Source organism: Rhizobium sp. AC44/96, from assembly GCF_001692185.1.
Taxonomy (GTDB): domain Bacteria; phylum Pseudomonadota; class Alphaproteobacteria; order Rhizobiales; family Rhizobiaceae; genus Rhizobium.
Genome location: NZ_LXKO01000014.1, coordinates 1 through 54,964 on the forward strand (window position 1 = coordinate 1; position 54,964 = coordinate 54,964).

Sequence of the window (54,964 nt, forward strand, 5' to 3'; positions counted from 1 at the left end):
TGAGGTTCAGGTTGGTGGCAAGCAGGTCAAGAAAGGAGAGCAGGTCAACGTCCGTCGATAGCAATGCGTCGTAGTCGGCCGCCTTCAGTGATACCGTGGTTCCAAGCAGGCTACCCAGGAGGGCATTGAGGACGCCGCCGTTGATGCTCGCCAGACGTGAGCCAACGGAAAACGCGGCAATCTTGGCAGCCGATGCGGTGCCGACCGCGCTCAAAGTCGGAGGCGTCGCAAAAGTTGCGGCAAAGGTCAGCTCGGCCTTCTGCTGCACTGCAACTTTCACGGCATCATAGGGTTGACTTCCGGCGATGAACCTTTGACCGGACGGAATGGATGGATCGGCGGCATAAACGCCCGGCGTGTACTGAACCACAGCATCGAACTGGCTGAGCTGCTGGTTGCTCAGGAGCTGGCTACCGCTTGGCGTCGTGTAACCGGCGCCGGTCTTCACGGCAACATTCAGGCCGTTCTTCTGGAAGTTCGCAACAAGGTTGGCTGCGGCGTTGTTGATATCGGACGCAGCGACGATCGCGCCGATGTCACTCAGTTGTTGTAGCCGACGCTGCTGCAGCGTCATCATGCCGTAGTCCACCCCAAGCGCCAGACAATAGAGGATCAGCGGTGCGCAAACTGCGGCGGCGACGGCGATATTGCCATCCTTTGAACTTGCAAGGCGCGACAGGGTCATGCTCATTTTTCGGCTCATATGCCACCCATACGGATAGTCGCGAAACGACGGATCTTGGTATCTGGGAGTGGAAAACTATAGAGATTCCAGATGGGTAATGCGCTGGCATCATATTCCGTGGTGACCGTGAACTGATTGCTGTTTTGCGCGTCCGTCGCGACCGACACATGCAGCTTTGCTCGATCGATCAGCGGGTCGTTCAGTGTGGAAATAGTGATGTAGTTGTTGACCAGCTGGGTCCGTTCCTGTTCGGAGAGGCCCGCGACAGCAGTGCGTGCCGCGTCGGCCGTCAACTGCTGCAAGGCATGCGCCGCGCTCAGATAGATCCCGTAGGCGATCAGCGTCAGGACAACGAGGAGAAAGAGTGGTGCGACAATTGCAAACTCGATTGCGGCCGCGCCACGGGTGTTGAAAAGAAGATGCCTCATGCGCTTCATCTGCACTACCCCTTGAGCTAGCTTGAGCTGGGTGAGAACAACCAAAGCGTACATGCGAACATATTAAGTTTGCATTACATAATAAACGGGATACGTGCATCACAATAAGTCATTGCGATCTAATCTGCCGACGTGGGCCGCCTTGCCGCTCAACCGCGCCGATTGTTGTCGCGTAGCTTGGCAGCACTTACGCGTTCGCCACTGTCCAAGAGGACAAGAAAACTTGTTGGCTCGGATCTCTGCTTTCACAGGGCATTTTCCAAAAAAATGGGACCCTAACTCACGACCGCAGGCATCGAATGAAATCGGTCGGGCCCGCTCCAGCATCGAGACCAATGTCTTCCTGAACACTGGACCGCTAACGCCACCGGGGGTCGTCTGGGCTTCGTCAAACGTTCTGTTTGGATTCAGCTGCACGTGGCCTTGCCATCGCTGGGTGTGGGCGTTCAGCACGGTCTCTTTCATTTACAATGCCATCAACCTCGGCGCATGGCATTCTACAGAGCCTCTTGATTTGAGTTCTGGCCGAAGGTCGTTATCGGCTTTTCCTGATGCCTCGGCGGCTTGTCCCATTTGAACGGATGGTCAAACATGACGCGGTCGGTATCTGGAAATACAAAGCCGCCCGAAACTCGGGGTGGTCATCGTCGCAAGGGTGGTCGGCGCCCGCTTCGCAGGGGTTCAACCGGCTCAGTATCGTCAGGAATTGGAGCGAAAAGCTCCGAAATGTCACAGGATAACGCCGCTGAAATCTTTTGGAGTGTCAAAACGGTGGGGTTCTTCCCGCCACGCTCAAGATGACCAGCATACGATCGCTCGATCTCGGCGGCCAGCGCGAGATCGTCTTGCGAGATGCCCTTGGCAACCCGCAAGCGTCTGAGGTTCAAAGAAACTCTTTGCCGTGCATCCATAGGGGACGAACACAACATTTGACATTCTATGAAACCACGTAATATAAAACTATGAAAGCAATCTTGCCGTGAATCGCAGACTGTAGTCCGGTCATTTTCAGGTGGAGGGTACGTGGAACTTCGCCAGCTATCACTATTCAAAGCCGTTGCCGAGGAACTGCACTTCGGTCGTGCGGCGGCGAAGATGTGCATTGCCCAGCCGGCTTTGAGCAATCATGTCATGGCGCTGGAAAAGGAACTGGGCTGCCCGCTGTTCATCCGCTCGACCCGCCGGGTCGAGCTGACGAGGGCAGGGGCCACCTTCTATGATCGGGCGGTCCGGATTTTGAGCGAGATAGACCTGACCGCAGAACTGACACGGGCCGCAGGCGGCAGTCGGATTCGCCAGATCAAGATCGGAACGGTCTATCCCGCCACCATGGGCATGCTGCCGGTGTTCCTGGGCAAGATCGCCCACAAGTTTCCAGATGTCCGCATCCATATCGCCTCGGGCAATACCAGCGACATCATCCGTGGTCTGGAGACAGGGCAGATCAATCTTGGCTTCATCCGCCCCGTCGAAAACATCGGCTCGCTGCGCTTTTTCTCGGTTGCCCATGAGAAGTACCTACTGGCCGTGGCAGAGAGCAGTCCACTGGCTCTTCGCGACGAGATCTCGATCGAGGATCTGCGCGACCAGAAGATCATTGCCTTCAATCGTCAGAACCTTTCCTTCACGGAGCGCTATTTCAATGAGAAGTTTGAGGAATACGATCTGACGAAAAACATCGCCTATAGCTGCGATGACACCTATTCGCTCGTGTCACTCGTCTCCGCCGGTCTCGGTATCGGCTTTGCGCCGGAATGGACGAAGGACATTCCCAACCGCATCTTCGTGTTGAAGAAGGTGAGGGGGATCGAATTCAGGATCGGGCTTGGCATTGCCTGGAACAGGGAAGATCCGACCGCATCACGCGACGACATCGTCGAGATTGCAAAGTCCATGGTACGCGCGGCGCGCTGACTGGCGTCGCAATCGCAGTTATGAGACGAGGACTCGTGACCGGATCGGAGAGCGGCCGGCTGATTTCAGCAGGGGTCGGGGCTGGCATCTTCGCGCATCCCAGGACTGGCCGGTGGCGCCACTTCGGCAAGGGCCCTTCTGGCGAGCTCAACCATGGTTTCCTGGTCGCGAACGCCTTGCTTCCAGAGCGACATCAGCAAGGTCGCCACCTGCAAGACCTCGCGCCGATCCCGTTCGATGCCAGCTTCGCGGCAGAGGATCTTGAGAGCCGAGTTGATCAGGCCGAGATCGGCGATGGGTTCAATAGGGGCTGGCATATCTCAAGCTCGCATGGCACGTTAAATAAGTGAGGCAATATCTGATTTTTTGATCTTTTGCCTGGTACCACGTCCACCGTCGATGGCCTCTCGCGGTAAATTCTATCGGATTGCTGTGACCGGCAGGCTCTGACTCCTTCCGATTGTGTTCCGGTCGCGTGGCGGTCGTTGTGCGACGAACGGTCGACCGAGCATCAATGATATCTTTGCGACGCTTCCTAGGAGCGCTTCGAGCATGCTAAGAAATATGGATGAGACTGCTCGTGGTGGAGGACAACAAGGATCTCGCGGCATGGCTTGGAAGAGCCCTGCGGCAAGCGCAATATGTGGTCGATATCGCCCATGACGGCGAGGACGCCGATCACCTGCTCAAGGTAGCCGAATATGCTGCCGTGGTTCTCGACCTCTCCCTCCCAAAGCTCGATGGCCTGACCCTGCTGAAGCGTCTGCGGCAGTCAGGCAACAAGGTTCCGGTGATCATCCTGACAGCAAACGCGAGCCTTGACGGCAGGGTGACCGGCCTGGACAGCGGCGCCGACGATTACCTTGCCAAGCCCTTCGAAATCACCGAACTCGAAGCCAGGTTGCGAGCGGTAGTGCGGCGTGGACAGGACAGGGCATCGTCCGAGATCGTCGTTGGTGATCTGCGTTTTTCCGGGGGTACGAAACAGTTCTTCGTTGCCGGCAACGCCCTGCAATTGACGCCAAGGGAATATGCGGTCCTGCAGCATCTCGTCATGAAGGCAGGGACAACAGTCTCGAAGGCTGCGCTCTCCGACAGTGTCTTCGGGTTTGACGACGATGCCGATCCGAGTTCCATCGAGATCTATGTCCATCGTCTTCGCAAGAAACTGGAGGGCAGTACTGCGCAAATCGCAACCTTGCGCGGGCTCGGCTATCTGCTTCGACATGCCCAATAGTCTGTTGGAAAAAGTACGAACTGGCGCCGTTCGTCTCAGCCAGAGCCTGAGGGTGCAGCTGCTCGGCTGGGTCGTGCTGACACTGGTTGGAGCAATCTGCTTCAATCTCTACGACAGCTTCAAGACCGCGGATGCGACCTCGAAGCTCGTCACCGACAGGACGCTCCTGTCCTCGGCCCGCGTTATCGCAGAAGCCGTTAGTGTTGACGACGGCGGCAACGCCCAGGTTGATGTTCCCCCGGCTGCGCTGGAAATGTTCGACACCGGCTTTGGTGACAGGGTTTTCTACCAGGTGAGAACCGCATGGGGCACTCTCATCAGCGGATTTCCTGATCTACCCTTGCCGGCAAGGCAGCGGACCGGAGAAGACCTGATTTTCCGTGCCGACGGCGTGCGAGCCATCACGCTCGATCATCCCGTCGTCGGCCTGCCAGATGACGGTGCGATTTCCGTAACCGTTGCCGTAACCCACGGGAGCCAGCACGCGTTACGGCGTCAGCTCTGGCTCTCCGATTTTTCCAAGCAGTTCATACTGGTTTTTTTCGCAGGTCTCGTCACCATTATCGGTCTGCAGCGCGGTCTTGCGCCAGCGCTTCGGTTGCGTGACGCGGTACGGGAGCGCGGACGCGATCGCCTGGATCCCTTGCCGCCACAGATGGTCCAGACGGAGTTGCGGCCGCTCGTTCATGCGCTCAACGATCATATGGAACGCGTACAGAACCAGATGGCCGCGCAACGGCGCTTCGTCTCCAACGCCGCCCATCAGTTGCGAACCCCCCTGGCCCTGATCCAGATGCAGGCGAGTTTTGCTGCGCGTGAACCCGACACCGCACGACGTGACGAGGCGCTGCAAGCCCTTCGTTCGAGCACGCGCCAGACGTCACGCCTGGCCAGCCAGCTTCTGACCCTGTCGCGCGCCGAGCCCGGGAGCCGCAGGCCGCGTCACGACCTGATCGATCTTGCCACTGCCGCCAGCGACATTCTGGCTGCCCAGGCAGAGGAAGCGCTGCGGCGTCATATCGATGTTGGACTGGAAACGGATGGGCCTGTCCTGGTCGCGGGCGACGGAACGATGTTGCGGGAGATGCTGGTCAATCTCGTCGACAACGCGATTCGCTATTGCCTGGCCAACGGGCAGGTGACGGTTGCCGTTCACAAGAACGAGGGCATGGCTGTTCTCACGGTCGAAGATAATGGGCCGGGCATTCCGCTGGCCGAGCGGCAGCACGTATTCGAACGGTTCTATCGGGTTATCGGAACGGAGAGCGAGGGAAGTGGTCTGGGACTGTCGATCGTTCGCGAAGTTGTCGACGGCTCCGGCGGCTCGGTCTCTCTTTCTGACGCTCCGGGAGGGGGCCTGCTTGTTACCGTGCGTCTGCCGCTGGCTGGAGCTGGCGGCTGACACTCCGGTCAAAATGATAAAAGGCCGGGCAGTAAGCCCAGCCTTTTATCATTGGTCAGTCTTGGGAGGACGTGGACCGAGTTACTGGCTGTCCATGTGCTGCTGGGGACGCCATTTGGCCAGGCGGTTCTCAATGAGGGTCATGATAAATTCTGCGACCAGGGTCACGACCATGACGAGAAGAATGGCCGCAAACATGCCAGCGGCATCGAACGTGCCCTTGGCGATGGATATCAACTGGCCGATCCCAAAGCGGGCGCCGACGAATTCACCGACAATCGCGCCGATAATGGCAAAGCCGAACGAAACGTGCAGGCTGGCGAAAATCCAGCTCATGGCCGAAGGGATCACAACCGTTCGCGTGACCTGCCAGTCGGAAGCACCGAGGATGCGGGCGTTGGCGATCAGATTGCGGTCAGCCTCGCGTACCCCCTGAAAGGCATTCGCGAAGACGACGAAAAATACCATGATGAACGCGAGCGCCACCTTGGATGGCAGCCCAAGCCCCATGATCATGATGAAGATCGGCGCGAGCACAACGCGCGGAATGGAGTTGATCGCCTTGATGTAGACCGAGAAGATGTCGGAGAGGAAGCGGTTGCGGCCGAGGCCGATCCCAACGAAGACACCCGCGATGGAGCCGGCGAAAAAGCCGATGAGCGCTTCTTCCATCGTCACCCAAAGATTGTACCAGAGGGAGCCTTCCGTGGTTCCTTCTGTCGCCCACTCATAAAGACGCAGGACGACCCCGCTCGGGCTTGAATAAAAGAACGGATCGATCCAGTTCATGTTGGAGGCGAGCTCCCACGTGCCGATACCGACGACCAGGATCGCAATCTGCCAGAAGCGCACCATCAGGCTGCGCCGGCGGATCGCCCTCATTGCGGATGTCTCGATCTCCGCATCCGAAGTACCCGGACGGAACATGGTGGCCGAACCGGCCGAAAGGGTTGTGTTCGCCATGATGTCTCCTCCTCAGGCTGCTTCGCTCGCGCGGCGGTAGCTTGTCTCCACCTCCTCGCGAAGATCTTCCCAGATCGTCTTGCAGTAATCGATGAAATGCTGCTCGTAGCGGATTTCGGACACGACGCGAGGACGGGGCAGATCGATCGTATAGACCGACTTGACCGTCGCCGGCCCCGCCGTGAGCACATAGACCTTGTCGGCAAGTGCGACTGCCTCTTCGAGATCATGCGTGACAAAGACCACGGAGGCCTTTCGTTCGGCCCACAACTTCAGAAGTTCCTCATGCATGACGGTACGGGTCTGGACGTCGAGCGCCGAAAAGGGCTCGTCCATGAGGAGGATTTCCGGCTCGTTGATGAACGTCTGAGCCAGTGAAACTCGCTTTCGCATTCCGCCCGAAAGCTGGTGTGGGTAGTGATGCTGAAACTTCGACAGGCCTACACGTGCGAGCCAGTCTCGCGCGCTTCTCTCTGCCTCGGCCCTGCTCTTGCCGCGAAAAAGCGGACCTGCCATGACGTTGTCGATCACGCTCTTCCAGGGGAAGAGAGCGTCGGTCTGGAACGCGAAACCGACGCGTGGGTCGATCCCGGTGATCGGTCCTCCCATCAGTCGGACTTCCCCGGCGCTCGGCCGTGCCAGACCCGTCACCAGATTAAGCGTCGTCGACTTGCCACATCCCGTCGGTCCGACGACGGCCACGAATTCGCCGCGCCCAACCGTCATGTTGAAATCACGTAACGCAGTCAGCGACTTGCCTGTCGGCGAGACAAAGCGGCGGCTGACGTTGATCAGTTCGATCGCCGGGATTGCGTTGTTATCCTGTACCATTTGAATACCTGAAGGCGTGCTTTTCGGGCGCGTGCACGCAGTGCCCATGGATCGATCCGTGCCGCCTCCACGTCCAATCGGAAGCGGCACGATGGCCTTACTTGGCGTTCTTGACGAACTCCGTCGTATAGGTTTTCGTAAGGTCGATCTGCTTGCCCTTGACGTTCTTGGAGAACTCGGACAGCACGGCGAGAACCGTCTTCGGGCCATCTTCCGGCATCACGCCACCAGGCGTAAACATGCCCTTGCCCTCATCGAGCGCCTTGATGTAGCCGTCCTTGTCGCCAACGTAGAAGTCCTTCGGCATCTTGTCGGCGATTTCGGCCGCCGAATGCGTGTTGATGAACTTGAGCGTCTTCACGAAGGCGTTGGCAAGTTTCTGGGCTTCGTCCTTGTGGGCGTCTACCCAGGAGGTTTCCATGTAGAGGGAAGCGGCAGGATAGGTGCCGCCAAGCGCCTTGCGGGTCGCATCGACGGTACGCATGTCGACGAGAACGCTCGCTTCTCCTGTTTTGATCAGCCGCGAGATCGTCGGCTCGGTCGTCATGCCCGCCTGGATCTGATCCTGCTGCATGGCGGCGATGAAGGTGCCGCCGGCACCAACCGGGACGGTCACGACGTCGCCAGGCTGCAACCCGGCCTTGGATGCCATGAAGAGCGTGAGAAAGTTGGTCGACGAGCCAAGGCCGGTGACGCCGAGGGTCTTGCCCTTGAAATCGGCAGGCGATTTGATCTCCGGGTGCTTGGACGAGACCATTTCCACTTCGCCCGGAGCTTGGCTGAACTGAACGATGGATTCGACAAACTTGCCCTTGGCCTGCAGGTCGACGCAGTGATCGTAAAAGCCGACGACCCCTTGTACGGCTCCGGCGAGAAGCTGGTTTTCGGCATCAACCCCTGCGGCCTCGTTCAACAACTCGACGTCGAGGCCTTCATCCTTGAAGTAGCCAAGCGATTCAGCGAGCTTTGCCGGGAGATAGATCTGCTTCTCGTATCCACCGACCATGATGGTGATCTTGTCGGCGGCTTGCGCTGCATGCGAGGCAAGCGACGCCGCGGCAACAAATGTGGAAAAAGCGACGGTGTAAAATAGGCTGCGCGAAGAACGCATCAGGTTTCCTCCAAATTGAATATCCGCATCGTTTCCGATTTACGGTGATCGCGTCTCCTCCACGATGCCGCCTCCTTCTTATGCCGGCCAAGCTTTCAGTTCGCTTTCAGAGATCGAGCGCCCGGTTGGAGGCGTTTGTGGGACCGTAGGACACGATTGTTGATATCGGGCGTTTCTTGAGGATCTGGTGATCCGACAAGATTAACAGGGATGTTCCGGGGGCTAACGCGCGGCATGCATGAAGTGTCATTCGGCCCGTCAGCAGGTCCCAATTGCAAGCGACCGAAGGTGAGTGCTCAATCGTGGTAGAGCTTGCCACGCTTTCATCACGGACCGCTCGGACCTGAACGACGTTGGACTGGGCGATTGAGAGGTGGCGATGAACGAGATCGCTGATGTTTGATGTAGCTCAATGTTCTCGAGGACAATTGGAAGGAACCTGTGCGTGTTGCTCGGCAATCATGCCGCTCTCGCAATGGAGAAAACGTCGCGAAACACGTATTCTATATAGCCATCTCGACAGCTCTTCCGCTCAGCGCGCCTGCAGCGTTCGCCGCCTACTCGGTAGGCGCGATTCGATCGATACACACCTCGATCCTGTGCATGCCTACCTCTTCGCGACATCCAATTATCTTCACAAGATGAAGATTGGCGAAAAGATAAAAATTCATTGCCAGAAGAAGGGCCATAACTTGGCAACCGAAATCAGCCAGGCTTCTTGATGCCCTCGCACCGGTTCGCCTTGGCTTGTCGAGTCGCCTCGGCGACGTGTCGAGGCGACGCGTCTACGAATTGTGCCAATGTCCACACGGGCACCGATTTGGCCAAACGGCTGGATCAGATATCGAAAGCGGAATTGGCCGGTAACCGCTTTTCCAGCCGCGCCGAACTCGGATTTTCGTAAAATGCTTCTATCTGGTCTGACCGGCTGGCTCAGCAGGGATCAAAGCTTGGCTGCGCCTGGATCAACTGGCAGGCGTCAAGCCAAGGGCAATCTGCCCAGGGAGGACTGCTGCCGAAAGCAGCTGCAACCGCTGTGCAGGGCTTCGTCTCGATCACAACGATAGCGTGAAAAAATCCAATTTAAACAATCGCTTAGTAACATCTGCCTTAATGGCCTGATAACAAGAAATTGTTACTCTGCTCACTGGAGGGCGATGGAGCCCGTCACCCAGGCATGAAGCCCGTCCTGTCCTGTGGAGACGCACTTCCTTTGATCAAGCATAACCGTGCCCAATTTGAACTCCTCCTCTGGTCTGGGCTTTTCGTTCTTCTCTTTGGACTGGCCCTGTATTTCAACAGCCATGAAGCGCTCGATCGCTTCTTCATATCTTATGAGGAATATAACCTGGACGAGGTCTTCACGGCGTTCAGCATTGCTGGCGTGCTTGGTCTTATCTACTCCTTGATCAGGATTAAGGACATGGCGACGGAGATCGAGCGGCGAATTGCGGCGGAGAAGAACGTCGACTGGATTGCCTGCCACGACCCCCTGACCGAACTTCCAAATCGGCGATTGCTTGACGCAATTTCGGCACGTCCGACGTCTGGTGGTGTGAATACGCGGCATACGGTGTTCAGCATCGACCTTGATGGCTTCAAGAAGATCAATGATCTTTTTGGACACGGCTACGGCGATCAGGCATTGCGAACGGTTGCCGACAGGTTGTCGAACATCTTCCCAGGAGGTGAGGTCTATCGCCTGGGAGGGGACGAGTTTGCCGTTGTAACCACGAGGCACGGAGCTCAGGATCTGGTTGCTGTGGGGCAGCACATCATCGAAAGTATCAGCAAACCCATCGCTACCAACGGGGCGACACTTGATATGGGCGCTAGCGTTGGCATCGCGCGTTACCCCGAAGACAGTGACGATTTGAACGCCGTTCTCCAATATGCGGATTGCGCAATGTACGCGGCCAAGAAAGCGGGCCGGAACAACGCAAGGATCTTTGCTTCGTCAATGCAGCAGGATTTGGTGGCGCGCGTCAAAATGGAATCCGCCTTGAAGAATGCGCTCAATGATGGATTGATCCGTCCTCACTACCAGCCGCTCGTGGACTTGAACACAAGGGAAATCGTCGGTTTCGAGGCACTCGCCAGATGGGAAACGGAAGCCGGGACGTATGTTCCTCCCAGCAAATTCATACCCGTTGCCGAAGACGCGGGCCTCATCGTCGCAATCACCGATCACCTGTTCCGGACGGCATGTCACGACGCCTTGTCGTGGCCGTCGAACATCGCACTTTCTTTCAACATTTCGCCTGTGCAACTCAGTGACCGGCTGCTCGGCCTCCGTCTTTTGAACATCATGGGGGAGGTCGGCCTTCCCACCCATCGCGTCGAGCTGGAAGTGACGGAAAGCGCGTTGATACAGGATACGGAAACGGCGCGAGAGGTGCTCGACGGTCTGACAGAGGCGGGGATAAGGATCGCCTTGGACGACTTCGGCACGGGATTTTCCAGTCTTTCGCAGTTGTCCAACTATCAGTTCGACAAGATCAAGATCGACAAAAGCTTCGTGGCAACGTTCGAGAGCAGTGAAAAGCAGGAGAAGCTCGTCAGGGCGATCATCTCGCTGGGAACGGGCTTAAGTGTGAAGATCACGGCCGAAGGGATCGAAAAGCAGACCCAGCTTCAACGTCTCCAGGAACTCGGCTGCGATATTGGTCAGGGATATCTACTTGGGAGGCCAGTGCCCATCGATCAAGTCCAGGCGGTTATTCAGCAGTCTCGCGTTCAAAGGTCGGTACTGCAATCGTCTGACTAGACGGTCGGATTGCTGCGAGATGCGGCGTTTCCACGGCGTACCGTCGTCCGCGTCATCGCGTTTCGGCTTGTTGGATATCCCTGAGCGCTTGAACGGCCAATCAGGAAACTTTGGCTTCAACTACGTGGTACCTGCGTTTGTCGCAGCTAGGGCGCCGCAATCTCGCCGAACAAGCCGCTTGTTCCGAGAGCACCGGCGATGCGCTTGTGTTCGCGCGAGGGGCGGTGCCCTGTCCGGAGAACGGCAGTTCAAACGAGCGCCGAGCGAACTCTGACGCGGGCAAGACCGTTATTGCAGGTGTATCAGGTCGGCAAGCGGGGCGAATTTTGATCCGAACCCCGTCGACCCACGTATAGGCATTCGACCGAACTCGTAACGAAGTGACCAAGATGTTTGCTGGAGCGGTAAAGGCGCGTCTGCCTCGCATAAGCGTGAGGAAGCGAACTAAATCGATGGAATTCAGTGATCCGACGGAGAGACAGCTTGAACTGAAGGCGTTGATGTCAGCTGTGGCGACAGCGAGAGACGTGGTCGCGTTCGAGGCCCTGTATATGCACTTCTTGCCGCGACTTAGATCGCACATGCGCAAATTGACGAAGAACGTCGTGGCCGCCGACGAGCTCTCGCAGGAAGTGATGTTGTCGGTCTGGCGCAAGGCGGATCAATTCGACCCACAGAAGGGACAGGTTTCTACCTGGATCTTCACGATCGCCCGCAACTTGTACATCGATTCCCTGCGGCGCCGGGCCCCTCAGTTCGATGAAAACGATCCCGCGTTCGTTCCTGACGCTGAGCGACCCGCCGACGAACTGATGATCGCCGCCGAGAACACTGCTGCACTGACGGAGGCACTCGGCAAACTGAAGGAAGAGTATCTGGCTGTGCTACGGATGTCGTATTTTGAGGAGATGCCGCATGCGGCAATCTCCTCGGCATTGGGGATACCCTTGGGCACTGTGAAGTCGAGGATACGATTGGCATGCGAGAAGCTAAGATGGGCGCTGCAGGAAACAAGCAAATGATCCGTCATCACATCGAAGACGAGATGCTGATGCGCTACGCTGCGGGACAGCTGGGTGAAGGATGGAGCATAGGCGTCGCTACCCATCTGGCCTTGTGTCCGTCATGCCGGGAACGTCTTGGTGTTTTCGAGGCGCTAGGCGGCCATTTTCTCGAGGAAGAGGCTGTTGACGTCGAAGACCTCGACGAGAGCTGGCAACAGCTCAAGCGCCGCATAGATGCCGGCGAGATTGATAACATCGTGCCGCTCCGGCCCAAACCTGCCGACGATCTCTTGCCTGAACCTCTTCGATCCTATGTTGATCGAGCCGGTGGGTTGAACTGGCGTCGCCTCGGAAGTGGCGGTGCCGCGCAGATGATCGTGCGAACGGACGACATGACCACCACGGTGCGATTGCTTAAGATCCCCGCCGGACAGCCCGTTCCAGAGCACACTCACGCCGGCAATGAGCTGACGCTCGTATTGTCCGGAAGCTTTTCGGACGAGATCTCCACTTTCGGGCGCGGTGATGTGGAGATGGCAGACGCTGACGTGCTGCACACGCCGCGTGCAGGAAAAGATCAGGATTGCATCTGCCTGGCTGTGACGGACGCTCCATTGCGGTTCAGCAGCCGTCTTCTGCGGCTCATTCAGCCCCTTCTTGGCATATGATCAACGCCATTGATCTGTATCCACGAATGATAGTCGAAGTTAAATATCATCGGTAAGGCACTGATAATAAAATCGATCTGTTTTCACCGCCGGGCGCCGGATTATCCGGTCGGGCCTTTCGGGTATGAATGCGCGAGGCTCCTTGGTGGAAGCCTCAGGGGTTGAGGCCGGCACAGCGTGCCGTATTCAGAACGTGAGTTTCCATTTCCTTGCGGGCGCGCTCTGGATCGTTGTCGCGAAGGGCTGAGATGATCCGCCGATGCTCCGCGATCGAAGCTTGCATGCGCGCTGGCTCGGTGATTGGGATGGGCTGGCGCTGCGTCTCGGTCAATTGCGCGCGGATTACGTCGTATAGCGCCCGCATCATCGCATTGCTGCATGCCGACGCGATGATCGCGTGAAACTCGAGGTCCGCTTCGACATTTGCAAGCAGATCCTGTTTTGCCCAGCACTCTTCCATCTGTTTCGTAGCCGCCTCCATCGCCTGCAGCTGATTGCCGGTCAGGCGGCCGGCTGCCAGGGACGCGATGCTGCCCTCAAGCATGATGCGTGTCTGGAAGACATCAAACACCGAGTAGCTGCTGGAGTAGCGCCAGGGCGCCATATCGTTCCTGGAAGTCCTGGCCCGGTCGGCAACGAATGTCCCGCGTCCGGCTTCCGTTTTTATCAAACCCAGCGTCTCCAGCGTCAGCAATGCTTCGCGCAGCGAGGCACGACTGATGCCGAGCCTTGTCGAGAATTCGCGCTGCGACGGGATCTTCTGGCCGGCGGCGAGTTCACCGCTCTGGATCATGTCCTGTATCAGCCGCGCCGCAGATTGCGGCACCAGTGTCCTGTTCAGCATGCTGTCGTCTTTCAGCGGAATGAGGCCCGCGTTGGCTCGTATCGCATTTTAATCATCAGTCGCTTGCATATTTCAATAGACCGTGCTTGATTTGGCCTGACTGGTCAGACCGGTTAGACCAATAGCAAAAATGCGCGCGACAAAACAAGGGGAACCTACAATGCGTCGTTTTTCGATTTTGAAGACTGTCATACTCTCGGGCGTTATGGCGCTGGTGGGAGTGGCCTCCCACGCGGCCGATCTCACCGTTGGCGCCAATATCGGCAATGTCCCATGGGAATTTCAGGACGAAACCGGCAAGACCGTCGGATTCGAAGTCGACCTCGTCACCGAGATCGCAAAGCGCCTCAATAAGTCAGTGGAGTTTGTGAACATCCCGTTCAACGGGCTCTTTTCGGCCGTGCAGTCCGGCCGCATCAACATGGCGGTCTCGTCGATCACCATAACGGACAAACGCCTCGAGTCGGTGAGCTTCGCTCAACCCTACTACGACAGCGATCAGTCGCTCACCGTCATGGCGTCAAGTGGCATCAAGGATCTGAAGGGGATGAGCGGCAAGGTCGTGGGCGTCGATACGGGCTCGACCGGCGACATGTGGGCAACCAACAACACTGCCAAATACAGTCTCGGTGAGATTCGGCGCTTCGAGGGCCTTCAGCCGGCCATGCTCGATCTCGCTGCAGGTCGTGTCGATGGTTACATCAGCGACATCCCGGCGCTCCAGTACTACGTCAAGGACAAGCCCGACATCAAGGTCGTTGAACGCATCCCCACTGGTGAGAAATATTCGATCATGTTCAACAAGGGTGACCCTCTCGCAAAGGAGGTCAACGACGTGATCACGAAGCTGAAGGGTGAAGGCTTTATCGCCAAACTTCACCAGACGTGGTTCGGTGCGAAAGCCGAAGACACGACCACCACGGTCAAGGTCGCAGATATGCCTACGGCAAAGTAAGTCGGTTGGCCAAGGTTGCGGATGGCAGGCCAGGGCGCCTGCCATCCGTCCCGTAACGCCAGCCTGGTGATTTCATGGACATATTCTCGACTTTCTTCAATGTGGCGGTGCTGGAACGGTCGTTTCCGCTGATGCTTTCCGGACTCTGGGTGACGCTTGAGCTGGGCGTCGTCAGCATCGTTGGCGGCCTTGTCGGTGGCCTGGTCCTTGCTTTGCTTCGGTTGTACGGCCCGCTGTGGGCGCAGACCCTGGCGAAGATCTACATCGACATCTTCAGGTCCATTCCGCTGCTCGTGCTGCTGATCGTCATCTACTACGCACTGCCATTCGTGGGCATCCGGCTTTCGCCGTTCGTCTCGGCGGTGAGCGCCCTCATGATGGTCTCGACGGCCTACACCGCGGAGATATTCCGGGCCGGAATCGAGGCCATTCCTCGTGGACAGTTTGAGGCTTCCGAGGCGCTTGGCCTGTCCTATCGTCACATGATGGTGGAGATCATTCTGCCCCAGGCGATCAAGATCGTAATACCGCCACTCACCAACAACTGCATCAACGTGATGAAGGATACGGCGCTCGCGTCCGTGGTGGCGATGCCCGATCTCCTGAAGCAGGCAACACAAGCGCAGGCGCTGGCGGCCAACCCGTCGCCACTGATCGGCGCTGCGGTCATCTATATCGCGTTCCTGTGGCCGATGGTGACCGTCGTCGCCCATCTCGAAAAACGCTTCAGTGCAGGGAGGCGCAGATGAAGACCATCGTGAACATTCAGAACCTGGACAAGTTCTATGGTGATTTCCAGGTGCTTCACGGCATCGATCTGGCGATTGCCGAAGGTGAGGTGGTCTGTGTAATCGGCCCGTCTGGCTCGGGCAAGTCGACCCTGATCCGTTGTATCAATCACCTCGAAAGCTTCTCGAGCCAAAGCCGGATCGAGGTTGATGGCATCAAGGTCGAGCGGGGTAGGAACCTCGCCCAGGTTCGCGCCGAAGTCGGCATGGTATTCCAGTCCTTCAATCTGTTCCCGCATCTGAGCGTCTTGAAGAACATCATGATCGCACCGATGCGCGTGCGCGGCACGCCGCCCGAGGAAGCGGCCCGAAAGGCGAGGGAACTGCTTGCCCGTGTTGGCATCACCGCGCAGGCCGACAAGTATCCCGAACAACTGTCGGGTGGCCAGCAGCAGCGTGTAGCGATTGCTCGTGCACTCGCCATGGAACCTCGCGTCCTGCTGTTCGACGAGCCGACATCCGCGCTTGATCCCGAAATGGTGGGGGAAGTCCTTGACGTCATGCGCAAGCTTGCCGGCACCGGCGTGACGATGATCGTCGTGACCCATGAAATGGGTTTCGCTCGTCAGGTCGCGGACCGGGTGATTTTCATGGACAGCGGCCGAATTGTCGAAGTCGGCACGCCAACCGAGATTTTCGACAATCCGCGCGAGGAACGCACGAAGAGCTTCCTGCGCGCCGTTCTCAATCATTGACAAGAAAAGACAAAGTTTTTCGGAGGATCCATGGAAACGCAACGCCAACTCGACATCGATTTCGTACGGAGCCAGTTCCCTGGGCTTGAGCACGGCTGGGTGTTTTTCGACAACGCCGGCGGCTCCCAGATTCTCAAGCATGCCGTCGAGCGGATAAACACATTTCTCTACGACAAGAACGTCCAGATCGGGGGAAGTTACGACGTCTCGCAGCAGGCTGCCAGGGCGTTGATGGAAAGCCGGATTGCAGCGTTGCACCTTGTCAACGCCTCCCGGCCGGAGGAGATCGTCTTCGGCAGCTCCACGACGGTGCTGCTTCAAAACCTCGCCCGTTCCATGCGCAGCCAACTCTCAGCAGGGGACGAGATCATCGTGACGATCTCGGACCACGAGTCCAACATTGGGCCCTGGGACGGCCTGCGCGACATGGGCGTGGTCATCAAGTTCTGGCCGCTTGACACCACGACCTACCAGCTCGACCTCGCCGATCTCAAGCCACTTCTGACGGCGAGAACCAAACTTGTCTGCGTGACGCACGTGTCCAATATCCTTGGAGCGATCAACCCGATTGCCGAGATCGCCGCTGTCGCCCACGCTCATGGCGCTCGCATCTGCGTCGACGCCGTGGCCTACGCACCGCACCGCGCGGTCGATGTCCAAGCTATGGGCGTCGACTACTACGTCTTCAGCTTCTACAAGACCTACGGTCCCCACTACGCGATGATGTATGGGAAGTACGATTGCCTTCTGGAGCTCGATCCGCTTTATCATTTCTTCTACGGACGCGATAAGGTGCCCGGCAAGCTTGAGCCGGGCAATCCGAACTACGAATTGGCCTACGCCGTGACGGGGATCGTCGACTACTTGTGCGAGCTAGGCAAGAAATCGGGTGGAACTGGTTCGCAACGCCAGTTGATCCTTGCTGCCTTTGAGGCGATCACCGTGCAGGAGAATGCCCTGACCGATCGCCTGCTTTCCTACCTGCGCAGCCGCAACGACTGCCGGATCATCGGGGAGACGGCGAACAGGGATGGAAGGCGCATACCGACAATCAGCTTTGTTATCGAAGGCCGCAATTCGGAAGATATTTGCAAGGCGATGGACGCCTACAAGATTGCGATCCGGTTCGGTGACTTTCATGCGCGGCGCCTCGGTGATCATGTCGGTCTGCCGCAATATAACGGCGCCGTGCGCGTCTCCATGGTTCACTATAACACCATTGGCGAGGTCGACCGTCTGATCGCCGCGCTTGACGAAATACTCGGCAGCAATGATGCCGACCAGAAACGGGGCGCTGCCTGAATGAATTTCGACACGATCATCAAGAATGGCACCGTCGTTACCGCCAGCGACACCTTCAAGAGCGATGTCGGCATTCGCGACGGGAAGATCACCGCGCTTGCAACGTCTCTTGATGACGCTGACGAAATCATCGACGCTTCCGGTCTTTATGTCATGCCGGGCGGGATCGACAGTCACGTCCATCTCGCCCAGCCGTCTGGCGACGGCATTGTGATGGCCGACGATTTTGCGAGCGGCACGCGCTCGGCAGCTTTCGGAGGCAACACGACTCTACTGACCTTCTGCATGCAGGAGAAGGGGACTACGCTGCGCCAATCTCTCAAGGCCTATCATGCCAAGGCCGAGGGCGAATGCTATATCGATGTTTCGTTTCACCTCGTCGTTACCGACCCGACGCCATACGTGCTGGGCCAGGAATTGCCTGCACTCGTCGAGGATGGATACACGTCGCTGAAGGTCTTCATGACCTATGAAAATCTTCGTCTCAGGGATGACCAGATCCTCGATACGCTGGACAGCGCCAGACAGTCCGGCGCGTTGGTAATGGTTCACTGCGAGAACGAAGACGCGATCCGCTACCTGATCGGCAAGCACGAGCAAAACGGCGATTTCGCACCGAAGTTTCATGCCCTCAGCCGACCGGCGGCGGCTGAACGCGAAGCGACCCACCGTGCGCTTTCGCTTGCCGAGATCGTCGGTACGCCGATTGTAATTGTGCATGTGTCGAACCGGCAGGCGATGGAAGAGATCGAGCGCGCACGCAAGCGGGGCGGCAAGGTCGCGGGCGAGACCTGCCCGCAGTATCTTCTTCTGACCGCCGATGATCTCGATGCCGCGGAACTTGAGGGCGCGAAGTTCGTTTGCTCCCCGCCACCGCGCGACAAGGAAAGTCAGGAGGCCTGTTGGGAAGGGCTGCAGAGCGGTACTTTTGAGCTTTTCTCGTCCGACCATTGCCCTTTCAGATATGAGGACGACTGCGGCAAGTTGAACGAGAAGGGAAAACGGCACTATCGTTGGATTCCAAACGGTATCCCTGGAGTGGAAACTCGGCTCCCCATCCTGTTTTCGGAAGGGGTGAGCAAAGGCCGCATTGATATCAATCGCTTCGTGGCGCTCTCGTCGACAAACCATGCCAAACAGTATGGGCTTTATCCCCAGAAGGGCACTATTGCCATTGGTTCTGACGCTGATATTGCTCTCTGGGACCCGCACAGGAACGTGACGATCACGAACGACATTTTGCACCATGGTGCAGATTACACGCCTTATGAGGGGCTAGAGGTCATTGGGTGGCCGGTCCTTACGATGCTCAGGGGCAGGGCGATCGTCAGCGGCGGCGCTTTGGCGGGCACCCTGGGACAGGGCCAGTATCTGCGCAGGAGTGCCCGGACTTGACCATCAGTTCACGGTTGTTGTGGGTTGAAGGCCGCTCCATGTGCGTCGGCGATGGCTCGCTCGAGCTCATCGATCGTCGTCGTGTTGGCTGTGTTGCTGCCTTCGAGTTCATTCGGCATCTTCCAGCCCGGGATAGTGGTATCTCATAACATTCCTGGCACGAGGATGCTGAGGGCTGCTCCGACAAAGACTGAAACTCGTTTTCCATGGCGTTAGCCTTTTTGACCGAGCAGCTAACGACGAGACGCTGCTATACCAGTACAAAAATCCCGGCTTTGCTGCGACAGTAAATCGCGCGAAACCGGGTGAGGAGAGTTGACTGGCGGCAAAGCGCGGTCATCACGGCTGCTTCCACTGCGGCCGAGAAACCGACATTCTCCGACGTAACGTTTTCCGGTGCGTTGCGCGGCACCTGGTCTATCGAGGTAAGAAAGAGACCCGGCGACGAAAGAAATCAAGGCCCGCGTCGTGGTTAGGACTATGGAGCCGCAGGGTGTGCCATTGCTGTTGACCATGAGCGCGCAGCGGCAATCGCGCGATGAAGTCAACTTGAATGATCGGTTCACGTCTTCGACCTGCACTGGGCCGCTCCTCCCAAGAGCCTTCGAACGCGACAGCAATCTGTTTACGATGTTCTAGTATTTTCTTGAATGTCACGGGGATGAGATACCGGGACGTATAAATTGCGAGGAGCTGCATTCGTGTTGCGTCGCAGCTTCTCGTGTCGGCGGCCAGCGACCACCATCTTTACGAGTCGTTCGAATTTCTCCCTAACCCGAGGCGTGAGCTTGCGATTGGCCTAGGTCGCGACCTTTCAAGCGCGACGGCAGGTTGATACTGCGGCGTCGTGACAACCATTCGAGCGCATCGGCCAGTCTCGCTCCAAGAAATCAAGGGCATGGGAGATCCTGCTGAAGGACTTGTCCAAGCCGGCCTGCAGCGTGATCCCACCGGCCTCGTCCAACAAACACTGGCCGGGTTGAGCCAGATCCCCTGTCAGAAGCGAAGTCCCCCAGACGACTGATACGACGCGCGTACACATCCCGAAATGGCGATCTCAATCGTGACGCCACAACCGATTTCTGCTAGAGAACGCTCAATGGCCAGGTCATACACGTTCATGGCTCGCGAGACGGACCGGTTCGCGATGCGTTGCGAGGTCGAAGGTAGCTGGATGGTGTCGGATGTCTTCACCGGCTGGCCTGCCGAGCATATGGGGCGCCCGCTTCAGGGATTGGATGAGCGGACGGCCACAAACTTGTGTACTGTCGTCAATGCGCTCGACAAGCATCGCCGAAGACTTGAAAGCCAGGAGCGGGAGGACCTCGCCTCCGTCACGGTCGCGGTACAGGATACGCGGGCAAACCCCTTCCGTATTGTCGGAGCCGTCCTGTCATGGCTCATTCGTCTTTGTGTCAATTCATAATGACCGTTCCAAGGGGATGTAGTGATTGCATAGATAGGAGGCCGGCGGGTTAGCAGCCACGCAAAGCGTTGCTGCAAAATGCGTTCGGGAAGAGGCCCCGGATCGCATGCTGTAGAGGATTGCCCCGTGCCGACGGTTATCGGGACTGGACTGTCGTTCGAAAAGGTCGCTGGGATCTTGCTAGCAAACACCTGCGGTACCTTCAACCTGAAGATTCTAGGGTGGCTGCGACATGGGCTCTCGATAAGAACTGGATCGACAAGTGGCACGACTTCTGAAGCGGACACGCGCTCTGAAGGGCTATGATCTTGCTGGCTACGAGGTTGAGTGGCGACCGACAGTGAAATTTCCGCAGCATTGGGACGGCTGGACGATGCGGAAAAGCGGATGATGATCGCGCTTGATGATATTAGTAGGAAGTCAGGGCCAAGACCGTTCGTCTTGGCGCGGGACGCTCTCTGCGTCGAGATCGAAGAATTTCGGTTGGCTACCCAAGTATAGCATTGCTTTGGGCGGTGTCATCAGGTCTCGTCCACTGGACGGCTTGGGTGGCGCCGCAGCCGATCGCCCTCGTTTCCAGTTTCTCAGTGCCAGGCAATTACCAAAGCCAAGGCAATGATCACAAGAATCGCGACTAAAAGCCTGCCAACGAACAGCACCACACCCGCAGCGGTGCTAATGGCCAGATCGTACCTGAACCATCGGACCTGAGCCAGGCCATACCAGATCGTAGCGACTGCAACCACCCCGATCCCCGCCGCCAAACCAGATTGATGAGGAATGAGGATAAGGTCCAAACCGAAGCCCGCGAACAGCACGAAAAGCGATGCAACATAACACTGGCTGTAGAAAGGAGGTCGCAATGTCTCCCTGGTCAATCTGATTTTCTTCCTCTTCACCAGCGTGACGGCCATTACCAAGGGCAAGACGCCGGAAATCACGCCACGTGCAGCAGGAGATTGGCGGTTGATGAAAGGAGCGCGGGAAGGGCTGCGTCCGCATAAATCGAGGGAAGGGCGCTGGAAACCGCATGTGCGATCAGAAGGGTAAGAAGGAGATTCAGGACGATCGGCGAGCTCGTCATCAGCATATTGCATCATCCGGAAGGGGCCGACGCTCGAACGCCACATCGTGATCCGATAAAAGACAAGCCACGACACCATCTCATAGAGAAGCTCCTCGAGCAATTTAAGCAATTTCATGAAGTCCATTACCGTCACCGTCTCTACCCGGCGGCACTTTGCCCCATCGCTCGCTGTTGGCGCTGGCCTCGGCAGCACGGTTGGCTCGGTAGCAGCATCGGACTTGCAGCCATTCCGGGCATGGCGGGATATTTCTCAGGCGTGGTACAGGCGCCAATGACGGCCTTCGTCATCATTCTCGAAATGACCGGCGATCACCATGCGGTGATCCCGATCATGGCGGTGTCTATGATCAGCTATGTGACGTCACAACTTCTCTCCCACGAGCCGCTCTACCACGGTTTGTCACGCGTGTTCATCGCTGCGGCGATCCGCGTGAAGCGGACAGCAGGGTGATACGTGGCTGACGCTGTATGGCGATCTGTCCCGTCGTGCTGGCCTCATAATTGCGAGGCTTAACGCAACCCAGAGACGGCACGGCTCGGTCAAGCAGGAGAAGCCCTTCACCCGGCATGGACTCCAAAAAGCGTGAGAGAAGGAGACCCCACGGTTCGCAGAGCCGTGAGGTCTGCGAACCGCAATTTCCTGAGCTAGCGTTGCAACCCTGCCTTAAACTGCCTGCCCGGCAAGTCGCTCGATTGCATCGCGGCCGACATCAGTTCTTCGTGGGTGCGCAGTCCGCTGTTGAAGAGCCGGGCGACGACGACGGTCAGCTTGCCGACCGAGGCAGGATCACCTGAAAGGTTCAGGTCACTGGCTATATTCCTCACCACACTGGCACATAGCCGCGCCTCGTCCTTTGAGGGAAACGATATCGTACTCATCATTCGTCTTGCTGTGCGGCCCCGCTCTTTAGTCAGGGCGGGGCCGCTCGATTGCCTTAGAAGTCCATGCCGGCGCCGGCGGGGATTGCCGGTGCGGCGTCCTTCCTGGGTTTTTCTGCGATCATGGCTTCGGTCGTCACCAGTAGGCCGGCCACCGACGCTGCATCCTGAAGTGCGGTCCGGACGACCTTGGCGGGATCGATCACGCCCTGGGCGTAGAGATCGCCATATTCCCCGCTTTGCGCGTTCCATCCGTAGGCGAAGTCGGTTTTCTCGCGCAGCTTGCCGACGACAATCGACCCCTCCGCGCCGGCGTTCTCGGCGATCTGGCGCACCGGGGATTCGATAGCGCGCCGCACGATGTCGATGCCGACACGCTGGTCCTGGTTGGCCGTATCAAGATTGTCGAGTGCGGTGACCGCACGCAGCAGCGCAACACCGCCTCCTGGAAGAATGCCCTCCTCGACGGCGGCACGCGTGGCATGCAGAGCGTCGTCGACGCGATCCTTCTTCTCCTTGACCTCGACTTCCGTCGAGCCGCCGACACGGATGACGGCGACACCGCCAGCAAGCTTGGCAAGGCGCTCCTGCAGCTTCTCGCGATCGTAGTCGGAGGTGGTCTCCTCGATCTGGGCTCGGATCTGGGCGACGCGACCGTCGATCTCGGCCTTGGAGCCGACGCCATCGATGATCGTCGTGTTCTCCTTCTCGATCGCTACCTTTCTGGCGCGGCCAAGCATGTTCAGCGTCACGTTCTCGAGCTTGATGCCGAGGTCCTCGGAAATGACCGTGCCGCCCGTCAGGATGGCGATGTCTTCCAGCATGGCCTTGCGGCGATCGCCGAAGCCCGGAGCCTTGACGGCAGCAATCTTCAGGCCGCCACGCAGTTTGTTGACGACGAGCGTTGCAAGAGCTTCGCCTTCGACGTCTTCAGCGATGATGAGGAGCGGCTTGCCCGACTGCACCACGGCTTCGAGAACCGGAAGCATCGACTGGAGGTTGGACAGCTTCTTCTCGTGGATGAGGATATAGGGGTCCTCGAACTCGACGCGCATCTTCTCGGCATTGGTGACGAAGTACGGGCTGAGATAGCCGCGGTCGAACTGCATGCCCTCCACGACTTCGAGTTCGGTTTCAGCGGTCTTGGCCTCCTCGACGGTGATGACGCCCTCGTTGCCGACCTTTTCCATCGCTTTGGCGAGATAGCGGCCGATCTCTTCGTCGCCATTGGCCGAAATGGTGCCGACCTGGGCGATCTCCGAGTTGCTGGTAATCTTGCGTGCGCGGGCCTTGAGTTCGTTGACCACAGCATCGACACCAAGGTCGATGCCACGCTTCAGGTCCATCGGGTTCATCCCCGAGGCCACCGCCTTGGCGCCTTCCTTGACGATTGCCTGGGCAAGCACCGTTGCGGTCGTCGTGCCGTCGCCAGCCAGATCGTTGGTCTTCGATGCCACCTCGCGCAGCATCTGAGCTCCCATGTTCTCGAACTTGTCTTCCAGCTCGATTTCCTTGGCGACCGACACACCGTCCTTGGTGATGCGCGGCGCACCGAAGGACTTGTCGATCACGACATTGCGTCCTTTCGGACCAAGCGTAACCTTCACGGCATTTGCAAGCACATCAACCCCACGCAACATGCGTTCCCGGGCGTCGCTATGAAACTTGACTTCTTTCGCAGCCATTTCCTTAACTCCTCTATAGGCAGCTATTGTTGACTGATCGTTGGTGATCGCGGCCTGTTCAGGCGGCCTTTTTGTGATCGATCCGGGCCTCGATGATGCCCATGACGTCGCTTTCCTTCATGATCAGCAGGTCTTCGCCGTTGATCCTGATCTCGGTCCCGGACCATTTGCCGAAAAGGATGCGATCGCCAGCCTTGACGTCGAGCGCCAGGATCTGGCCGGCATCGTTGCGCGCGCCGGGGCCGACGGCGATGACCTCGCCCTCCTGTGGCTTCTCCTTGGCAGTGTCTGGAATGATGATGCCGCCTTTGGTCTTTTCCTCAGACGCAACGCGGCGGACAAGAATGCGGTCATGAAGCGGTCGGAACGACATGTTTTCCTCCGTTGGACAAAAAAGATGACGTTGATCCCTGACCGGGCCCCACGAGGTCCCGGCGGGTGCGAACCTCGATCGAGCGTTCGCGGCGAAAATTTATTTTTGCGATTTTTCGATTTCAAGAGGCGAGAAGAAAAAAATTATCAGTCCGCTCTCTGCTCCGGTAACCGTTTGAAAAGTAGCAATAAAACAAATTTGACTGTGCTGATGTCCGCTGGCGGCCAAAAGTTTTCGCGTCGCCCTCCAGTCGTCACGAGATGCAGATGAGACATCTCGTCCCATCGGGTCTCACAAACCCGCTCGACGGCTGGGACCTCGTCGCCGAGAAGATCTGCCGGCGAAATTCACCGACACTGAATGGGGTCTGAAACGACATGTGGCAGAACTTTCTCTTCTTCCTCTAGACCGCCACCTCACTCCGGTTCTGGCAAGTCACTTTCTGCGATTAAACGCCCGTCGAGGCTACGCAAAAAATTTTTCTGGGCGGTCTTGAAACCGGGATTTCCAAAACCAAATCGTTTCCCGCCGGCCGCTGTGGACGGGGCTGGCTACGCTGGAAGCGCCAACTTTCGGCGCTCCGTACCCATGTTGCTTCAAGGAGGATATGGCTATGGCAACATCTTATGACTACGCACCGTTGTTCCGCTCGAGTGTTGGTTTCGACAGGGTCTTTGACCTTTTGGAAAACGCCCAGCGGGCTCGCTCGACCAACGATTGGCCACCATATGACATCGTCAAGACCGGTGACGACAACTACCGGATATTGATCGCTGTTGCCGGTTTCACGCGAGATGACATCGACATCACTTTCCAGTCCAATCTCCTGACTGTGGCCGGCAAGAAGCCTGAAGGGCAAGCTGAAGCCTATCTGCATCGCGGTATCGCCTATCGCCCGTTCGAGCACCGCTTCGAGCTGGCCGACCACGTCAGGGTAGATGGTGCTGATCTCAGCAACGGGTTGCTGTCGATCGAGCTCGTTCGAGAAATTCCAGAGGAGATGAAGGCTCGCAAGATTCTGATCAAGAGCGCGACGCTAGTCGAAAAGCCTACATCCCCTGCGCAGATCGAGGCGCACAAGGCAGCATAGCTGCGGTCAAGGGGGCGCCGTGGCCGCGGCGCCCGCCAACAGTCCGGGTTGGAAAGGAGAGTGTCATGAAACCCGATATGTTCAGAAAACCCGTATCGATTCTCGTCGGTCTTGGCTTTCCGGCGGAGATCCGCTCTGTCCTCGACGCATACCGCTATTTGTGCGAGTGGCCTTCTTCGTCGAGAGATACCGCCCATTCGATCGCCCTGAAGGCGTGTTCTGCGGCGCTGCGTGGTGAAATCGAGGCGGAGACCGCAAGGAGTCTCTTCACTGTCTTCGCCGAAAGGCATGATCTGCTCGCGCCTGACACAGGGGTTGTTGCGGCCTCTCGATTGGGACGTGACCGAGATCCTCACGTGCGCTGAGGTGTGGCGATGATGAACGACGTTTTAACGCGGGTCGTCAACGATGTTGCAGCAAAGGGGCCGGCCGTTCTGCTGCCCTCAAACGTCCGGTTCCGGCGGCCACTCGACGTTGTCAACCTGCATTCGCTGTCCGCCCATGACAAACGTGCAATACTGGCGGCTTGGGCGTCGGACCTCTATGCCATCGAATCCAAGCCTGCTCTGCGTCGGATTCCCGGAACGCCGGTACCGGTCACGATCGATGAGGTCCAGGCCGCGCTCGGGGAACTTGACCGCCGATACGGTATCTGAAGTCGAGGCGATGTCTGGCCCGGGGCTCGGTGTGCTGGCCGGCTCGACAGCCAGTCGGGTGAAGACGACAGATGGGCTTGGAGGAATGTTCTCCAAATGCTGACCTTGCGTCGCGCAAAAAGATCCGGTCAGCATTTGGTGCTTTCGTAACAAGCCCGTCACGGTGTCCTTCGCCGCACTGGGATCGTGACATCTGCGCCAGACCGTCAAGGCGACAATACGGTTGCTCCGATCGAACATTCTTGCACGCGCCTCCCTGACCTCTAGTTGGGTCTGTGTCGTGTTTCAGTGTTGATTAAACGTTTCCCCCGCGGGCGTCATTGACGACGGGGGAATGTTCCATACCGACGGAAGCGGCGAGGGTGTCACCAGCTCGATCGAAAGACGCGTCGGGAGCCTGGAGGCGTTTCTCGTCGCGATCCAGGACCTCGCATGGCGGCGTCCGGCAACTCCTCCTCCTCGGGCAATGCGATCGAGAAGGGCTCGAACGCATCATGGCGGATCAGCCGAAATCATCTGCCCGGCGGCGTGAGAGCCTGATGGATACGAACGAACAGGCCATTAACGACCAGGAGAAAGAGCATTGCTCCAATGCCGACTAGACATGCGGCCATGCCCGAACCCCTGCAGCCCCGAACCCCACCTGCGATAACATATCAGCATTGCATAACAAGTCGTATGCGTGTGCCCAAAACAGGATCATAAGGCGCGGAGCTGATGCAATCAGGATCTTTGTTATGGATTGGGTCCCTATAGTCTTCGTTACGTTCAAGGCTCTCGTATTAAGCACGGGCATGTATTTCGCCATCAAGTGGCACTACGATCAACGGGGGAAGGCAAAGACAGGCGCGGTGCTACGCACGGGCGGCAAGATGGCCGCAGCCTTCGCGCTATTGCTTCTCGGCGTCGGGCTCTTGGCATTCGTCCTTAGCAGGATGCTGGGTTTGGACCTGAGCCTCCCCTGAGACATCGTGGATGTTCCGGGCCCGCAGAGACTGGGGAGGGCCGAGGACACTTCGGTTTCATTGGTCGCAAGGGGTGCAGCAAGAGCCACATGAAGCTAACGTCTGCTATGACGCATGTCGCCATCACCATCTCTGTTACGTCGGCTTTCTCCGACGTAACACAACCCATCACGTCAAGATGAGGTTCAAACGGCCTGTGGTAGTGATCCTCCGACACTAGTAACATAGCGTGCGCAGCATCCCTTCAAAATTTGGCTTGCTGCGACATCCTTCTCTTTCAGCCGAGTTTTTATCAGCAGAAGCATTTTGGACTGCAACCGATCGTGCGGTGGATGCGCTCTCGGTGGAGCACCCGGGGCATATGATGAAAACTGCAAGCACAATAGCGATCCTTTGCAAGGGGACCTCCTTGATTTGCCAAACCGCCATTCGGGGCATCCGCAAATTGTTTCCTGTCGATGCGAGTGCTTCATGCACGGGACTGGCTGCGGCTGTGATCTGATAACAGTCTGGCTGATACGGGCGCTGGCGCAAATTGGATGGCCTGCCGTACGATTTATTTAACACAGCGGGCGATCAAAGGGATGGGACCGCGATCAAGCGGTTGCCGCACGAGCGACGGGATGCAGAAGCAGGCATCGATAGCCTCGAAAGTGCGAATCCGGGATTTTGGTAGCACCAGACACTGTTTCGTGTGCGGTTCGCAGTCGCCACACCCCCACTTGCCCCTCCGTCTGCGGGCGCGCGGCTTGTCGTCAGCTCACAATGTCCCTTTCGAGCCCGAACGTCGATTGTCCATCAGCGATGAGAGCGCTCCGACGACTGCGTCTCGGCTGAAGGGTTTGCGAACGATCGGAACGCCTGCCAGTTCTTGCGGAAGGTCCGCCCCTTCTCCGTATCCGGTTGCAAACACAAACGGCGTTCCCCTCTTGCGCAGCTCCTCGGCGACCGCGAAGGAGTTCGTCTGGCCGAGGTTGATGTCGAGGACGGCAAGGTCCGGCGGACTGATTTCGATCTGCGCTATTGCCTGTTTGACGGAACTGGTGGTAGCGACCTTCAAAAGGCCTGCATCGGCAAGCATTCCCTCCAGATCGAGGGCGATGAGGATCTGGTCCTCGACAATGAGTATCGACGGATCAATTGCACCGAGCCTATTCGTCCGCGCGGTATAGTCCGTCATGCCTGCTCTTGCGGCTGGGCTTGAGGCGGCGAGTTTGATATGCGGCGCCGGGATCTTAAAAGTTGCTTCCAGTCCAGCGGGTTCGAAACGTATCGAACTCTCGCCATTCAGATCGTAGGGAACGCTCCGCTCGATCAGGGCACTGCCAAAGCCGTTGCGGGACGGAACATGTACGATGGGGCCGCCGTGCTCGAGCCACCGGATTTCGCAAGCAGTTTCCCCGACCATCGTCCAGGCGATTTCCACCGCGCCCGTGGCCACGGAGAGGGCGCCATATTTGGCGGCATTGGTGGCGAGCTCGTGAACGACCAGCGCCATGACGGAGAAAGCGCGGCTGTCGAGCCAGACCGGCGGCCCGGAAAGGCGGACGGTCGATGCTTTCACCCTATAGGGCTGAAGTTCAGCCTCCAGCAGATCAGCCAAAATGCCGCCGCCATCGCCCCGAACGACCTGATCGTGGGCAACCGAAAGGGCCTCGATACGGCCCTGCAGGGTGGCGACGTAGTCCTCCAGCGTGCTCTTGTGATGCTGCGGGCTTTTCACGAGCGACTTGATGACGGCCAGGATGTTTTTGACGCGATGGCTGAGCTCCTGGTTCAGCATGCGCTGCCGCACCTCGGACTTGTGCCGTTCGCCGGCCATCAGTTCATTTTGGCGCAGCACGATCTCGACGATGGAAACCCGTACTATTTCCGCAATTTCCCGCTCAGCCTCCGTCCAGGCCTGGGACTGACCCTTTACCGTTTCCTTCCAGATCGCGAAGCTCTTGCGTGGGGTAAGCCGATCACCAAGGGGGCCTGTCTCATAAGTCTTGTCGGGATTACCCGCCCAGTCCAGGGTCTGCACGAGTTCTCTCCGGAATACTAGAAGGCAATCCGAGCCCGCTTGCGAGAGCGGAATGGCGAGCAGGCCGGACACACGGTCGCCATAGGCGCCGGCTGCGGGCAACCTCTGGGACAATGCATGGGTTGCCCATATCCGGCCGTCGCTGACGGTGCCGATGAAATCGAGAAGGAGGGGAATTTCGTTGTCCGGCGGGGTAACGCCAAGACCGGTCCACTGTCCGTCGAACATCAGCCCAAGACCGTCATTCGGCAGGAGGCGGGAGAATTCCCGTAGGCTCTGGCGCAACAATTCGCCGACATCATCGTGATGAGACGAAAGGATCAGGAAACGGTCAAGGGCCTCCCGGGTGCCGGCAACCGCGGCAACGCGCCGGCGCTCCTTCAGGGACTTGAGATGCAGCGAGAAGAATTCGCCAAACACCTCCATCGCCACGCGTTGCGCCATGGGCAGGGCACGCGGCGAGTAGTGATGGCAGGCGATCAGCCCCCACAGCTTACCGTCCAGGATGATCGAGATCGACATGGAGGCAGCCACGCCCATATTGCGTAAATACTCGCAGTGGATCGGCGAAACGCTGCGCAAATGCGCGAAGCTCAGATCAAGCGGTTCGCCTGATGCGTCCAGCACGGGATTGACCGGTACGCGCTCGCCGCTGGCATCGGCTATGATGCGTATCGTATTCTTCAGATAGAGCATTCGCGCCTGCTGCGGAATATCGCTCGCCGGAAAATACTGGCCGAGAAAGCTCTCGAGGTCGGCGCGTTTTGTCTCGGAAACGACCTTGCCCGAGCCATCCTGCTCAAAGCGATAGATCATCACGCGGTCGTAGCCGGTTGCGCCGGCAACGATCCGGCACGCTCGCTGCACAAGGCGATCGACGTCGGCGATGTCGCTGATGCGGCCGATCATCTCGCGCGCGATATGCAGCGGCTGGCCTACCGCCGGGGCCGGCTCGAACTCGATGATGACGGTGGACTTGTAATGATGGATGGCGATGTCGAAGGCATGCCCGTTACATGTCATGTCCAGCAGCAGGGCAGGTCGCGACGCGGTCGAAGATGTCATCAAGGCGTTTCGCAGGTCGTGCAACAGTTTATGTCCAACCACGTCCGCGACGCTGCGCCCGACCGGGTTGGCGTCGTGCCCCAGAATCATCGGCGCGTTTTCGGACGCCCTTTCGACCCTTGTCAGGTTGCTGTCGCATGCGATCAGGCATCCATGAGACTGAATGCTGCCTGGGATGTGGATTGGCTCACGGTCGCAAGTATTAAGATCGACATGTTTATTGGACAAAGAGCAGTTCACTTTCAAAGCATTGTATCGCGAGGGCAAAGACGGCATTGGCTGTCGCGGCTGCTCGCTCGACGTCAAAGTCCGCAGTTTCGTCTAAGAGTACGAGAAACGAGTGCCAATGCGCTATATCATTTGACATAGTGGCGAGATGGCGCGCGCCGAAATCCTCGTCAAGGCCGATTTTTGCGGCCCGCTGCCGGAGCAGCCGCGCGCCAAGCGTGGAGCCTTCAAGGACGTAGAGTGCGCCGAGAAGGACGCTACGGTCATTCAGGTCCATATCGCAGCGAATCTGTTGAATGGCAGGTAACCCAAGATCGATGGCATCGCCGGCAAGCGATCGCGCAAGCGCTGTTGGCCGCCACGACCAGCCCGCGGGCCAGGCGACACGCCGCAAGGCTCCATCCATCGCGGCTCGGAACGCGCTCAGTCCGATCAGATAGCGCCGATAGTCGTCAATCGTATCGAATCCCCCGACAACGGCGTCCAAACGCTCGTGTGCCGTCTGCGTACGTTTCCTGAGTGCAAAGCGTCGTTCATTACCGGTCAATCTTTCCTCCAACTTGGCAACGCCATCTTTCCCAACGCATTACCAGCACTCGATGTTCAGATTGGGCGCCCTGTCGGAAAACTGGCGCTGCGGTCAGGCCGCCGAAACCAGCACCGCGAGAACTAGGGCGTAGCGGATTGCGAGGCAAGCCGTCCTTGACAATTGGCGGCGGTCCGGGACGCGAGGGGAGGGTGACTGCGCAACGACCCGCTAATCGTTGGCTCAAAAAGCGCTCGACCGCCCTGGTGCTTCCTCAGACAGTACCCGCGACCCGTCTGAGTGTCCGCCGCACGGGACGTTCGCTGAACGCCGGAGGGGGTTGCCCATGGGGGCCCGTCCGTCGTCGTCTCACCCCAGGTCGAGTTCGATGAGGACGGGCGCGTGATCGCTCGTGCGCGGCCAGCCTCGAGGCTCCCGGCGCACGGTTGCGCTGCGAAGCATCGGCGCGAGGTCGGGCGACAGCAGGAGATGATCAATTCGCAGTCCAGCGTCCCGCTCAAAGGAGTTACGCCAGTATTTCCAGAAGGTGTAGATGCGCTCGCCTGGATGGAGATGGCGAACGGCATCGGTCCATCCCTGCGCGACGAGCTTGGCATAGGCACTGCGGGCCTCGGGTCGGAAGAGTGCGTCATCTCGCCAACGCGCAGGATTATATACGTCGAGCTCGTTCGGCATGACATTGAAATCGCCAGCAAGGAAGGCTGGGACCTCGAGTGCCAGGAGTTCGGCCGCATAGTGATGGAGCCGACGGAACCATCGAAGCTTGTAGTCGAATTTGGGTCCGGGCGCCGGATTGCCATTGGGAAGGTAAATGCACCCGATGAGGATGCCGTTTACCACGGCCTCGATGTAGCGGCTGTGGCTGTCGTCCGGCCCTTCTGGCAGCCCCCGCCTGGTCAAGATCGGTGTAGTCTCGCGCGCCAGGATCGCAACGCCGTTCCAGCTCTTCTGGCCATGCCATATCGCGCCATATCCAGACCTCTCGATTTCCCGGATCGGGAAATTCGCGTCCTCGGTTTTCAGTTCCTGAAGGCACACCACATCGGGGTCGTCCTCTGCCAACCATCGAAGGAGGATTGCCAATCGGCCATTGATGCCGTTGACGTTGTAGGTCGCGATCTTCATGGGCGTCCTGCGACGACGTCGCCAAGTCGACCACGAAGGCGTTGGCATGCTGCATTTGCGGCCCAACTGCTCAAACGCGAAAAGCTGCGACGAGACACGGCAAGCCTATTGGCGTCGAGCTGAACGTCGTGCTTACCGACCGCCGGGAAAGCTCTGCTTCTGTCGCAGATCATCGAGTTCCTGGCTCTGGTCTGTCCTATGTTCGCGCGGATCGTGGCGTTCATCAACAGTCCGCTGGTGACCGGTCGGAAGCACGTCATCCACGATATCATCAGGGAGTTCCTCGCGCAGTTCATATGAACGCACTCCCGAAGAGGTCGGCTCGGTCTTGCGAACGTATCGTCCATCGCCGGTCGCCGTGCCCGTGGCTGCGTCAATATCGAATACATCTTCGCGAGATGCAGCGGCCTGTTGTTCACGCGCACCCCAGCCCTCTGTCCTCCAAAGGTCGGCCCGCTCGTCCAGGTCGATGGCGCCTTCGTCATCGAGAATCTCGTGCGCTGTTTCATAGGTCTTTTCGTCAACGGAGGCAGAAACGAGAAAGCCGCCGCGACGAAGACCCTCGGCATAGAGCGACCGGTCGTCATCTGGGAAAAGCCAGTCTCCGAGCTTCACCCAGAAGCCGGTGCTGTCTGGAGCGACTGGCGTCCCCTCGGCCTCGTAGCCCGGCAACAGTCGTACATCGGCAACACCCGCTTTCTCAAGCCGTTCGATGGCCGCTTCAGCCTCGCTTCGACGATCGAAGAGAGCTGTCAGCGAACTCCTAGCGCTGTTTGCGACTAGGGCACCCGAGCGATTATTGTCGAGGTTGGTCATGGAAGGATACTCCTGCTTGGTATCTCAGGATAAAACGACCTCTCGCACACAAAGTTCCCGGCGCTGCCGAAGCCGTTCAAGTGAGCGGGAGCTTGTCAGCATGGAGAGATCTCCCATCGCAGCCCTTTCGATCTCTCAACGATACGGGACCGGAACTTGTGTCGCTCCATGGGCGGTGCTCTTCGATCGGCCCCATCCGATGCGTTCTTTGAAACTGCCCCAGCGTACCGCTCGTTTTTCCTCGTTCCAGTCGAACAGGCGAGCGAATTTTAAGATCGAAACATCCTGGCCAAAGCAAAGCCAAGTCTGGAGGCGCTGGGAATAGAGCTCGTTGCGGAAGGCCCCGAGCGAAACGCTATTTTGCGTGTTTGCCGACACAGGCAGGCAGGGCGAAGCATCTACCGATCACGCTGCTGTTAAAGCGATAGAAGGATTGGCCATCTGCTGAATGGCGTTTACAATTGCGTGACGAAGAGGCGACAGACCATCTTGATAATGCGCACTGTCTGCTCCACGAACGCATGTTCTCGACCTGAAGGTTGCGCTACCGCTATCGCCGCCCTCACTGCTGGTCCTGAGAGCTTATGTGATCTGATGCTTCCTCGATCGACCTGGCCCTGGCATCCAGAACATCGAAGAGCGTCGAACGCAGGTCAGTCGAGCTTCCGGTTGCTTGCACCTGGTCTATCGCCGCCGCCAGGACACTGTGACCCTCCGAAGTTTCCACGTCTACCTGATGAGCCCGGCACCAAGCTTGCACAGCATCGAGGATAGCGGCCAAGTCGCCTTCCTCCAGCGTCGTCAAATATTGAAACATGACTAGCCCTCCGCTTTTACGGCAGGAGCCCAAATGATCTCTCAAAGCAGTCCTGCAGATGAAATCCGGCCCGATACTAATTGTACACTAACTATTGGGCACCCTGCGATTTGGTCTGCCATCGTACCGATCAATGGCGGTACGCGACGGAGGTGGCCCTTCCACGAAGCCCACTGCGACAGCGTCGTGAACCAGCCACATCTTGCGATGACGTCGGCGAGCGCTCTCGGGGACAGAAGAGGGTGACCAAGACAGGGGTTGCAAACCGGTGCGAAAACTTCGGGATTGCAGCAGTCATCCGGCATGAAGACACCTGTATGAAAAAGGCGCGGTGTCTCACACCCTCAACGGGTCGAATACACCAATAAAATCAAGGCAAGGAGGATGCCACCAGAGACCAGGCGTGGCCCGGCAGACGGTTTTTGCTCGATGGCCCTTCCCATTTCCAGGATATGCGCGATCTCGTCGACTTCAACGCGCAGTCGCGCGAGCTCCTCCTGGGAATAGGAGAGTGCGGACTCCAAGCCAGCCTCTTCAAATCGTGCGCGTGACGGCGGGTTGCGGGTCTGCAAGTCGTCGTCTTCCAAAGACATCCAGCCGTCCCGGTTCTGTGATCCCTGCATCGTGCCACCTTTGCGAAACACCGCTCTTGCGGGAGGCGATTGTCATGAATCCCGGCCCGAAGAAGCATCGCTTGATACATTCGAATCGGACCGACTTATCTAAACTGGCGTGAGGCAATAGTTGTTCCCTGCGCCCTCACGCATCGCTGCGAAGCGTTGTTCCAAATTGCCTGTCTGTGCCCCCAAGTTTCCCTTCGAAAGCTCACGCGTACGAAAACGGTCCGCCACCGTACCCAAGAACACGCACAACAACAGGATGTTATATAGCCGACATTCTTCAGTGGGACGGCAACGACTCGCTTCCTCACGTAAAGCGTACCCTTGAGTTTCGATGGCCCTTCCCGATCAATCGACAATGCAAAATCGGCTTCTGGCCCGCCTGCCTGATCAGGAATTCCGCAGCATCGCATCCATGCTTGAACCGATCGACCTCAGACAGGGATTTGTCGTCGTAGAGGCCAACAAGCCGATAGACCATGTCTATTTTCTCTGTTCGGGAATTGGCTCGGTGATTACGGTGTCGTCGGGTCGGCACCAGCCCGAGGCCGGCATGTTTGGCCGCGAAGGATTTTCGCCGACGTCTGCGGGTGTGGGCGGCACGATCAGTGTTCATGAAGTTCTCATGCAGGTCGCGGGGTGGGGTTACCGGATGAGCCTGGACGCTAATTTGACCGCGCTGTCGCGGAACCCCACATTTGCCAACCTGTTAGCACGGTTCATCCAAACGTTCGCTTCGCAGATCTCCTATACGGCGCTGTCCAATGTCAACTGTCAGATCGATACGAGGCTGGCGCGCTGGCTGCTCATGTCGCATGATCGTGTCGATGGCGACGAGATCGCGCTGACACATGATTTTATCTCGCTGATGCTCGGGGTCCGGCGGCCAAGCGTGACGACGGCGCTTCACGTTCTGGAAGGCAGGAAATTCATCCTCTCGGAGCGCGGCCGAATTACCATCCGGGACCGACGGGGGATGGAAGAATTTGCCGGCGATGCGTACGGCAAGCCGGAGGAGGAATATCGAAGGCTTATTGGCGACATCTAAGCCGATCCACTCGTATGCAGTCTAGAAAGCATGCCAATGCTCAGAATAGATCCTTCATCAGTCGGCGATACTCCGCTTCCGGCTTGCCGTAAGCGTCATGCGCAAAATCTTCCATCGCCGCTCTATTGCGAACGATTATATTTCCTCGTTCGGACCTGATGAACCCGTTGCCCTCAAGAACATGCAATGACGTCGTCACGCTGGGGCGTCGGACCGCCAGCATCAAGGAGATGAACTCGTGGGTAAGGCCAATCTCGTTGCCTTCCACACGGTCGTGACACATGAGCAACCAACGCGCCAGCCGCTCGGTAACGTCATGTATCGCATTTGAAATCGCCGTGTAGGTCAATTGGACGGAGAAGGCTTCGATCGAGCGGATCATCACCCTGACGAAATTGCGGTTGTCGTCCATCAGGCGCCGAAACTGGGCGTAAGTCATACGATAGGCCTCCGATTTTAGTTGGACGACCACATCATGCGGGCTGTCATCCGCGCGAGCGACCGCGGACGTTGGAACGTAACCGTCATAGCCAAAAATCCCTGCCTCGGCCCGGTTCCCCTCAGGCGTCGTTGCAATGATCGACCCGATACCCGACGTCAGGAAGTAGATATGGTCGATCGGGCGTCCCGCAGTTGCAAGGACCGTACCTCTTGCAAGTTCAATGTATTCAAGGTCGGTTGAGATCCCCGCGTAATCCGCTTCGGGAAGGATCTGCAAAAGTTTGTTGGTCATCTCCGACCTTCGCGGTAAAGCCATTGAAAATTTCCTCTACTCATACGGGTGGCCGGCACCAGGCCTACAGTGAATCTGAGCGAGACCCACATGACATCCGAAGGCCCTGCCGAAGAGGCGGATCAGCCGCACAGGATCCCTTCGGCGTTCCTTCAGCGTGCCTGCCCCGATCGAGGCGGGTTCGAGCTGCCAGCTCCTCCAACGCAAAGATTGCTGGAATTTTTCGGCCAATCGGCCGGAGGTGTGAAAGCGGTCATTTCTTTAGGAAAGGGTCTTGAAGTCCCGCCGAAACGCCGTGTCATCCTATCCCCGCCGGCGATTGGATTGCGCCCGAAGTGGTACATGGCCTGCCGACCACGGCTCCAATTGATTGGAGAAGCCAGCCGGCGGTACTCACAATCCCCGAGTTGCCCTGGAGCAACCTCCAGGGCGTCGCGGTCGCTGCGGTTGCAGCAAGGTTTACCAGGTCTGACGTCCATACCAATCGTCGATGTCTTTTCTGGTTTGATCCTTTTCGTAGCCGTAGCGCTCCTGGATCTTGCCCTCCAACTGATATCTCTTACCGGCGATCACGTCGAGATCATCGTCCGTGAGCTTCCCCCACTGTTCCTTGACCTTCCCTTTAACCTGCTTCCAGTTACCTTCAACTCGATTCCAGTCCATCACTCTTTCTCCTTGCTATCCTCAAAGAGAACGGCAAATTCCGCGAAGTGTTCCACGAAAGTTGGTCTTTTGGGATTGCGGTCTGGCTGAATGCGCGAGGCAGCCAGGTGTTTGCGAAAATCAGCGCCAGGAAGGCGTGCCGCCTGGATTGCGTTCTCGTTGGGTACAGATTGGAGCGCACAGGTCTTTATCATTAGCGGCTCGGATTTCAGTGCGCATGAGCCCGGCCTGGCAAGGCGACGGCGTCCGGGGGTTGATGTCACGAACGAATGATAGACCCACATTCACGAAACTTCGCAGGAAGTCGAAAAGATGCTGACAGACGATGCACCCTCGTGCACGAGGACGCCACATTCCCTTAGCTGCTGCTATCGAGTGAGAAGCGGTTTTCCGACCGCGTGGTCAGAACCAGCACTACAGCCAAAAGTGGAGGCCGTCACACAATGAGGCCCGCTATTCATAAATCGCTTCGGAAGTCATTCAGGGTCCATCGCAGCATCAGCAAACTGGTCAACGCAATGCTAGGACCATCGGGTCACAAATCGCCCCCTTCGCGGAGGACCACACTTCAGACTATTGCAATGTGCGAAAGCAATCCCGCAGGGCTCGTGATGAAGCTGTTCGCGCCCACAAAGTTGCGGAAAAAGCCGCCGCTTGTCGTCGTGCCTCACGGCTGCAATCAGACACCCGAAAGCCTGGACGCTGCCAGCGGGTTCTCTCGCTATGCGACCGAACGGGGCTTCGTTCTCCTGTATCCCCAACAGACAGGCAGCAACAATCCGAACGGCTGCTTCAACTGGTTTCGGCCGAGCGCTGTCGCCCGAGACCGCGGGGAAGTTCTGTCCATCAGGCAGATGATCGAGCAAGCATGTAGCCGCTACGGGGTCGATCGACGACGTGTATTCATTGTTGGGCTTTCCGCTGGGGGCGCCATGACCGCGGCGCTTGTCGCCCACTATCCGGCATTGTTTGCAGGCGCGGCAATTGTGGCGGGCATGCCGTTCGGCTCAGTCCGCGATGCAATGTCCGCCCTCCGGGCAATGAAATCCGGAGCACCAGTCCCTGTGGCCGGCTGGGGAAGCCTTGTAGAAGATCTGTCCGACCAAGGTTCGTCGTGGCCGCCCATGAGCATTTGGCAAGGAACTGGTGACAAGGTTGTCAATCCGCGCAACGCCGAAGCGAACGTCGCCCAATGGCTGGAAGCAGCGGGTATGGATCGAAGCCTTGGGCGGGTTGAAAGGAAGGCCTGGGGTGAACTTCACATCTGGGAGGTTGCAAAGAAGCGGAAGGTCTCCCTTTATTTGATTAGCGGCATGGGCCACGCGCTTCCGATCAAGACGCGCAGCAATGGCGCCTCCCGGCGCTTCCGAGATCCTTTCGTACGGTCAGCCGGCATTTCCGCCCCGGTCGAACTCATGCGGTTGTGGGGCCTGACACGCCTCTAGAGAGCTGGCTTGCAATGCGGAGGGCTCGCTCGCCTGAAATATCCGTCCCCATCGCTTTGGCCATCGCGGTGCCTGAGCGTCTTTCTTGTCAAACCCGAGCCTCGAAATAGATGCCCGCCTCTACCGCGGCCAGAAGAAACGCCGCGCGAGCTTGCGACGACGACACGCCGCCTTCCTCCGTCCCGACACACGCTTCCATTGCCCCGATATAGGCGACCCCGTCAGAAACCGGCCACCTTGAGATAAGCATGTCAAGCGCGTCTCCCACAGAGTTGATCGTGTGCAGTTTACCGTGTCGCTGGAGCGTCACTGTAACCCAGCCATTGCTTTCCATGCCATTCCCCAATTCAACTGACTTCCACCGGAGGAACAGCCTCGGCTCTCAATCGTTCCGGTTTTTTTCGCCCAGTCCGTGCGGTAAGACTTTTTAACCTCAACCACAGGGCGCGCTCCCCGACTGATCACAACGCTGTCGCGATGCGTGTCCTGCGATTCGGGTTTGCTCCCGGCCAAGGCGTGCTTAGCGTCACGACCGCTGCTTCATCACTTGCCGCAGGTTGGCTTGAATGCTGGAGGACCGGGTGACCAGCGCGGGCGCCTGTGCTAGGTCTTCGCAGACTTCGCGACAGGAAAAATTTCCGGCATGCCTCTGCAATTCGATATGTTTTCGGCCGAGCCCGCGTCTGCCGTAATGAAGACAGTCTCCGGACCGCGACCGGGGACGTCGCCCGCGGGAGCGATTGACGAGGCCGAAATGGCTGAACGGCTGACGGCAACGGGACGCTACCGGATATTGAGGAGGCTCGAGGCGCGCGCGATCGCGCAAACAATTCGCAGCGAGTTTCCGCTACGGGGTGTCATAGTCGACACCGAGACCACCGGGCTCAATCATCGGAAAGATGAAATCATCGAGATCGGTGTCATAGCCTTCAGTTTCGATGAAAGGGGTTTCATTGGCGATGTGGTCGGTGTTTACGGTGGACTGCAGCAACCAAGCAGTCCCATTCCCGCCGAAATTACCAGACTGACCGGGATTACGGATGAGATGGTGGCGGGCCAGGTCATCGATACGCGAGCACTTCGTCCACTTATAGAACCGGCGGACCTGGTCATTGCCCACAACGCCGGCTTCGATCGCCCATTCTGCGAGATGTTTTCGCCATTGTTCTCAGGAAAGGCGTGGGCCTGCTCCAACGCGGAGATAGACTGGGCCTCACGCGGATTCGAGGGAACGAAGCTCGGTTATCTGATCGGTCAAGCGGGCTTCTTTCACGAAGGCCATCGCGCCGTCGAGGATTGTTTTGCCTTGCTGGAAATCCTTGACCAAAGCCCTTCTTGCGGGTCTCCAACTCCATTTTCTGAGCTCTATGCGGCCAGCCAGCGCTCAAGGGTTCGCGTCTTCGCAGAGCATAGTCCCTTCGACATGAAGGATCACCTGAAGGCACGCGGATACCGCTGGTCCGACGGCAGTGACGGTCGGCCCAAGTCCTGGTGGATCGAGGTCGAGGAAACCGATCTTGAAGACGAGTTGCACTACCTTCGCGCCGAAATCTACCAGCATCCGGAGGCCGATCCGCCGACGCAGTTTCTAACGGCCTTCGACCGCTACCGTGCATAGTGCCAACGTCATCCCAACCCCGTGTCTCCGGCGCTCAAACCCCGGCACCAGACGTGAAGCGTCGTGTCACGCCTGCCTTAGCGGTGGGACGCTGTTCTAAAGAGGACGAGGCTGCGTCCAGGAAGGACATACGGATCACCCACCGGATCACCTGGGGCTGAATCCGCCGTGGTCAGGACCTCCACCCAGGCCCCCTCTGTCTCCGGTACTCTAAAGGGCACAGGCTCATGATGTGGATTGAACAGGATCAGGATATCGTCCCAGCCTTCCTCGTCGTCGTGATCGCGGGAGACACGAAGGCCGATGGCGTTGCTGCTGGCGTCTGCCCATTGCTCTTCGGTCTGCTCCCCGCCGGACGGATTGTACCACGTAACGACCATTCCATCCCGCCAGCTGTCGCGCCGGAAAATCGAGTGATCACGACGCAGGGCAATCAGGCGCCGCGTGAATTCCCGAAGATCTCCAGCACTGTCCGGCAGGTCGTGCCAGTGCACCCAGCTCAGTTCGCTGTCCTGGCAATAGCCGTTGTTGTTTCCCATCTGGCTGCGACCGAATTCGTCGCCGGCCAACAGCATCGGCACGCCATGAGAAAGGAACAGTGTCGCGAGGAAATTTCGCTTCTGCCGGTCGCGGACGGCGCTTATGTCCGCGTCGTCGGTTGGGCCTTCCACGCCGTAGTTGAAACTGCGGTTGTCGCTGTGGCCGTCCCTGTTGTCTTCCCCGTTCGCCTCATTATGTCTCTCGTTATAGGATACCAGGTCGTTGAGCGTAAAACCGTCATGTGCTGTGAGGAAGTTCACGCTGGCCCATGGCCGACGTCCGCGCAGATCGTAGACGTCACCCGAACCCAGAACGCGAGCGGCGAAATCCCTGGTGGTCCCGTCTTTGCTTCTCCAATAGTCGCGCACCGTATCGCGGTATTTGTCGTTCCACTCCGACCAGCCCGGCGGGAAGCCGCCGACCTGATAGCCGCCTGGGCCGATGTCCCACGGCTCCCCGACAAGCTTCAGGCGCGACAGGACCGGATCCTGCCCGACTGCGTCGAAAAAGCCCCCACGCTGGTCAAATCCCTCCGGCTCGCGGCCAAGAATGGTTCCGAGGTCGAAGCGAAAGCCATCGACATGCATCTCGTCAGCCCAGTAGCGCAGTGAATCCATCACCATCTGCAAAACGCGGGGATGAGACGTGTTCACCGTGTTGCCGGTTCCGGTATCGTTGATGTAGTAGCGGGCCTGGTCAGGCACGGTGCGGTAGTAAGAAAAGTTGTCGATCCCCTTGAAGGAAAGGGTGGGGCCAAGCTCGTTGCCTTCGGCCGTGTGATTATAGACAACGTCCAAAATGACTTCGATGCCACCATCATGAAAAGCACGAACCATGTCGCGAAAGCCTGCGATGCCATGAGGACCGTAGTAACGAGACGCAGGAGCGAAGAAAGCCAGGGTGTTGTATCCCCAGAAGTTCTTGAGGCCCCTGTCAAGCAAGTGTGCGTCGTCGGCAAACCAATGAACCGGCAGAAGCTCGATCGACGTTATGCCGAGACTTTTGACGTAGTCCACGATCTGTTTGGACCCAAGGCCTTCAAAGGTGCCTCGAAGGTTCTCGGGCAACGCTGGATGAAGTTGGGTAAAACCCTTCACGTGGGTTTCGTAGAAGACCGTCCTTGACCAGGGAATGTCCGGCCGCAAGTCACAAGTCCGGGCATGGTCGGCGGGATCGATGACCCGACATTTCGGCACGAAGGAAGCGCTGTCTGTCGTGTCGAAGGACAGATCTTTCTCGGCGCCATCGATAATATATGCGAACTGAGCCTGGCCCCAAGCAATATCGCCGACGAGTTCCCTGGCATAAGGATCGACGAGGAGCTTGTTGGGATTGAAACGATGGCCTCTCTCCGGATCATACGGCCCATGCACCCGGTAGCCATAGAGCGCCCCCGCCTTGAGGCCGGGAATATAGCCGTGCCACACCTCGTTGGTATATTCCGCAAGCTCGACGCGATCGATTTCCTCGGTTCCATCATCATTAAAAAGACAAAGGTCGACCCGCTCGGCATGAGCACTGAAGATCGCGAAGTTCACCCCGTCCTTGTCGGGTGTCGCACCGAGGCGAGAATAGTCTCCGGGTAGAACCCGGGTGGTTTTAGTTGGCATGATCCGCACCGCCAATGATTTGCCCTGGATGGAAACGCTTCAATCGTTGCCGCCTCTGAGCAAGCGGCACTTGCCCGTGCCTGCCACGGCCACCGTAAACCCGTGTGTCTGCAGATTGTTCCGCGACTGGATAGTTCACGCCAGTGCGAATTTCACATCGCGAACTGGTAGGCGTAAGCCAGGCGCGGGGATGTTCAAGCAAGTGGATGCGGCCTTACTGCAGGCAGCATCACAATCGTTAGGTTGTTCAGCGATCGATCGATCAACCGACCAAGCGAAGCCTAGCCTGGCTTGACCTCCGGCTCGCGTTCCCAAACCCGTAGCTTTCCGAGCCTTGAAACGAAGAATGAAGGGCCGTCGTCTCCGGAAAGTTCGACCATGCCCTCATCTGATGCCGCGGCAATCCCGGCCTTCTCAAGCAGTCGTGTCGCGGTGCTGTCGTAGCCGATGAACTTGCAGTGCTGGTAGGCGTCGGAGACGAAGTCTCGCGCAGCAGCCTCCTTGGCGAGGTCGTCAATCGCGTCTGCGGCCGAAAGAACAACCACGGCATCGAAAAGGACAGAGGGACCGCCATCGATCATGTGCGTGGCGTTGATAAAGCGTCCGTCAGAAAGGGTCACGCCGCCAACCCTCGGCGCAATAAGTTCGCAGGTCCCTTTTTCCTTTGTGACGGCATCCACGAGCCCGTCAAGCAGCTCGCCGTCTGCGCCGTCAGTGACAAGAATGCCCAGCTTCCTTCCTTCGAAACGCCCTGGACCCCGTTCGATAATACTGAGCGCCGGGGAGGGGGCAAGGTCCTGCCGGGTTGGCATCGCAGCCGGTGCAGGTTTCGGCATCGACCGTAGCCCAAGTTTGCGAGCGACAGCTGCCGCCAGCGTCTCGTCGATGTTCAAGAGGTGAGAGACCATCCTCTCTCGGATAGCCGACGTTTCGACCTTGCTGAGCTCGAAGGTCAACGCCGCCGCGATATGATGCTGTTCGTGCGGGGTCTGGCTGGTATAGAACTGTCTTGCCTGGCTGTAGTGATCGGCGAAGCTTTCCGCGCGAAGACGCACCTTGGTGCCTTCTTCCTGGGCGGGAAAGTGGCGGTAGCCTTGAACGGAGGACTCGCGCGGGCCAGCACCAAACGAGTTCGGCTGATAATTGACGCGTCCAACCGGGTTGCGCATCGCCATGTGCCCGTCCTGTTGGAAATGATGGAAGGGGCACTTCGGAGCGTTGATCGGCAGATGCGTGAAGTTGGGACCACCCAGCCGCTTCAGCTGCGTGTCGAGATAGGAGAAGTTACGGCCCTGGAGCAGTGGATCGTTACTGAAATCGATCCCAGGCGGTACGTTCTGCGTCATGAACGCGACCTGCTCCGTCTCCGCGAAAAAGTTGTCTGGCATGCGATCGAGCACCAGGCGGCCGATTGGCTGCGGGGGGAGAATTTCTTCCGGAATGATTTTTGTCGGGTCGAGAACGTCGAAGTCGAATTTGTCAGCGAAACGCTGGTCGAAAAGTTGAACGGCGAGTTCCCACTCGGGAAAGTTTCCCGACTGAATGGACTGCCAAAGGTCCCGGCGATGGAAATCTGGATCAGCACCGTTAATCTTGACGGCCTCGTTCCAGACCACCGACTGGAGGCCAAGCTTCGGCTTCCAATGGAATTTCACAAATGTCGACTCGTCCCGGGCATTGACGAAACGGAAGGTATGAACGCCGAACCCTTCCATGAACCGGAACGATCGCGGGATCGCCCGGTCCGACATGACCCACATGATCATATGCATGCTTTCCGGTGTCAGGCTGATGAAGTCCCAAAACGTGTCATGCGCCGACTGCGCTTGCGGAAAGTTCCGGTCCGGCTCGGGCTTCACGGAGTGGACCATGTCGGGAAACTTGATTGCATCCTGGATGAAAAACACTGGCATGTTGTTGCCAACGAGATCCCAGTTGCCTTCCCTGGTGTACATCTTGACCGCAAAACCACGCACGTCGCGGGCAAGGTCGAACGATCCCTTGCTGCCGGCCACCGTTGAGAATCTCACGAAAACGGGCGTCCGCTCACCCGCCCTCTGGAAGACGTCCGCGCGTGTGTAGGCGGCCAGCGATTCGTACGTCTCGAAGAAGCCGTGGGCACCATAGCCGCGTGCATGGACAACGCGCTCTGGGATCCTCTCATGATCGAAGTGGAAAATCTTCTCGCGAAAATGGAAGTCTTCGATCAAGGCCGGGCCGCGTGCACCAACCCGAAGCGTGTTCTGGTCATCCGCGACCGGGCTACCCTGGGCCGTCGTCAGCACATCGTGCCCGTCTTCAGCGAACTGATGGAGCTCGCCTCCGTTGCCGCGATGGAGCTGTTCATCGTGAATCTTGACGCTGCTTGATTTCTGAGCGGAGTTTGTGGGTCGCTTGGTCATCGCTGTTTCCCCGTGTTATTAAAACTGCCAATGGTGGAAAGGCCGCGCTAGGCGGCCTTTCAGGCAATACGCAGCTTCAGGCTGCCTTGCTCTTGCCCTTGACGTTCGCCTGTGCCTCGGCAAGCTGGGTGAGTTTCTTGTCGGTCGCTTCCTCCTCGGCGAGTGTCGCCTTCAGAAGGGGAACGGCATCGTTAAGACCAAGCTGGTTGGCCCAGGCTATCAGCGTCCCGTAGCGTGCGATCTCGTAGTGCTCCACGGCCTGGGCGGCGGAGATCAAGCCGGCGTCCAGAGCTGGCGACCCCTTGAACTCCTCCATGATTTCCTCGCCTTCGGCGATAATGCCCTGGATAGCTTCACAGGTCTTGCCGCGGGCAGGCTTTCCGATCAATTCAAAGACCTGCTCCAGGCGCTCCACGTGCCCCTGGGTCTCGTCACGATGTTGTAAAAAGCCTGCTTTTCCTTCATCTGATTGGGTGGCCCGGGCCATCTTCGGCAGGGCCTTCAGGATCTGCTTTTCAGCGTAGTAGATGTCCTTGAGAGTATCGAAAAACAGGTCGTTAAGAGTTTTTGTCGTTGCCATGGTGTCCTCCTCTGGCAGTGCGTCAATCTGTTAGTTGTGGCCTTCGTTGGCCCCAAGCGCGTGATGCCGATCTTTCCAAGAGCGACGCAGAACAAACCTCCACGCCCTCGGATTGTTCCGGTCCACGAGCGTACCGAACAGGTTCATCCCCCAGATGTCGGGTGAACGATCTTATGCCTCGGCGTCGGTTGCGACCTGGCCGTCACGTAACGCATCCCAGCGACGCCATATGGAGTGCTGCCGGCGCCACGCATGGTACTTCATGGAATTCGGTCAGCCCGTAAATGGAGAGACGCATCGAACGCATGGAACCACGGGGCAGCCTGGAGGTTTCCTTTTAATCATCAGCAGGAGGTTTTCATGTCCAATGTCAGCCGAGCAGGCGATAGCCCTATCAACAACGCCACCAGCAAAACGCACTTCGGAGATTCGGTCGAGAGCCAGGCTCAGATTTCCGATGCAGCAGTCCGTGGTGCCAATGGCCCTTCGCAAGAACGACTGAACGTATATCGGCTCGAACCGATTGCATCGGATTCCGATCTACGCTGGGACAACGCGCCCAGCCACGGCATCGTCGTTGTAGCGGCTCGAACAGCCGGGGATGCGCGGATTGTGGCCGCAGCGCGCGAACTCGATTTCATGGAGATCGACGCAGCTCCGGCGGAGGATGTCACCACCTTCAACGCCAGCGCCTTCAGGGACGACAAGCTCTACACGGTCATCGAAATCGAGCATGGACGGCGCGATCTGTCGCGTGGGGTCGTCGAGGGCGCCATATCGGTTGGCACCGTAAAGCCCGTGCAGGTCTAGGATCGCGTGCGACTTTCAACAGGAGGATCTCATGGACGAGCTCAAGACTGAAGCGGCCAGGATGGCCGAGGAATATCTGCGATTGGGAGGCACGCGGCGCGCCAAGATCGACGACAACCTTGTCAGCGTCAGAAAGTGGGATGACGAGCCAGCCGAAGCTCAGGCGTTCTGGGACGAAATGGTTGAACCCCTTTCCAAGGAACGCCAGGACGAAATCGTCACCCTGCTCCCGACCATCAACACCCCCTGAATCGTTGGCGCGCGCTTGCGTGTTAACGGCTTTCAATGTGGGGTTTTCATGTGCGCGTGACGCTACGCTGTCGGTCTTTGCAGCGAAACCGGTCAACCAGTGCAGCCGTTCCTTGGGCATGCCTGCCGATAGCAACAGACTTCGGGGAACCAGTGCGTTACGCGCGAGTTATCGCGTCATGAACCAGGTGGTCGGTATAGAAGCTGTGGCATCCTTCAAGGGCGAAGCGGGCACCACGTCCGGTCTCGTATACATCTCCGGGCTCGAGACAGGAATAACGCGCAAGCGTAGCAGGAGGGGCTTCCTTTACTACGGGCAAGACGGTCGTCGCATAAGCGACGCTAGCGAGATCGCCCGCCTCAACGCGCTGGCGATACCGCCCGCCTATGAGAATGTGGTGATCTCGTCCAACCCCTGTTCCCATCTACAGGCTGTCGGAACGGATGCTCGAGGTCGGCGTCAATACCGATATCATGCGGATTGGCACGAGCAACGAGGCCGTGAAAAATTCGACCGGTTGACCGATTTCGCCCGGCTCCTGCCTGATATCCGCGAGCGTGTGGATGCCGATTTACGATCTCGCGGTCTGACAATGGACAAGGCGCTGGCAACGGTCGTGTGGATGCTCGACAACCTCTACATCCGCATTGGCAACACGCACTACGCACAGGCAAACGGCTCGTACGGACTGACAACGTTGAGAGGTCGCCACGTGAAGATTGAAGGCGACCGCGTCAAGTTTCGCTTCAAGGGGAAGTCCGGCAAGGAATGGAACCTCATCCATAGCGACAGGCGGATTGCCAATGTCGTGCGCAAACTCCAGGAGCTACCCGGACAGTTGCTCTTCCAGTACGTGTGCGACGACGGAACGCGCCGGGAGGTCAGGTCGCAGGACGTCAACGCCTATATCCGAGAGATAGCCGGTGGGGAGTTCACATCGCGGCCGTTCAGGACGTGGGGAGCAACATGCCTGGCCGTCGAGGCCTTGGCCGCGACACCAGTGGCTTCTTCGGAGCGGGATATTGCCCGGCAGATCAATACCGCGATAGACCTCGTTGCCGCAAAACTCGTGAATACCCGGTCTGTATGCCGGTCATCCTACATCCACCCGGCGGTATTCGAAGACTTTAGAGCCGGAACTCTAGGCGACATTCTCACCATACGGACCAGAAGCGAGCGCCTTCTTCAATGGATGGACGAAGAGGAGATCCGGGTCTTCCGCTGGCTTAGCATGCGCAAATGATGCTTGGCGGTTCCAGACTTTGTACCGGGCTACCTGGAAGAGGCGAGGTCGAGACAGGTTGGGCGCTCGACTGCCGTTGCGTCGGCGACGGCGGGAAACCGGAAAAACCGCAATGTTCACCATCCCTGTCGCGTCCGGTTGACACCATCCGCACTCACCAAGTGAAATGCCGCCGGAGTCGGGTGGTTCCTCCCTAGGGGCGGCGGTGAAGCAGCCGAGTTTTATCCCCGCCACGTTCTCGTCCTGAAAAAACATCCTTGACTGCGCAATACCTGTGGAACGCCGACGCGAATACTCGTATCCGAAACTGCGCGCCGGCCGCCAGTCGATGCAGTGACTATGCCCATACGCCGGGGCTTGTCGCCCCCAGCGATCGGCACCCGCGCCGGCTTGAGCAGGTAAGTCTGTTCACGGCTCGGTACAAAATGTGAGATCGGTCAAAGCAGCCAAGGCATTTGGCGCATTGGCAGGCGCAGCGACTACTTCCCCCTGCCTTGCCGATTTCCTTCGATGCGGCGGATGAAGGATGAACCTCCCGCCTGCTTGAGCGTTGAGTGATCAGAGCCAAGCGCACGGGCTGTCGATCATCCCATTTTTTAGAGGAAATGAACATGGCGCAAAACGCTTTCCCTTCCGAGAGCTTCACGAACAAAATCGAAGCTTCAAACGCGGGTCAGCAGGGACTGAACGTCATTCCGCCTGTCAGCCCGGTGCCGCTCGACTACCCCGTCGAGAATTTCGGTCATCATCAATCGCTGGATGATCTTCGCGATGAGGTCGCTCTTCTACAGACCCGGATCGCGACCTTGCAGTCTCGAACCTCCGGAATTGCGCGCGCGGCGGCCAGGCGCGCGGACGCAAGCGCCTATGCGCAACTTGGGCATCATCCGTGGCTGAAGCTTGCCGCAGCGATGGGCGCAACCTTTGTCGTTAGCCGGGCCCTCAGGCGGCTTCCTTTCGGAGCACTGGTGTCTGCGGCAACGCCCGTCCTTGCCATGCTGGCCCGCTCTGGCAGAGGCCATCGATAAGACCCAGCGGCGTCACCCGTCGGGGTGCTCTCCGGCCGGCGGGCCTTCCTGGGATATGCGATCTCTCGCCACCTGGCAGCAAATGACGCGAACGGCACAACCCACTATGCAACATCAATGTTGATCCCTTGAATGGAAGGAGAAGATCATGTCACCGAAATCCACAGCGGCAAAGCAGCGTGAGATCCAGTCACAGGTCCAAGAAGCCGACCGAAAAGACGACAAGGAGCGGTCAGGGGCTATGCAGGCCGGTGCACGCATATACTCGGCTCCACCATTTCCCACACGGTCCATCAGGACAAGCCGGGGTCCGAGAAAGATCTACCTCTCGCTCCCATGTGCGACGCACCGTTTTACAGCGGTTCGGGTAAGTTGAAGGACAAGGTGTTGATTACCGGCGGCGATTCTGGAATTGGCACGCTCCGTGGCGATCCTTTTTGCGCGCGAGGGCGCTGATGTAGAAATCGTCCATCTCGATGAAAACCGCGACGCGGAAGACACCAGAACCGCGGTCAGGAAGGAGGCAGGGACTGCCTCGTCATTCGCGGCGATGTCAAGGATAGCGCCTTTTGCAAGACGGCCGTGGAAAAGACGATCGCACAATTCGGCCGCATCGACATTGTCGTCAACAACGCTGCCTTCCAGGTTCATACCCACGATATCGAGGATCTCAGCAACGAGCATTTCGACGAGACGTTCAAGACCAATCTATACGGGTACTTCTATATGGCAAAGGCGGCCATTCCTCATCTCACAAACGGCTCGGCGATCATCAACACGGGCTCGGTCACTGGCCTGGAGGGCTCGAAAGAACTTCTGGATTATTCGATGACCAAGGGTGGTATACACGCTTTCAAGAGCGGAATTATGTAGCAACTGCCACCAGTTTAAGTGTGCATGTATATGTCTGGGTGAAGGTGGGTGATCGCGGAGACTATCGGCGGCCGCACTCGAGAAGCGTTAATCGTGAAAACGAGACTTGGCCTGCCCGGGTTCCAATCTCCTATTTTTTGCTCGCCCATGCTGTAGTTTGTGGGCGTGGCGGCGGTGGTGCTTTTGCCAGTTCCTCAATAAAGAGTGCAAGCGGCCGGATATTCTCGTTCTGGCTGGCTTCCTCAAGACATGACATGTACCTGTCGCGTTGATCGACAGGTACGACCGTCCAGGGTAGTCCGGCTTCAGCCAGCAGTGCATTCATGAGGAAGCGACCTGAGCGTCCCTTTCCATCTGGAAAGGGGTGAATGTAGGTGAAGAGGAAAGGGGCAACAATAGCCTTGGCCCGTGAATCGGGTTCATCCTCGATGCACTCGAACAGAGCGTCCATGGCATCAGCTATCGCATGCGGTGGGAGGGGGACATGAGTGGAACCCCGCAGATACACGTTGTGACCCCTATAACCCGCGAGCTTGTACGCGTCTATGATGCCAGCCTGCACTGATGGCTGAAACATCGCCCTGAACCAGTCCTGATGTCGGTGCGACAGAAGAGGTCCCGATGGTTCTCCCTCAAGGATCGACCGGATATCCTTCCTCACCTCTTCGTACGCGAGGCGGTAGCCTTTCGCAGCCAAGGCGTTCCGGGCATCGGCATCTCCTGCGTGCTCTTCGGGGTTCCAGGCGCCCGACTGAACCCTCTCGATGAGTTCTTCCGACACCTGATAGCCTTCGATTGAAAGGGAATTCAGCGCATCCGCGACATATCGCTCTTCGATCTCCTCCATGTACGCGTCGATGTCGTTGAACCGCGTGCCTCCTATATCGATGCTGTCCAGAGCATCCCGGCTCATTTTCGCCCACAGATTCTTGATGCGGGTGGCCGCAGGTGCCGCCGCTCTTCGTTCGTCGAGCACAGCGTGGCCACTGTCGTCAAATGGGTCGTCTTCGTGAACGACATATCCGGCCGCGCTCATCGTTGACAGGATGCTATCGGCGTCGCGGATCCTTCCAAGATGGCGCAGGGCACCGGCTATCCTTCCGGCCATGGTGGTTCTTGCGCTGGAAAGGAGAACGCGAAGAAGCGATGCAGAACCGCGAATAGACCCCATGACGGCGATCATGTCGGTCCGTATTGCGGTCCAGCTATTCTTTGCACTGTTGACGATCGCCTCTTCCTTGGTAAGCACCCGGACGCCATTGTGAACGATAGATTGGTCGGGTTGTGGAACCCGTAACAAGTAAAGGGACGTCCCGCCCGGCATTGGAAGAACCTGATTATTGGCTGCAGGACTGCGAACGACAATCTGCGGCGCGACAGACCAGTTTTCTGCCCATAAAGTCACCGACGTTTCCGGCGAGAAGCACCAATCGTTTCCGAAGCGATCGTTAAGATAGCTTCGCACGAATTCCCAGTAGACGGTGCTCCACTCGGAGTCGATCCGACGCCTATCGGAAGGTCGGGAATTGACCGCGAGCCACCTGCGCATTATCTCTTCCACAAACCCCGCCTTGGCGAGACGCTCGCGATGAACCCTGCTCAAAAGGTCGCTCTTCAGAACTGATCGAGCCCCTTGTTCGGTTACACCTCGAAGCTCGCGAAGCGATGAGGCGAGCAGTTCATTTGGCGGGCGTCCTGACATTTCGTGAATCCTGCAGACGCAACGACCGCACTAATCCGTTGCTTTTCGACAACACTAATTAGGTGTATTTGCAACGCACTAATTAGACGCGTGGATCAGGAGGCTCAGTAGCTGCAAACCTCCGCGAAGACCGCTCTCTGCCTGCTTTTTAACAGACAGGAAGTCGGTTGGCAGTTACCACCTAATTCCGCACAAGAGCCTTGTCCGGCCAACTAGTGACCCGAGGCATTCGTGTCAATTCGGTGGCAGCCAGGGCCAGTCTGGACGCCGCACAATCCTTCGGACAAGGAGCCCGTCGACGTTGAACAGTTCGGGAGCCAAATTCCGATGAAGCGAGCGGCTCAATCCGAAGAGATTGCACCCGCCTGCGTTTTTCTCGCGTCTCCTCGGATGTCTAGCTGCATCACAGGCAAAATTCTGCCCATCTTCGGCGCGGCTATTGATTGAGAAAACGTACGACTGGGGATGCGCCGTGCCACTCCCCCGCGGGCGTACGAACAGACACCGTACGAGACCAGCGCGCTGTTCGCCTCCGATGAGGTCGCCGAACCGGTTTGGCGAGGTGGCGCCGCCGTCCTGCTCCAGATATCGGCGAATATTGCTTTTGCATTTCCACCGAGGGATCTGGCAGTCAGTGCGGCATGAGATTCGCATCCTTGACCGCTACCATAAAGCGCTTTCGAGCCTCTTCGGCGGTGACCCTACCGGCGAGCGCTCCACGGCAGGCGGTGCGGGCGGCGACGAAGCTGGCTGCCGCCATGTCGGGCCAGCCGTCCGAGAGGCATATCACCGCCTCGAAGGGGCCTGTAACGACAATATTCTCCCGCCGCCCGGACGTCAGTTCGACCGGCTGATCCCATTTCTCGATAGGCATGTCTCGTTCCTCCCTTTGGCGCGCAACATCTAAACGCCATCCACGACCGGCGGTTCCGTCGTCCCCGTGCCTATTCTCGTCCCCCTATTTCATCAGGCGGAACCTTTGACAGGCCGTGTACGCCGCCTTGAAAAAGGCGCCATTCCTTCCATCGCGAAGTGCTTGTGTAGGGAACGGAATCTCCGGTTGCGCGTTGTTCGCGCACGAAAAGGAGGCGCGGTATTCATGACGATCTTTCAAGTGACGGGCAAACAGCAAAGAGGTGCGGGCGGTACCGGTTACCTTGCCGCCGCGAAGCGCACAACAGCGCTGGACAGGTGTTCGTCTGGCCCTGCGATTATCGTCGAAGGGCGCAATGCCTGGAGCAGGGCGAAAGCTCCCCATGCGTCGTTTCTGATTGACGGGTCGTCCTATTTCTCCGCGGTCGACGCGGCGGTGCGCGAGGCCCGCCACACAATCTGGATCGTCGGGTGGGACTTCAATCCGGATATTCGCCTGCGACCGCGCGTGAGTTCGGAAACACTGGGTGAGCTACTGATCTCTGTCGCCGAGGCGCGACCAGACCTGCAAATCAGGATCCTGGTGTGGGGGATGGGCCCCATCTACTCGGGAAAATCGTTCAGCCTCTTCCGCGAAAACGCGCTCTCGATCCATCCTCAGATCAGTTTGCGGTTTGACCTCAAGCATCCGATACGGGGATGCCATCACCAGAAGCTGGTTGCTATCGATGACAGCATTGCGTTTCTCGGCGGTATCGACCTCACGGCGCGGCGCTGGGACGAGCCCGATCACCGCGCAGACAATCCCCTAAGGGTCGCTCCAAATGGATCGCCCTACGGACCGGTCCACGACATTCAGGCGGTCGTCTCAGGTGAGGCGGCGCGCCTTGTTGGAGACGTCGCGCGTCGCCGATGGAAGCATGCAACCCGTGAAGTGGTCGAACGGTCGCCACGACACTTGATCTGGCCCCGTTCGGTTTCGCCGGATCTGCATGACGCTGATGTTGCGGTTGCCCTCACCGAACCTGGCTTTTTCGGCAAGCGCGGACGGCATGAAGCAATTCGCCTGACCCGCGACGCCATCCGCTCAGCGCGCCAATCCATTTATATCGAGACGCAATATCTTGCTTCCTTCAGCGTCGCGCGAACGATTGCTCGTCGGCTGAAGGAAGCTGACGGTCTCGAAATCGTCATCCTGGTCACCCGGAGTTCCCATGGGCTGATCGAGAAGCTGACAATGGGCGGTAATCGAGATCGGGTCATTCGACGATTGAAACGAATGGATCGCCACGGAAAACTACGGGTCTTTTATGCCGCGACGTCAGGCTTGAACGGCGGCGAGCAGGAGATCACGGTTCATTCCAAGGTCATCATCATCGACGACAGGTTCATCCGAATTGGCTCGTCGAACCTGAATAATCGATCGGAAGGCCTGGACACGGAATGTGACCTGGCAGTCGAGGCTCGTGACGAGACCCAACGAACGGCAATCGCGTCGCTTCGAAACAAGCTTCTGGCTGAACATCTCGGCAGCTCGCCCGAGGTGGTTGCGCAAACGCTTTCGGAACATGGCTCCATGATTTCCTGCGTAGACGCTCTCAACGTTGGGTCTCGGGGCTTGCGCGATTTCTCGATCAATCTTGCTGCCGGCGAGATCTCCCCGATGCCGGGAACTTCCCTCGTTGATCCGAAAATGCCCTTTTACCCCCTACGCCGTTTGCGGCCGGTGTTTTCGAGCCTCAGAACGACCCTTGGCGCGATCTTCTGATGTCGGGCGACCGCGGAGGCTAAGCTCGGTGACGGCCAGACTGACAAGGCCGAACGCAAGCGGCGCCAAGAAGTAGATTGCGCGAAAGGCGACCAGCGCGCCAATGGACGCTTCGCCCGGCAAAATGTGTGACACCGTGGCTTCGAGGACACCCAAGCCTCCAGGCACGTGGGTCAGTATTACCGCTGCGTTTGCAAGGACGAAAGCCGTCGCCACGCTCAACAAGCTCACTTGCGCGTGCGCTGAAATGAGTTGATGCAGGCACGCCGATACAAAGACAAAATTGAGTGTCCCCAATAATATCTGCGCCACAGCGATAGACAGGCGGGGCATGTGAAAATGCCAGCGCCAGATGGAGAGCGGCTTCTTTGCGGTGGTCGACAGTATCAAATAGACAATTGCCACTGCCGCGCATCCGAAGCCCAGCAGAAAGGTGCTTTTCCTATCGAGACCCAAGGCCTTGCCTGCATCGACAGGGTTCGCCAGCAAGGTTATCGCCGAGAGCACGATCAGCCCCAATCCCACGGTCACCCCGCAAAGCAGGACGACCTTTGCGATCTCCTCGGAATTCAGGCCCCATCGTCTGTAAAACCGGTAGCGCACCGCGCCGCTACTGAGGGCTGCCATTCCTAAACTGTGTCCGATCGACAAGGCAGTGAACGAGGTTATCGCGGCTCGGTGGTAGGCGAGCGGCTTGCCCGCGTATCGCAAGCCTAGCCAATCGAAGCCGGTCAGGCAAAGATAGGATGCTGCTGCAAATGCACCGCTTTTCAGAAGCCTTTCTGCGGGAATACCACCGATCGACGCAATGATGTCGGCCATCGAGTATTGGTGGAAGACCTTGTTCAGCAGGTATCCAGCCAAGATGAGCGTCCCGAGGAAAATAAGGTTGATCAAAATGCGTCTTGCGCTCATGCGACCTCCGTCCTAGCCGAATTGGCCTCGGCTTTGGAACGAAACAGCCGTGCATCCAGTTCCCCGAGCATGACCATAAAAGCAATGGAAAGCGCTGTGGGCTCGCGGCGCGTTACGGTTTTGACCTATAATGTGCACAGCTGCGTCGGCGCTGATCGGAAGGCAGATCCTCACCGCATCGCCGACGTGATTGCGGCGACCGGCGCTGACATTGTCGCCTTGCAGGAGCTTGACGTCGGGCGCCAGCGGACGGGCGGGATCGACCAGGCGAATGTCATCGCGTCGCTTCTAAAAATGGAGGCGCATTTCCATCCAGCGCTTCACGTCGTCGAGGAAAAATACGGCGACGCGATCATGACGGCTCTCCCGACCAGATTGATGAACGCAGGACCCTTGCCGTCCCTGGGCGAGCAGCGCGGGGCCCTCTGGGTTCAGGTGGAGCTTGGCAGTCAGAGATTGA

At 58.1% G+C, this 54,964-nt stretch carries 54 protein-coding genes and 3 pseudogenes (1 of these 57 cut by a window edge); 29 read left to right on the forward strand and 28 right to left on the reverse strand.

Going from position 1 to position 54,964, the window contains the following annotated elements; all coding sequences use genetic code 11:
- From A6U87_RS12665 to A6U87_RS30650, 3 genes are all read right to left on the reverse strand, one after another.
- The coding region (locus tag A6U87_RS12665) for a pilus assembly protein TadG-related protein (RefSeq protein WP_244499480.1) at positions 1 to 691 on the reverse strand (691 nt) is incomplete at its 3' end.
- An 8-nt stretch (positions 692 to 699) separates the two neighbouring features.
- The gene (locus A6U87_RS12670; RefSeq protein ID WP_065691629.1) at positions 700 to 1,122 is read right to left on the reverse strand and encodes a TadE/TadG family type IV pilus assembly protein; all 423 of its coding nucleotides are present in this window, start codon (positions 1,120 to 1,122) and stop codon (positions 700 to 702) included.
- Between the two features lie 641 nt (positions 1,123 to 1,763).
- Positions 1,764 to 2,225: a helix-turn-helix transcriptional regulator gene (locus tag A6U87_RS30650; protein WP_342587892.1), complete on the reverse strand. Its 462-nt coding sequence runs from the start codon at positions 2,223 to 2,225 to the stop codon at positions 1,764 to 1,766.
- Here A6U87_RS30650 and A6U87_RS12675 point away from each other — a divergent pair.
- The gene (locus A6U87_RS12675; protein ID WP_065691630.1) at positions 2,146 to 3,036 is read left to right on the forward strand and encodes a LysR family transcriptional regulator; all 891 of its coding nucleotides are present in this window, start codon (positions 2,146 to 2,148) and stop codon (positions 3,034 to 3,036) included. The genes A6U87_RS30650 and A6U87_RS12675 overlap by 80 nt on opposite strands.
- A 65-nt stretch (positions 3,037 to 3,101) precedes the next feature.
- Here A6U87_RS12675 and A6U87_RS12680 read toward each other — a convergent pair whose 3' ends face one another.
- Positions 3,102 to 3,353: a hypothetical protein gene (locus A6U87_RS12680; protein WP_065691631.1), complete on the reverse strand. Its 252-nt coding sequence runs from the start codon at positions 3,351 to 3,353 to the stop codon at positions 3,102 to 3,104.
- Between the two features lie 251 nt (positions 3,354 to 3,604).
- On the opposite strand from A6U87_RS12680, the gene A6U87_RS12685 reads away from it, so the two are divergent.
- Both A6U87_RS12685 and A6U87_RS12690 read left to right on the forward strand, forming a co-directional pair.
- The gene (locus A6U87_RS12685) at positions 3,605 to 4,273 is read left to right on the forward strand and encodes a response regulator (RefSeq protein WP_065691632.1); all 669 of its coding nucleotides are present in this window, start codon (positions 3,605 to 3,607) and stop codon (positions 4,271 to 4,273) included.
- Positions 4,263 to 5,675 carry a sensor histidine kinase gene (locus tag A6U87_RS12690; RefSeq protein WP_065691633.1) on the forward strand — a complete coding sequence of 471 codons (1,413 nt, stop codon included), beginning with the start codon at positions 4,263 to 4,265 and terminating at the stop codon, positions 5,673 to 5,675. The genes A6U87_RS12685 and A6U87_RS12690 overlap by 11 nt, the downstream gene beginning before the upstream one ends.
- An 81-nt stretch (positions 5,676 to 5,756) precedes the next feature.
- On the opposite strand, the gene A6U87_RS12695 is transcribed toward A6U87_RS12690, so the two are convergent.
- The 3 genes from A6U87_RS12695 to A6U87_RS12705 form a co-directional block, all read right to left on the reverse strand.
- The gene (locus A6U87_RS12695; RefSeq protein WP_065691634.1) at positions 5,757 to 6,638 is read right to left on the reverse strand and encodes an ABC transporter permease; all 882 of its coding nucleotides are present in this window, start codon (positions 6,636 to 6,638) and stop codon (positions 5,757 to 5,759) included.
- Between the two features lie 12 nt (positions 6,639 to 6,650).
- On the reverse strand, positions 6,651 to 7,469 hold the full coding sequence (locus tag A6U87_RS12700) for an ABC transporter ATP-binding protein (protein WP_065691635.1): 819 nt from the start codon (positions 7,467 to 7,469) through the stop codon (positions 6,651 to 6,653).
- Between the two features lie 97 nt (positions 7,470 to 7,566).
- A complete protein-coding gene (locus A6U87_RS12705; protein ID WP_065691636.1) occupies positions 7,567 to 8,580 on the reverse strand; it encodes an ABC transporter substrate-binding protein in 1,014 nt (337 codons plus the stop codon).
- 395 nt (positions 8,581 to 8,975) lie between these two features.
- On the opposite strand from A6U87_RS12705, the gene A6U87_RS12710 reads away from it, so the two are divergent.
- The 4 genes from A6U87_RS12710 to A6U87_RS12725 all read left to right on the forward strand — a co-directional run bounded on the left by A6U87_RS12710 (position 8,976) and on the right by A6U87_RS12725 (position 13,019).
- Positions 8,976 to 9,302 carry a hypothetical protein gene (locus tag A6U87_RS12710; protein WP_141683946.1) on the forward strand — a complete coding sequence of 109 codons (327 nt, stop codon included), beginning with the start codon at positions 8,976 to 8,978 and terminating at the stop codon, positions 9,300 to 9,302.
- A 455-nt stretch (positions 9,303 to 9,757) separates the two neighbouring features.
- Complete coding sequence (locus A6U87_RS12715; RefSeq protein WP_065691638.1) at positions 9,758 to 11,347, forward strand: bifunctional diguanylate cyclase/phosphodiesterase; 1,590 nt, start codon at positions 9,758 to 9,760, stop codon at positions 11,345 to 11,347.
- Positions 11,348 to 11,799: 452 nt separating this feature from the next.
- Positions 11,800 to 12,369: a sigma-70 family RNA polymerase sigma factor gene (locus A6U87_RS12720; RefSeq protein ID WP_198928702.1), complete on the forward strand. Its 570-nt coding sequence runs from the start codon at positions 11,800 to 11,802 to the stop codon at positions 12,367 to 12,369.
- Complete coding sequence (locus tag A6U87_RS12725; protein WP_065691639.1) at positions 12,366 to 13,019, forward strand: ChrR family anti-sigma-E factor; 654 nt, start codon at positions 12,366 to 12,368, stop codon at positions 13,017 to 13,019. The genes A6U87_RS12720 and A6U87_RS12725 overlap by 4 nt, the downstream gene beginning before the upstream one ends.
- A gap of 154 nt (positions 13,020 to 13,173) precedes the next feature.
- On the opposite strand, the gene A6U87_RS12730 is transcribed toward A6U87_RS12725, so the two are convergent.
- Positions 13,174 to 13,863, reverse strand: a complete 690-nt coding sequence (locus A6U87_RS12730; RefSeq protein WP_065691640.1) for a FadR/GntR family transcriptional regulator — start codon at positions 13,861 to 13,863, stop codon at positions 13,174 to 13,176.
- A 160-nt stretch (positions 13,864 to 14,023) separates the two neighbouring features.
- On the opposite strand from A6U87_RS12730, the gene A6U87_RS12735 reads away from it, so the two are divergent.
- The 5 genes from A6U87_RS12735 to hydA all read left to right on the forward strand — a co-directional run bounded on the left by A6U87_RS12735 (position 14,024) and on the right by hydA (position 18,998).
- Positions 14,024 to 14,818, forward strand: coding sequence for a transporter substrate-binding domain-containing protein (locus tag A6U87_RS12735; protein WP_065691641.1), 795 nt, complete (start codon positions 14,024 to 14,026; stop codon positions 14,816 to 14,818).
- 74 nt (positions 14,819 to 14,892) lie between these two features.
- A complete protein-coding gene (locus A6U87_RS12740; RefSeq protein ID WP_065691642.1) occupies positions 14,893 to 15,567 on the forward strand; it encodes an amino acid ABC transporter permease in 675 nt (224 codons plus the stop codon).
- Entirely contained in the window at positions 15,564 to 16,301 is a 738-nt protein-coding gene (locus tag A6U87_RS12745; RefSeq protein ID WP_065691643.1) for an amino acid ABC transporter ATP-binding protein, read from the forward strand. Before A6U87_RS12740 ends, A6U87_RS12745 begins: the two co-directional genes overlap by 4 nt.
- Positions 16,302 to 16,331: 30 nt before the next feature.
- Positions 16,332 to 17,603 (forward strand): cysteine desulfurase-like protein, encoded by a 1,272-nt coding sequence (locus A6U87_RS12750; RefSeq protein WP_065691644.1) that lies wholly within the window; start codon positions 16,332 to 16,334, stop codon positions 17,601 to 17,603.
- A complete protein-coding gene (gene hydA, locus A6U87_RS12755) occupies positions 17,604 to 18,998 on the forward strand; it encodes a dihydropyrimidinase (RefSeq protein ID WP_065691645.1) in 1,395 nt (464 codons plus the stop codon).
- Between the two features lie 814 nt (positions 18,999 to 19,812).
- Here hydA and A6U87_RS30675 read toward each other — a convergent pair.
- On the reverse strand, positions 19,813 to 20,040 hold the full coding sequence (locus A6U87_RS30675; RefSeq protein ID WP_083199358.1) for a DUF982 domain-containing protein: 228 nt from the start codon (positions 20,038 to 20,040) through the stop codon (positions 19,813 to 19,815).
- Between the two features lie 57 nt (positions 20,041 to 20,097).
- On the opposite strand from A6U87_RS30675, the gene A6U87_RS30125 reads away from it, so the two are divergent.
- Positions 20,098 to 20,424, forward strand: a complete 327-nt coding sequence (locus A6U87_RS30125; protein ID WP_065691646.1) for a hypothetical protein — start codon at positions 20,098 to 20,100, stop codon at positions 20,422 to 20,424.
- A gap of 584 nt (positions 20,425 to 21,008) precedes the next feature.
- Here A6U87_RS30125 and A6U87_RS12765 read toward each other — a convergent pair.
- Positions 21,009 to 21,635 carry a permease gene (locus tag A6U87_RS12765; RefSeq protein ID WP_244499481.1) on the reverse strand — a complete coding sequence of 209 codons (627 nt, stop codon included), beginning with the start codon at positions 21,633 to 21,635 and terminating at the stop codon, positions 21,009 to 21,011.
- Positions 21,636 to 21,663: 28 nt separating this feature from the next.
- On the opposite strand from A6U87_RS12765, the pseudogene A6U87_RS29270 reads away from it, so the two are divergent.
- Positions 21,664 to 21,962: pseudogene (locus tag A6U87_RS29270) on the forward strand (chloride channel protein); the annotation flags it as partial.
- 194 nt (positions 21,963 to 22,156) lie between these two features.
- Here A6U87_RS29270 and A6U87_RS12775 read toward each other — a convergent pair.
- Genes A6U87_RS12775 through A6U87_RS12785 form a run of 3 tightly spaced genes read right to left on the reverse strand, consistent with a single transcriptional unit; the run spans position 22,157 to position 24,448 of the window.
- Positions 22,157 to 22,390 (reverse strand): hypothetical protein, encoded by a 234-nt coding sequence (locus A6U87_RS12775; protein ID WP_065692189.1) that lies wholly within the window; start codon positions 22,388 to 22,390, stop codon positions 22,157 to 22,159.
- Positions 22,391 to 22,446: 56 nt separating this feature from the next.
- On the reverse strand, positions 22,447 to 24,075 hold the full coding sequence (gene groL / locus A6U87_RS12780; RefSeq protein ID WP_065691648.1) for a chaperonin GroEL: 1,629 nt from the start codon (positions 24,073 to 24,075) through the stop codon (positions 22,447 to 22,449).
- Positions 24,076 to 24,133: 58 nt separating this feature from the next.
- Positions 24,134 to 24,448, reverse strand: coding sequence for a co-chaperone GroES (locus tag A6U87_RS12785; RefSeq protein ID WP_065691649.1), 315 nt, complete (start codon positions 24,446 to 24,448; stop codon positions 24,134 to 24,136).
- 613 nt (positions 24,449 to 25,061) lie between these two features.
- Between A6U87_RS12785 and A6U87_RS12790 the strand changes: the two genes are divergently transcribed.
- The 4 genes from A6U87_RS12790 to A6U87_RS12805 all read left to right on the forward strand — a co-directional run bounded on the left by A6U87_RS12790 (position 25,062) and on the right by A6U87_RS12805 (position 27,159).
- Positions 25,062 to 25,538: an Hsp20 family protein gene (locus tag A6U87_RS12790; RefSeq protein ID WP_065691650.1), complete on the forward strand. Its 477-nt coding sequence runs from the start codon at positions 25,062 to 25,064 to the stop codon at positions 25,536 to 25,538.
- Between the two features lie 65 nt (positions 25,539 to 25,603).
- Entirely contained in the window at positions 25,604 to 25,903 is a 300-nt protein-coding gene (locus tag A6U87_RS12795; protein WP_065691651.1) for a DUF982 domain-containing protein, read from the forward strand.
- Between the two features lie 9 nt (positions 25,904 to 25,912).
- Positions 25,913 to 26,194, forward strand: coding sequence for a hypothetical protein (locus A6U87_RS12800; RefSeq protein ID WP_065691652.1), 282 nt, complete (start codon positions 25,913 to 25,915; stop codon positions 26,192 to 26,194).
- A gap of 737 nt (positions 26,195 to 26,931) precedes the next feature.
- Positions 26,932 to 27,159: a hypothetical protein gene (locus tag A6U87_RS12805; RefSeq protein WP_065691653.1), complete on the forward strand. Its 228-nt coding sequence runs from the start codon at positions 26,932 to 26,934 to the stop codon at positions 27,157 to 27,159.
- A 760-nt stretch (positions 27,160 to 27,919) separates the two neighbouring features.
- Here the strand turns inward: A6U87_RS12805 and A6U87_RS12810 are convergent.
- The 6 genes from A6U87_RS12810 to A6U87_RS12835 all read right to left on the reverse strand — a co-directional run bounded on the left by A6U87_RS12810 (position 27,920) and on the right by A6U87_RS12835 (position 34,406).
- On the reverse strand, positions 27,920 to 30,526 hold the full coding sequence (locus A6U87_RS12810; RefSeq protein WP_065691654.1) for an HWE histidine kinase domain-containing protein: 2,607 nt from the start codon (positions 30,524 to 30,526) through the stop codon (positions 27,920 to 27,922).
- On the reverse strand, positions 30,468 to 31,025 hold the full coding sequence (locus A6U87_RS12815) for a biliverdin-producing heme oxygenase (RefSeq protein WP_141683947.1): 558 nt from the start codon (positions 31,023 to 31,025) through the stop codon (positions 30,468 to 30,470). The genes A6U87_RS12810 and A6U87_RS12815 overlap by 59 nt, the downstream gene beginning before the upstream one ends.
- Before the next feature lie 348 nt (positions 31,026 to 31,373).
- A complete protein-coding gene (xth, locus tag A6U87_RS12820) occupies positions 31,374 to 32,150 on the reverse strand; it encodes an exodeoxyribonuclease III (protein ID WP_065691656.1) in 777 nt (258 codons plus the stop codon).
- 132 nt (positions 32,151 to 32,282) lie between these two features.
- Positions 32,283 to 32,966 (reverse strand): hypothetical protein, encoded by a 684-nt coding sequence (locus A6U87_RS12825; RefSeq protein WP_065691657.1) that lies wholly within the window; start codon positions 32,964 to 32,966, stop codon positions 32,283 to 32,285.
- A gap of 562 nt (positions 32,967 to 33,528) precedes the next feature.
- Positions 33,529 to 33,783 (reverse strand): hypothetical protein, encoded by a 255-nt coding sequence (locus tag A6U87_RS12830; RefSeq protein WP_065691658.1) that lies wholly within the window; start codon positions 33,781 to 33,783, stop codon positions 33,529 to 33,531.
- Positions 33,784 to 34,127: 344 nt separating this feature from the next.
- On the reverse strand, positions 34,128 to 34,406 hold the full coding sequence (locus A6U87_RS12835; protein ID WP_065691659.1) for a hypothetical protein: 279 nt from the start codon (positions 34,404 to 34,406) through the stop codon (positions 34,128 to 34,130).
- Positions 34,407 to 34,737: 331 nt separating this feature from the next.
- On the opposite strand from A6U87_RS12835, the gene A6U87_RS12840 reads away from it, so the two are divergent.
- Entirely contained in the window at positions 34,738 to 35,451 is a 714-nt protein-coding gene (locus A6U87_RS12840) for a Crp/Fnr family transcriptional regulator (RefSeq protein ID WP_065691660.1), read from the forward strand.
- Positions 35,452 to 35,491: 40 nt separating this feature from the next.
- On the opposite strand, the gene A6U87_RS12845 is transcribed toward A6U87_RS12840, so the two are convergent.
- Together A6U87_RS12845 and A6U87_RS12850 are read right to left on the reverse strand one after the other, a co-directional pair.
- A complete protein-coding gene (locus A6U87_RS12845) occupies positions 35,492 to 36,208 on the reverse strand; it encodes a Crp/Fnr family transcriptional regulator (protein ID WP_065691661.1) in 717 nt (238 codons plus the stop codon).
- A gap of 435 nt (positions 36,209 to 36,643) precedes the next feature.
- Positions 36,644 to 36,847: a CsbD family protein gene (locus tag A6U87_RS12850; protein ID WP_065691662.1), complete on the reverse strand. Its 204-nt coding sequence runs from the start codon at positions 36,845 to 36,847 to the stop codon at positions 36,644 to 36,646.
- Positions 36,848 to 37,458: 611 nt separating this feature from the next.
- On the opposite strand from A6U87_RS12850, the gene A6U87_RS12860 reads away from it, so the two are divergent.
- On the forward strand, positions 37,459 to 38,292 hold the full coding sequence (locus A6U87_RS12860; protein WP_342587897.1) for a PHB depolymerase family esterase: 834 nt from the start codon (positions 37,459 to 37,461) through the stop codon (positions 38,290 to 38,292).
- Between the two features lie 88 nt (positions 38,293 to 38,380).
- On the opposite strand, the gene A6U87_RS12865 is transcribed toward A6U87_RS12860, so the two are convergent.
- Positions 38,381 to 38,626, reverse strand: a complete 246-nt coding sequence (locus A6U87_RS12865) for a DUF982 domain-containing protein (RefSeq protein WP_065691665.1) — start codon at positions 38,624 to 38,626, stop codon at positions 38,381 to 38,383.
- Positions 38,627 to 38,983: 357 nt separating this feature from the next.
- On the opposite strand from A6U87_RS12865, the gene A6U87_RS12870 reads away from it, so the two are divergent.
- Entirely contained in the window at positions 38,984 to 39,910 is a 927-nt protein-coding gene (locus tag A6U87_RS12870) for a 3'-5' exonuclease (RefSeq protein WP_244499507.1), read from the forward strand.
- Between the two features lie 77 nt (positions 39,911 to 39,987).
- Here A6U87_RS12870 and glgX read toward each other — a convergent pair whose 3' ends face one another.
- The 3 genes from glgX to A6U87_RS12885 form a co-directional block, all read right to left on the reverse strand.
- Positions 39,988 to 42,060, reverse strand: a complete 2,073-nt coding sequence (glgX, locus tag A6U87_RS12875; RefSeq protein ID WP_065692190.1) for a glycogen debranching protein GlgX — start codon at positions 42,058 to 42,060, stop codon at positions 39,988 to 39,990.
- 281 nt (positions 42,061 to 42,341) lie between these two features.
- Positions 42,342 to 44,462 carry a catalase gene (locus A6U87_RS12880; RefSeq protein WP_065691667.1) on the reverse strand — a complete coding sequence of 707 codons (2,121 nt, stop codon included), beginning with the start codon at positions 44,460 to 44,462 and terminating at the stop codon, positions 42,342 to 42,344.
- Positions 44,463 to 44,538: 76 nt separating this feature from the next.
- Positions 44,539 to 45,042 (reverse strand): ferritin-like domain-containing protein, encoded by a 504-nt coding sequence (locus A6U87_RS12885; protein WP_065691668.1) that lies wholly within the window; start codon positions 45,040 to 45,042, stop codon positions 44,539 to 44,541.
- Positions 45,043 to 45,402: 360 nt separating this feature from the next.
- Between A6U87_RS12885 and A6U87_RS12890 the strand changes: the two genes are divergently transcribed.
- From A6U87_RS12890 to A6U87_RS12910, 5 genes and pseudogenes are all read left to right on the forward strand, one after another.
- Positions 45,403 to 45,852 carry a hypothetical protein gene (locus tag A6U87_RS12890; protein WP_065691669.1) on the forward strand — a complete coding sequence of 150 codons (450 nt, stop codon included), beginning with the start codon at positions 45,403 to 45,405 and terminating at the stop codon, positions 45,850 to 45,852.
- A 31-nt stretch (positions 45,853 to 45,883) separates the two neighbouring features.
- Positions 45,884 to 46,102, forward strand: a complete 219-nt coding sequence (locus A6U87_RS12895; protein ID WP_065691670.1) for a hypothetical protein — start codon at positions 45,884 to 45,886, stop codon at positions 46,100 to 46,102.
- A gap of 178 nt (positions 46,103 to 46,280) precedes the next feature.
- Positions 46,281 to 47,345, forward strand: a complete 1,065-nt coding sequence (locus A6U87_RS12900; protein WP_065691671.1) for a DNA topoisomerase IB — start codon at positions 46,281 to 46,283, stop codon at positions 47,343 to 47,345.
- 611 nt (positions 47,346 to 47,956) lie between these two features.
- Positions 47,957 to 48,373, forward strand: a complete 417-nt coding sequence (locus tag A6U87_RS12905; protein WP_065691672.1) for a hypothetical protein — start codon at positions 47,957 to 47,959, stop codon at positions 48,371 to 48,373.
- Positions 48,374 to 48,521: 148 nt separating this feature from the next.
- Positions 48,522 to 49,228: pseudogene (locus tag A6U87_RS12910) on the forward strand (SDR family NAD(P)-dependent oxidoreductase); the annotation flags it as partial.
- Positions 49,229 to 49,376: 148 nt separating this feature from the next.
- Here A6U87_RS12910 and A6U87_RS12915 read toward each other — a convergent pair.
- Positions 49,377 to 50,948, reverse strand: a complete 1,572-nt coding sequence (locus tag A6U87_RS12915) for a Fic family protein (protein WP_065691673.1) — start codon at positions 50,946 to 50,948, stop codon at positions 49,377 to 49,379.
- Positions 50,949 to 51,139: 191 nt separating this feature from the next.
- On the opposite strand from A6U87_RS12915, the pseudogene A6U87_RS29275 reads away from it, so the two are divergent.
- A pseudogene (locus A6U87_RS29275) lies at positions 51,140 to 51,395 on the forward strand (SDR family oxidoreductase); the annotation flags it as partial.
- 184 nt (positions 51,396 to 51,579) lie between these two features.
- Here A6U87_RS29275 and A6U87_RS12925 read toward each other — a convergent pair.
- Positions 51,580 to 51,822, reverse strand: coding sequence for a DUF982 domain-containing protein (locus A6U87_RS12925; RefSeq protein WP_065691675.1), 243 nt, complete (start codon positions 51,820 to 51,822; stop codon positions 51,580 to 51,582).
- 225 nt (positions 51,823 to 52,047) lie between these two features.
- On the opposite strand from A6U87_RS12925, the gene A6U87_RS12930 reads away from it, so the two are divergent.
- The gene (locus A6U87_RS12930; protein WP_065691676.1) at positions 52,048 to 53,589 is read left to right on the forward strand and encodes a phospholipase D-like domain-containing protein; all 1,542 of its coding nucleotides are present in this window, start codon (positions 52,048 to 52,050) and stop codon (positions 53,587 to 53,589) included.
- Here the strand turns inward: A6U87_RS12930 and A6U87_RS12935 are convergent.
- Complete coding sequence (locus A6U87_RS12935; RefSeq protein WP_065691677.1) at positions 53,530 to 54,504, reverse strand: lysylphosphatidylglycerol synthase domain-containing protein; 975 nt, start codon at positions 54,502 to 54,504, stop codon at positions 53,530 to 53,532. The two genes, A6U87_RS12930 and A6U87_RS12935, sit on opposite strands and share 60 nt — an antisense overlap.
- A 96-nt stretch (positions 54,505 to 54,600) precedes the next feature.
- Between A6U87_RS12935 and A6U87_RS12940 the strand changes: the two genes are divergently transcribed.
- Positions 54,601 to 54,964: the beginning of an endonuclease/exonuclease/phosphatase family protein gene (locus tag A6U87_RS12940; protein WP_141683960.1), read on the forward strand. Its footprint extends 368 nt past the window's final position; the window shows 364 of its 732 coding nt (coding positions 1-364); its start codon is at positions 54,601 to 54,603; its stop codon lies off the right edge, out of view.

Excerpts from the sequence above, each read along its gene's own strand:
- A6U87_RS12870 (WP_244499507.1), top strand. The coding sequence starts at position 38,984 with ATGAAGACAGTCTCCGGACCGCGACCGGGGACGTCGCCCGCGGGAGCG.
- A6U87_RS12925 (WP_065691675.1), bottom strand. The coding sequence starts at position 51,822 with ATGCCTATCGAGAAATGGGATCAGCCGGTCGAACTGACGTCCGGGCGG.
- A6U87_RS12890 (WP_065691669.1), top strand. The coding sequence starts at position 45,403 with ATGTCCAATGTCAGCCGAGCAGGCGATAGCCCTATCAACAACGCCACC.
- A6U87_RS12800 (WP_065691652.1), top strand. The coding sequence starts at position 25,913 with ATGATGAACGACGTTTTAACGCGGGTCGTCAACGATGTTGCAGCAAAG.
- xth (WP_065691656.1), bottom strand. The coding sequence starts at position 32,150 with ATGAAGATCGCGACCTACAACGTCAACGGCATCAATGGCCGATTGGCA.
- A6U87_RS12685 (WP_065691632.1), top strand. The coding sequence starts at position 3,605 with ATGAGACTGCTCGTGGTGGAGGACAACAAGGATCTCGCGGCATGGCTT.
- A6U87_RS12805 (WP_065691653.1), top strand. The coding sequence starts at position 26,932 with ATGGATTGGGTCCCTATAGTCTTCGTTACGTTCAAGGCTCTCGTATTA.
- A6U87_RS12670 (WP_065691629.1), bottom strand. The coding sequence starts at position 1,122 with ATGAAGCGCATGAGGCATCTTCTTTTCAACACCCGTGGCGCGGCCGCA.
- A6U87_RS12885 (WP_065691668.1), bottom strand. The coding sequence starts at position 45,042 with ATGGCAACGACAAAAACTCTTAACGACCTGTTTTTCGATACTCTCAAG.
- A6U87_RS12880 (WP_065691667.1), bottom strand. The coding sequence starts at position 44,462 with ATGACCAAGCGACCCACAAACTCCGCTCAGAAATCAAGCAGCGTCAAG.
- A6U87_RS12895 (WP_065691670.1), top strand. The coding sequence starts at position 45,884 with ATGGACGAGCTCAAGACTGAAGCGGCCAGGATGGCCGAGGAATATCTG.
- glgX (WP_065692190.1), bottom strand. The coding sequence starts at position 42,060 with ATGCCAACTAAAACCACCCGGGTTCTACCCGGAGACTATTCTCGCCTC.
- A6U87_RS12700 (WP_065691635.1), bottom strand. The coding sequence starts at position 7,469 with ATGGTACAGGATAACAACGCAATCCCGGCGATCGAACTGATCAACGTC.
- A6U87_RS12830 (WP_065691658.1), bottom strand. The coding sequence starts at position 33,783 with ATGTTTCAATATTTGACGACGCTGGAGGAAGGCGACTTGGCCGCTATC.
- A6U87_RS12735 (WP_065691641.1), top strand. The coding sequence starts at position 14,024 with ATGCGTCGTTTTTCGATTTTGAAGACTGTCATACTCTCGGGCGTTATG.
- A6U87_RS12835 (WP_065691659.1), bottom strand. The coding sequence starts at position 34,406 with ATGCAGGGATCACAGAACCGGGACGGCTGGATGTCTTTGGAAGACGAC.
- A6U87_RS12690 (WP_065691633.1), top strand. The coding sequence starts at position 4,263 with ATGCCCAATAGTCTGTTGGAAAAAGTACGAACTGGCGCCGTTCGTCTC.
- A6U87_RS12915 (WP_065691673.1), bottom strand. The coding sequence starts at position 50,948 with ATGTCAGGACGCCCGCCAAATGAACTGCTCGCCTCATCGCTTCGCGAG.
- A6U87_RS12865 (WP_065691665.1), bottom strand. The coding sequence starts at position 38,626 with ATGGAAAGCAATGGCTGGGTTACAGTGACGCTCCAGCGACACGGTAAA.
- A6U87_RS30125 (WP_065691646.1), top strand. The coding sequence starts at position 20,098 with ATGGCCAGGTCATACACGTTCATGGCTCGCGAGACGGACCGGTTCGCG.
- A6U87_RS12860 (WP_342587897.1), top strand. The coding sequence starts at position 37,459 with ATGAAGCTGTTCGCGCCCACAAAGTTGCGGAAAAAGCCGCCGCTTGTC.
- A6U87_RS12695 (WP_065691634.1), bottom strand. The coding sequence starts at position 6,638 with ATGGCGAACACAACCCTTTCGGCCGGTTCGGCCACCATGTTCCGTCCG.
- A6U87_RS12765 (WP_244499481.1), bottom strand. The coding sequence starts at position 21,635 with ATGGACTTCATGAAATTGCTTAAATTGCTCGAGGAGCTTCTCTATGAG.
- A6U87_RS12825 (WP_065691657.1), bottom strand. The coding sequence starts at position 32,966 with ATGACCAACCTCGACAATAATCGCTCGGGTGCCCTAGTCGCAAACAGC.
- A6U87_RS12725 (WP_065691639.1), top strand. The coding sequence starts at position 12,366 with ATGATCCGTCATCACATCGAAGACGAGATGCTGATGCGCTACGCTGCG.
- A6U87_RS12900 (WP_065691671.1), top strand. The coding sequence starts at position 46,281 with ATGAACCAGGTGGTCGGTATAGAAGCTGTGGCATCCTTCAAGGGCGAA.
- A6U87_RS12850 (WP_065691662.1), bottom strand. The coding sequence starts at position 36,847 with ATGGACTGGAATCGAGTTGAAGGTAACTGGAAGCAGGTTAAAGGGAAG.
- hydA (WP_065691645.1), top strand. The coding sequence starts at position 17,604 with ATGAATTTCGACACGATCATCAAGAATGGCACCGTCGTTACCGCCAGC.
- A6U87_RS12785 (WP_065691649.1), bottom strand. The coding sequence starts at position 24,448 with ATGTCGTTCCGACCGCTTCATGACCGCATTCTTGTCCGCCGCGTTGCG.
- A6U87_RS12795 (WP_065691651.1), top strand. The coding sequence starts at position 25,604 with ATGAAACCCGATATGTTCAGAAAACCCGTATCGATTCTCGTCGGTCTT.
- groL (WP_065691648.1), bottom strand. The coding sequence starts at position 24,075 with ATGGCTGCGAAAGAAGTCAAGTTTCATAGCGACGCCCGGGAACGCATG.
- A6U87_RS12715 (WP_065691638.1), top strand. The coding sequence starts at position 9,758 with ATGAAGCCCGTCCTGTCCTGTGGAGACGCACTTCCTTTGATCAAGCAT.
- A6U87_RS12840 (WP_065691660.1), top strand. The coding sequence starts at position 34,738 with ATGGCCCTTCCCGATCAATCGACAATGCAAAATCGGCTTCTGGCCCGC.
- A6U87_RS30650 (WP_342587892.1), bottom strand. The coding sequence starts at position 2,225 with ATGCACATCTTCGCCGCCGCACGACCGAAGTGCAGTTCCTCGGCAACG.
- A6U87_RS12720 (WP_198928702.1), top strand. The coding sequence starts at position 11,800 with ATGGAATTCAGTGATCCGACGGAGAGACAGCTTGAACTGAAGGCGTTG.
- A6U87_RS12935 (WP_065691677.1), bottom strand. The coding sequence starts at position 54,504 with ATGAGCGCAAGACGCATTTTGATCAACCTTATTTTCCTCGGGACGCTC.
- A6U87_RS12810 (WP_065691654.1), bottom strand. The coding sequence starts at position 30,526 with ATGCCGTCTTTGCCCTCGCGATACAATGCTTTGAAAGTGAACTGCTCT.
- A6U87_RS12775 (WP_065692189.1), bottom strand. The coding sequence starts at position 22,390 with ATGAGTACGATATCGTTTCCCTCAAAGGACGAGGCGCGGCTATGTGCC.
- A6U87_RS30675 (WP_083199358.1), bottom strand. The coding sequence starts at position 20,040 with ATGTGTACGCGCGTCGTATCAGTCGTCTGGGGGACTTCGCTTCTGACA.
- A6U87_RS12730 (WP_065691640.1), bottom strand. The coding sequence starts at position 13,863 with ATGCTGAACAGGACACTGGTGCCGCAATCTGCGGCGCGGCTGATACAG.
- A6U87_RS12790 (WP_065691650.1), top strand. The coding sequence starts at position 25,062 with ATGGCAACATCTTATGACTACGCACCGTTGTTCCGCTCGAGTGTTGGT.
- A6U87_RS12930 (WP_065691676.1), top strand. The coding sequence starts at position 52,048 with ATGACGATCTTTCAAGTGACGGGCAAACAGCAAAGAGGTGCGGGCGGT.
- A6U87_RS12680 (WP_065691631.1), bottom strand. The coding sequence starts at position 3,353 with ATGCCAGCCCCTATTGAACCCATCGCCGATCTCGGCCTGATCAACTCG.
- A6U87_RS12710 (WP_141683946.1), top strand. The coding sequence starts at position 8,976 with ATGTTTGATGTAGCTCAATGTTCTCGAGGACAATTGGAAGGAACCTGT.
- A6U87_RS12745 (WP_065691643.1), top strand. The coding sequence starts at position 15,564 with ATGAAGACCATCGTGAACATTCAGAACCTGGACAAGTTCTATGGTGAT.
- A6U87_RS12845 (WP_065691661.1), bottom strand. The coding sequence starts at position 36,208 with ATGGCTTTACCGCGAAGGTCGGAGATGACCAACAAACTTTTGCAGATC.
- A6U87_RS12740 (WP_065691642.1), top strand. The coding sequence starts at position 14,893 with ATGGACATATTCTCGACTTTCTTCAATGTGGCGGTGCTGGAACGGTCG.
- A6U87_RS12905 (WP_065691672.1), top strand. The coding sequence starts at position 47,957 with ATGGCGCAAAACGCTTTCCCTTCCGAGAGCTTCACGAACAAAATCGAA.
- A6U87_RS12705 (WP_065691636.1), bottom strand. The coding sequence starts at position 8,580 with ATGCGTTCTTCGCGCAGCCTATTTTACACCGTCGCTTTTTCCACATTT.
- A6U87_RS12750 (WP_065691644.1), top strand. The coding sequence starts at position 16,332 with ATGGAAACGCAACGCCAACTCGACATCGATTTCGTACGGAGCCAGTTC.